We start from the raw sequence: 57,671 nt of genomic DNA, 5'->3' as shown, positions 1-57,671 counted from the left end.
TCGAGCAAAAAGGCCGCGAGAAAGGGCGTCAGGAAGGCAAAGAAATAGGGCGCCAGGAAGGTAAAGAAATAGGATGTCGAGAAGGCATACAGCTTGGCAAATATGAAGCCAGTCTGGAAATCGCCCGCAAGATGCTTGAAAACGGCCTCGACCATGTCTCCATCATAAAAATTACTGGGCTGACTGAAGAAGAGCTGAAGCATATTCATCACTGAATACGCATATCTCGGCAAACTCAGGTTTTATCACGCTTCGCTCATAGAAAAGCCAGATAAGCTGCATCCCAGAAAGGGATGCAGCTACGCACTCATTTACATCAGGCTTCAAGACCAGCGTTACTCATGCCACGACGCAGGGTGAAGTTCACGCCCATCGTCAGCAACGGATCCGGCGGGTTCCACTCTGGTTTTGGCAGTGATAACAGGTAGTCAATGGTATCGTTGCGCTTGCCAGCGAGCCAGTCGGCCAGCATGGTGCCCATCGCGGTACAGCGCACGGTGCCAAGCCCGTTACAACCCAGCGCGCCATACACATTCTTTCTCAGTTCACCAAACAGGCTGGAACCGTTGCGCGTCATCCCCAGACCGCCGCCCCAAGTATGTTCGAAATTAACATCTGTCAGGGTTGGGAAGCGACGTTCGAATGAGAGACGGTGTGACTGGCGATATTTTTGGGTATAACCCGGCTTGTGACGCCCATCCTCATTAAAGCTAAAGCTGTTACGGATCAGGATGCGGTTATCGTGGGTACGACGGCAGGTTGTACCAAACGGATCGGCCGGAATAATGCCCCAGAAATCGTGCCCGCCAATGCTGTCCTGCTCCGCTTTGGTCAGCGGACGCGTCAGGCTGCCATAGGTGAAGATTGGGAAAATAGTGCGTTCGCCAAAGCCGAAATGGGTACCAAAGGCATTATTCGCCAGGATCAGCTTATTGGCCAGAATACGCCCGGTCGGGTGGTGCAGCACGATCTGTGGCTCATATTCAATGGCGGTGATCGGCGTATCTTCATAGAGCGTGACGTTTTCCGGCAGGCTGTCGGCCAATCCTTTCACCAGACCAGAGGGCTGAACCAAAATAGTGCCCGGCGTATATAGCGCCTTGCGATAGAACTTGGTGCCGAAAATATCAGGCAGATCTTTGCCTTCAATAATTTTGCATTTTTGGCCCAGTGATTCCAGACCACCGCGATAGGCTTCCAGAACCGCAATACCGCTGTCTTCTACCGCAGCCTGATATTTACCTGAATGCCGCATATGGGCTTCAGTAATATTATGCTCTTCCACCAAATCTTTTAGGATCCGCTGGCCGGTCTGATTTAAGTTCAGAATATTACGGGCAATGGTTTTATCACCGATATAGTCCGGCGCACTGATGTCGTGCGGCACATCGATAAGGAACCCGGCGTTACGCCCGGCGGTGCCAAAACCAACCTGCTGGGCCTCAATCAAAATCACCTGATCCTGGGGAAAGTTGAGCGCCAATTGGCGGGCGGCGGCCAGACCGGCAAACCCCGCACCGATAACCACCCAAGGAGCCTGTGCGTCGCCGACCAGCGCTGGCTTGGGCTGGCGCTTCTTGCTGGTATGGAACCAGCCCGGCGTAGGATCGTCTGAAGGAAGGGCATCGATTTTCAGCAATGAATCAGGGGCGGCAGGCAGATTGTCGGTAAGCAGTGTTGCCCCAGCCCCCGCAGCCAATACGCCAGCACCGACACCTGTGCCAATAATCAGTTTCCTTCGAGAAATAGCCATTAAAAAACTCCTTGATGATAGTACCTTGCTTTTAATGTTGCTCTGTACGCCTTAACACTGGGTTCCGTCTTGCGCGTACGTCATTGCCAAAAAATGATGCAAACCTTCTCTTATGGACTCTTCTTGATCCAGCCTGTTATCAGCCAAACAGTGCCGCCAAGTACGTAAGGCGAACAGGACACAGGCTGTTTTGTATTCTCTATGTATACTTGGTGTATACAAATTATTTAGATTTGTTAAATCGATGTCAACTGAGTTTTGAATTTAGTTTGTAAACGAACTGTCTGGCTAGAGCGAAGCACTGCACTATGCGAATGGGAAAGCTTGAGAGTGAAGGGCGTTGGGAGTGGGAAAGCACAGAAATTCTGTATGAAGTTCAGCTAAAAACAGCAACTTACCCTGATTTTCATTACGTCGGCATATCAGGGTAAGAGGATGATCAGTGCAGGTCGAGGGTGTCGATAACCGTTTTTATCTCAGCAAGATGCTCTGCTGAAAGAGGCATGAGCGGACGCGGCAGGCAGTCGCTATCGGTCAGGCCCAATACACCAGCAGCGCCTGCCATAACGCGAATGCTGCCGCCATGCTTGCGAAATAAGGCCCACAGCGGCTCAAGGCGCGCCGTCAGTTCAGTCACTTTCTCATGCTCCCCGCGCCCGGCCGCCAGGGTGATCTCTTTGGCAGTATGCGGGAACAGTCCGCCGCAGACGGAGTACCAAATGTCACATCCGGCGTTCAACCCTGTCCCGGCAAAGGCATCGCCGCTGACACCGACCGTGACATGCGCCGGCAGCCTGTCGCGCAGGCTCTGCACACGTGCCTGCGCCTGATGTGGATCAGCAGGCACGCCCGGAATCTTAATGGAGCCGATACCCTTCAGTGCGGCAATGCGGCCATAGAGTTCATCTGAAAAGGTGAAATGGGTCGTGCCCGGATTGTCATAGATGCACACAGGCACTGAAGCATGGTGCACCACCGTTTCGAACAGGCCGAACACCTCATCCTCATTCAATTTCTGATAAGAGACCGGCGGAAGCAGTAAGGCATCTGCGCCGCTTTGCTGGGCATCATCAGCCAGACGAACCACCTCCTCGGTACTGATGGCACCGATACAGACCATGATTGGAATGTCGCCCGCTTGCGCCTTGGCGAACGTCGCGACCTGCTTGCGCTGCTGCCGGGTCAGATAGGCATAGCTTCCGGTCGAGCCAAGCACGCCTATGGAATCTGCCCCTGCTGAGGTAATCCGCGATAGGATAGTGCTGAAGCCTTTTTCATCAATTCCCGAGGACGTTATCGGGTAAGTGGAAATGCGCTAAGACCGGTAAATATCATGATGCCCTCCCTGTAATTAAGTCAGATAGAATATTCCAACAGGTATCATTTTGCCCGTAAATAAAACCTTCGGATACTCCAGAAGCTATTTTAATAATGCCGCATCATAGGCTTCACGGGCATGATGAATATTTTCATGGTTCTTGAGCGCCCATATCCACACGCCACAAAATGCCTCGCTCAGGCCCAGTCCCAGATCCGTCAATGAATAGACCACCTTGGGCGGGATGACAGGGAAAACGGTACGGGTGACGAGGCCATCCCGCTCCAGCGCCCGTAACGTTTGGGTCAGCATCTTTTGGCTGATCCCCTCACAGGCACGGGATAACTCGCCGAAACGCAACGCCTCTTTTTCCGTGAGGATCTCAATCACCATCATGGTCCATTTATCCGCAATGCGGCCAATCAGTTGCATGACAAGGCGATCAATCTCAGGAGAGGTTTCAGGGTAGTGACGTAGTGCGCGCGCAGGTTTTTCCATATTCGACGGTCACTCTCTTTTTGGTAAGTATAGATATTTTGGGTGCCTACTTTCAGGATGAAAGTAGGGTCAGTATGCTGGAAATTCACGCAAACACCCAGGAGTTTCCCATGCGTTTTACCCACCGTAAAATCCTTATCACTGGCGGCAACTCAGGCATTGGCAAGGCGCTGGCCGAGGCTTTGCAGGCCAGAGGCAACCGCATAATCATTACCGGCCGTAAGCAAGCGACCCTTACCCAGGTGCTGAAGGACAACCCTGATATGGCAGGCTATGTGCTGGATGTGACAGACAGCCAATCTATGGCCGAGTTTTTGGATAACATGCGTGCCGATCATCCCGATCTGGATGCCGTTATTCTCAATGCGGGAATCATGGAAGCGGAAGACTATACCGCTGACGTAGTGAGTACTGAGGTCGCTGACCGCACCATTGCAACCAATCTGATTGCGCCCATCCACCTTGCCGCAGCCCTGCTCCCACACCTACGCAGTCGGCCAGAAGCCGCGTTGGTTACCGTGTCCTCGGGGCTGGCTTTCGTGCCAAAGGCAGAAAACCCCGCATATTCAGCGACTAAAGCCGCCATTCACTCATGGTCGCAGTCGCTACGTCATCAGCTGCGTGACACGTCGGTTGCGGTCTATGAGATCGCCCCACCGCTGGTTGCCACCGAGCTGACACCCGGCCAGTCAACCTGGGAGCAGGCGCTGCCACTGGACGCTTTCGTGCAAGAGGTGGTGGAGATAATGTCACAGGAACATGTCCCGGAAGAAATTCTGGTGCAACGGGTGAATTTCTTGCGTAATGCAGAGCGAGAAAACCGTTTCGCCAGCGCTTTCGCGGCAATTAATGGACAGGCGTTGTAAGCATTAATTTGTGCTGGCAGGTCGATAAATTAAATCTTGGCGGCCTGTCATTTATCTTTTTATAAAAGAACGATCATTCTCTATTTATTATTTATTGATTTTATAATGGCGAATGTTAACCAGTCATTTTTTATTTTTCAGCATTCAAATCGTAATTAACCGCAATTTTTCGCAGTGGCGCAGTAAGACACACCCCTATCTAAGGAGAAAAAGATCGCCCTGCCCCCACCCATAATTAAAACTTTATATAATTAGTGTTATATAAATTTATGCCACTCCTGCTATACTTTCCTTAGGCTAACTGACTGAAATAGCGCCAATAACCTTTTATAGCGCTACGCGAAATCTGCAAGGGTTTTCCCTTATGAGTTGCTCAGATTTTATGTAGCGTCACCTGCTGAACTCATGAGAACAAAGGCGTGCTATGCCAGAGATGATACAGACCCAAGAGACCTTGCCGGCGTTGTCGGTAGATGAGGACATTGCGGCGCGGCTGCGGGAGTTTGTGCAGGATAAAGATGCCTTCTCGCCCAATACCTGGCGGCAGCTGCTCAGCGTGATGCGCAGCTGCTATCGCTGGGCGCAAGAGCACCAGCGCAGCTTTTTGCCCATGATGCCGGGCGACCTGCGGGACTACCTGACCCATCTGCAACAGGCTGGCCGCGCCTCGTCGACCATTTCCACCCATGCATCTCTTATCTCAATGTTACACCGTCACGCCGGTTTGCTGCCGCCAAATAGCTCGCCAGCCGTGTCGCGGGCGATGAAGAAGATCAATCGCGTGGCGGTCGTCACTGGCGAGCGCACCGGGCAGGCCGTGCCGTTCCGGCTGGCGGATTTGATGGCGCTGGACAAAATCTGGTCAGAATCAGATCGCTTGCAGGATCGGCGCAATCTGGCATTTCTGCATGTGGCCTACAGCACCCTGTTGCGGGTCAGTGAACTGGCGCGCCTGCGGATGGGCGATGTGACGCGCGCGGAGGATGGCCGCATCATTTTGGATGTTGGCTACACCAAAACCATCGTGCAGACTGGTGGGCTAGTGAAGGCGCTTAGCACGCTCTCCTCCCAGCGCCTGACTGAGTGGATTGAGCTGGCCGGGCTGGCTTATGAGCCAGACGCCTACCTGTTCTGCCGGGTGCACCGCACCAACAAAGCGACTATCACCACCCGTGGCCCGCTCAGCACGCCAGCGCTGGAAGCGATCTTCGCGCAGGCGTGGCAGGTGGCCGGGCAGGGCAAACAGGTGAAAGCGAACAAAGATCGTTACTTGGGCTGGAGTGGCCACAGCGCCCGCGTTGGCGCGGCGCAGGACATGGCACAGCAGGGGTACAGCGTGGCGCAGATCATGCAGGAGGGTACTTGGAAAAAGCCAGAAACCCTGATGCGTTACATCCGCAACGTCGATGCGCACAAGGGCGCGATGATTGATTTGATGGAGAAAACCTCCTCCTAAGCGGTGAACATATCATCGACGCGCTGAGCCCCTCAGCCGCCGCAGTTCATCAAAAGTATCCCTAATAGTAGTAGCCGCTATGTGCCTTATCTCTGCAATGACATATAGCGGTGACTAATGTATAACAAGATAAGTATGTTGGTACTAAATATAACAACCTAAGATAGGCCTAAATCTGGTTGCGTCAAACTCACCTCAAAAACACAAAATCGTAAAATCGTAAAAACACAATTGAAAATTATCGTGTAATTACATTTCAACATCATCGCAATTCCGTATATCCTAGAGGTCATAACCCTGACCAGATATAAGGCACTTTCCATGATTATTTCTGTACTTAACCAAAAAGGCGGCGTTGGCAAAACCACCCTCAGCGTGAACATTGCGGCAAGCCTGGCACAGGCTGGGCAGCGGGTGCTGCTGATTGACGCTGACCCCCAAGGGAGCGCGCTCGACTGGGCCGCCGCCCGTGATGGCGACCCACTGTTTACGGTCGTCGGCCTGCCGCGCAAAACGATTCATAAAGAAGTGGCTGAAGTGGGCAAGGGTTTTGATCACGTCATCATTGATGGCCCGCCGCGCGTCACTGACCTGGCACGTTCGGCCATTATGGCCGCGGATCTGGTGCTGATTCCGGTGCAGCCTAGCCCTTACGATGTGTGGGCGGCTGAAGAGGTGGTGAACCTGATTGGTGAGGCACAAATCTATAAAGAAAAGTTGAAATGTGCTTTTGTGGTTAATCGTAAAATCGTTAATACTGCTATTGGGCGGGATGTGGGCGAGGCTCTCTCCGGCTATAACGTGCCAGTGCTGGGTAACACCATCTCCCAGCGCGTGATCTTTGCCGAGGCCGCTGCACAGGGCAAAGGTGTGTTTGAAGTGGATCCGGCCGGGCGCTCCACACAGGAGATTAACGCGCTGGTGGATGAGATTAAGGAGTTCGCAAAATGACAGCTAAGAAAATCGCCTTTGGCAAAAGGCCCACAACTAACACCCTGCCAGAGAAAGCTGACGACTGGGTAGAGACACGTGAAGCGCCAGAAAAAGAGAAAATGAAGCGCCTGACCATTGACGTGCCGGAGAGCCTGCATCGTCTCATCAAAGCCGAGTGCGCCATGCGTGGCACCAAAATTGCGGATGAATTACGAGAGCTGCTTTTACAGAAATACGGAAAGTCGTAATTCCGCTTATACGTTTCTGTAAGGCTATCCCATGCCGGTTGACCCTATGCCAACGGCAACCATGCCCGCGCCCTGCGGGCTTTTTTACTTTTGTAACTTAACTTAATTCTGCAAAATCGTAATTACGATTAAACGGCAAAGCGTGTTTATAGCTAGTCTCAGACAGACAGTGGGCAGGTGGAATGCTGTCAGGGCGATGGCTCAGCATCAGCAAAAGTAGAAAATTACTTTTAAAGAAGCACGGAAAAGCGTGATTACACTTCGTCGTAAAATCGTGATTACGATAAAACTGAATTCTGTGAATGTGTGGTCGATGCCGCCGTAGGAGGGACAAAAACCGCGTTGAGCGGCTTTTGTTCACAAAGAGGGTGTAAGAAACAGACTACCTTGACGTCTGTTTATAGTTCACGTTCGCTAGGGATAAAGACAAATCCCTCCATAAGCCTTCTGGAAGAACGGCTCATGATCGCCTTTGATACAAACCAATTTTGCTCTCTGCGCTCCACCACTGCACCGACTTCGACCCGCCCTGAAGGATGGCCAATGCGAAGCAACGCATTGTGGTGAGCTGCTACGAGCTGTTCTGCCAGGGTGCCAGGCAAGGCGGCGGCAACCGATAGCGCTATAGCACCGGTTCCTGTTATGGCGTGATGCAGCTTGCCCATCGAGAATATCCTCGCGTTAATGTCTATCTGGTCGGGCTCAATGGGTTTACCGCCGGATGACAGATACGCAGAGGGCTTTGCAAGAAAGGCCAGTTTCGGCGTGTGTGGTCGTTTTTCAGTGGCTTGCTCAGGTGTATCAGCCAGCCCCATTTTCACCGCACCAAATGCGCGTATACATTCAGCCTTCTCCAGCAGAGCGTTGTCACTGTTGACATCGCCTTGAAGCTCATTGCCGGTCAGGCCGAGAGCATGGGCATGTATAAACAGGGTAGGGTTAGCGGCATTAATGAGGGTCATCTCTATCTTTCCGATGCCAGGAATATCGAAATTGTCCATCATGTTACCGGTCGGGAACATCGGGGTCAGGCTATCCTCCTCACCGCAGGGACTGAGGTATTCGAGTAAAATCTCTGCCCCCGGAAAGGCAACGCCATCCATGAGATAGTTACCCTCCTCCTGAACCTCTCCATGCTTTACGGGAACATGGGCAATTATTCTGGCGCTGATGTTTAATTGCCATATTCTGACGGTCGCGGTGCCGTTCTCAGGACAATCAAGCAGCCCTTGGTTTAGCGCAAAAGGCCCAACACCTGATGTCAAATTGCCGCAGTTTCCTGACCAGTCGATTGATGCCTTATCCAAGGAGACCTGCCCAAAGAGGTAATCAACATCAGAATCTTCACGTTCAGAGGGCGACACTATTACGACTTTACTCGTACTGGAGGTGGCGCCTCCCATACCATCAATCTGCTTTTCATAAGGGTCGGGACTGCCCATAATTCGCAAAAGCAGCGTCTCCCTTTCAACCTCATCAGCAGGAAGCCATTCCCTAAGGAAAAAGAGTCCTTTACTGGTTCCACCCCGCATATAAACCGCTCTGAGCCTCTTCTGCGCCATTTTTCCGCCTTTTAACCATGCTGATTAACGTTAATTATTCTGCCCAGTCTTTTGGTTAGCATTATACCCTATTCTTTACATGATACATGGCTTGAATAACCATTCATACATATGAAGAAAATTTAACCTACATGCTTCCTACGCTAAGAAAAACCCCAAAATAAGTAAAAAAATGACTCTAAGTAAGATATTTCAATCCACTCCATACAATGGAGAAAAATGAATTATTTTCTAGTTTCTGCACTAAAAAATTATTATAAATCCGTTAAAGAAAGAAAATGAACCCAATAAAAATGCCTAACAAAAAATCAGTAATTTATTAAAAAATAATCAAGATGAAATAAGAGAAATAATCACTAATGAAATTTTTTTAAATAGATGCACCCTACTATGTCGCATTCAAATTTATTAATACTTAATAATATCTTTATCTTATAATCCTGCTTCTAAAAATGCGTGTGGTAGACAAATACATAATCCACACAAATTTAGCCTAGGCAATTCATAATAAGACTGTATTATTTGAAAAGTTATCAACTTATCCACAGGCCTATTTTTACTATTTTTATATATTTTTATATATTTTTAAAACCTTTTTAAGAGGCCCGCAGCCCTTGCAGGACAAGGGCTGCAGAGGAGCGACATGTAAAAATTGCCCTCAGGGTATGTAGAAATTGCCCTCAGGTTATGTAATTTTTGCCCTCAGATTATGTAGAAATTGCCCTCAGATTATGTAGAAATTGCCCTCAACTCATGTAGAAATTGCCCTCACGAAATCGCCTTAAACACATGGATATGCACATGGACACCCTCGACAAGAACAAACAGGCATTAAGCCTGATTGAAGCCATCACGCCAGTCAGTCAGACGTTTGCTCAGTCAAATGAGATGACCGAGGCTGCTTACCACCTTACGCGTGACCAAAAGCGGATACTTTTCCTGGTAGTGGGGCGCATCAGAAGCGCTGAAAAAGAGGGTGATAAAACGGTAGGTCTTTGTGAATTCACGGTTTCTGAGTACGCGACTATGTATAATTTGCCCTCTGCCCAAGCCAGCAAAGACATCAGAAACGCGTTGGCCAATTTTGTTATCAAGGAGGTCTGCATCTTTCGACCTGATTGGGATGACGCTGCGGAGAAGGGATATGAAACATTTCCTTGGATGATTAAAAAGGCCCATTCACCTCGGCGGGGAAGCTATGTGGTGCACCTGAACCCCTATCTCATGCCTTTTTTCACTTCTCTAGAACGTCGATTTACCAATCTTAAAATCAAGGACATAGCCAGCATTACCAGTCCGTATGCCATACGTCTCTACGAATCGCTCTGCCAGTATAAAAATGCGGAGGGTGACGGGTGTGCAGTGCTGGCAGTGGATTGGATGATCGAGCGGTACGGTCTTCCTAAATCTTACCGGGCAATAGGTGAATTTAAACGCAGCTTTCTCCATAAAGCCATCATCGAAATCCAAAATAGTACAAACATGTCAATCAGTTACAAAGAGAAAAGGGCAGGAGGGAGAATCACTCACCTCGCGTTTTATTACCGTCAAAACGAGAGGTAAGACACTTCGCCTGAGGGCAAAAACTACATAATCTCAGAGAATGTTCATCTTGTTCATGCACTTAACTAAAAAAATCCCATTAATTTAAGTAAAAACGATTAATCGTAAAATCGTTTTTACGATTAACGCATCATTTTACGGCGTGACAATACTCATAGGTTAACACTTCCATGTAGACGCCTCTCAAAGGTTAACACTTTCATGAGGAGTGGATACGCAATGAGCAATTCAAAGCATTTTGCTTCTTAAATCACCTCAAAACGTCTCCTTGCATGGAACTAACAACCTTTGGTCTTCGCCAACATGGAAGTAGAAACCTTTTCGCAGGCTGATTGGGCCATGTCCTCGAACGGGGATAGGACAGTGGGACAGAGGGTAATACCGTTGTCGCATAGGCAATTAGCGCAAGTAACCCCTGCCAAATTCTGCAAAAGGTTAACACTTCCATGTTGAGTGCATCGAAAAGGTTAACACTTTCATGATGGGCACGATCTTTTGGCTATAGAATCCGCAGATTGCTGATCAATTCGTCAGGGCAGGCAAAATACTAGCATAAAGGTTAACACTTTCATGTAACCGCACTTGCGGTACATGGAACTACTAACCTTTTGAGGCAGCACTTATCCAAAAGGGGTATCTCCAGGTATCCGGGCACATGGAACTACTAACCTTTTGGGACAGCACTTATCCAAAAGGGGTATCTCAAGGTATCCGAGTACATGGAACTACTAACCTTTTGCGGCAGCACTTATCCAAAAGGGATGTCTCCAGTATTCGGGCACATGGAACTACTAACCTTTTCTCTAACGCTTGAAAATTAACAAATTAATAAGAGGCCAACCCCTGAAGCTTGGGGGAGCGGCTGTTGACGATGATCTGGATCTCGCGCCCTTTCTTCAGTTCGATATAGTCCAGATAGCCAATGCGGTTGAGGTCAGCTAGGGCGCGGCGGATGATCAAGTTCTGCGTTTTCACCGGGGACTCCAGCGCCAGACGCTCGCGCAGCCGCTTCATGGAGATGAAAAGCTTGCCGGGCGGCATGCTCTCAAAATAGATATACAGAGATTGCGCCGCCTCCTTCCTGGAGAGCTCAGAGAGCGCCTTAAGGCTCAGCAGCACCTTGTTGTCGTAGCGATAAAGCTCCCACAGCCTGGGGTCACCAGTGATCTCCACGGTGTCAGTATCCATGTTCAGGATGGCATATTGCACCAGGTGGGTGGTCATGAACTTCCTGCCATCTTTGCTGCTAAATCCGAGGGTTACGCCAGAGATGTTGAACAGAGACTCGTTCAGGCGCTTGCGGGAGCGCAGGTTGAAATCCGAGGATTTGATGCCGCACATTTTGGCGAATTCAGTGAAGGGCAGCTTGATGGTGGCGTTGGAATAGCCATAGACCGAGAACGCGGAGATGATGCCGATCCAGGTTTTGAAATCGGTGGACATGCTCAATTTGGCACCCTGGATCTGGATATTGGTATACCCCTCCTGGCGGGCCACCTCAAGGCTGCCCAGCTCCTCACTGGCATCGATCAAAAAATCACGTTTACCCTTCTCCTGAGGGGCTACCGGGGTGAAAACACTCAAACGTAGCAGGGCGACAGGCTGGACGGTCTTATTGCTGTTGGGTATCAGTTCATAAACTGTGTCGGAATCTTTTTTCACAACAGCAAAAGGGTTGTTTATCTCGCTGTTTTCTTTGGTTTTTCTCATTTATCCACACCCTGAGCCTAATCCGTCCTGCTATCATGGAAGTGTTAACCTTTGATGCATGAAAGTATTAACCTTTATCATGAAAGTAAACACCTTTTTCATGAAAGTGTTAACCTTATTCATGAAAGTGTTAACCCGAAGTGCCTTTTTCCTTATTAGAATCATGAGGATACAGCGCTGGTATTCTTTATTGATCTTTATTGATCTTTATTGAACTAAAACAATTGATCTGGTCAGTGGATATGTGGATAAGTCATTGTGAAGATTGATTTTCTTCAGAGGATCACTTTCGTTTGCCCATATCTCTAGCCTTGATCATAATGAGATGATCCAAGCATTCAACCGCGATCCAACAGAACACAGCCGAAAACACATCAACTTAGTTGCCATCGCACCAACGCGCCTGTATGCAATTTTGAGCCATTTTTAGGTTTTACTGTGGGGTAGGGCGGCTACCTCAGTGATCGGCGCATGGCAGCCTCATTGCGTTCGTTTTCAGGGCATTGCTGGATCGTTTTCTTGATCGTCTCCTCATCCAGAATCACTTCATCACTTTTTTGATGAGAATTTAGCCAGCTTGTCATAGAAAAACGCTATGGCTCCCCATCTTGACGCCCTAAGGGATATTCCATATCACCTATGTATATACATGTTTAATCATGTTGAGGCCGATTGCGGTATGGCCATCACCAGAACATGTACGGGGTAAATTCGGGCAAGGAATTTATCAAGGGTGACTCTGGAAGGGGTGAGATATGTCCACATTCACATCAGCGGAACAGCAGGGAAAAACCAAACGCATCACTGAATCACGTTCTATCGACTACATCCCACTGCGCGAGCGACATGGGCACCCATTCAGCCTGTTTACGCTCTGGTTCGGGGGTAATTTACAGATCACGGCCATCGTTACCGGCGCCTTGGCAGTGGTGCTGGGTGGTGACGTGTTCTGGTCACTGGTAGGGCTGTTTATCGGTCAGATCCTGGGGGCGGCAGTGATGGCGCTGCACGCCATTCAGGGGCCACGCTTTGGCTTGCCGCAGATGATCATGAGCCGGGCACAGTTTGGCGTCTATGGCGCGGTGATCCCCTTGGTACTGGCGTGCATCATGTATGTCGGTTTCTCCGCAGGCGGGACAGTGTTGGCCGGGCAGGCGATGGCTAAGATCCTGGGCGTAAGCCACCCGGCAGGCATGATTATCTTTAGCGCAATCATCGTGGTGATCGCGGTATTGGGATACCGGGTGATCCACCGTCTGGGCAAGGTGGCTACGCTCATTGGCCTGCTGACCTTTGCCTATCTCTTTGTCTCCATTTTGACGCCAGAGAACCTCGCCTTGATCAACGGCAACAGGCACTTCTCGCTGCCAATGTTCCTGCTGGCCATCTCGCTCTCCTCCTCCTGGCAGATCGCCTACTGCCCCTATGTCTCAGACTATTCACGCTATTTGCCGAAAGATGTCCCGGCAGGCAAAACCTTTGCGGCGGTCTTTTTTGGCACGGTACTCGGTACTCAGGCATCAATGACCTTGGGTGTGATTGCCGCTGCCTTGGCTGGCCCTGCGTTTTCCGGCAATGAGGTGGGGTACATCGTCGGGCTGGGTGACAATGCACTGATGGCCTTAGTGATCTATGCCGCGATCTGCTTTGGGAAGATCACCTTCACCACGCTGAATGCCTATGGCAGTTTTATGTCGCTCGCCACCATCGTCACCGGTTTCCAGCGCCGCGCCACCCTCTCACCGCGTGTACGCATCGGCTTTGTGGTACTGATGGTTGCGCTCTCATGCGTGATCGGCCTGTTCAGCGAACCAAACTTCATCAAGGCGTTCACCCACTTCCTGCTGTTTTTGCTGGCCTTTTTTGTGCCGTGGAGCGCCATCAATCTGGCAGACTTCTATCTGGTATCGAAAGGGAAGATGGATGTGCCGGCGTTGTATGATCCCGCTGGCCGTTACGGGAAATGGAACCTGACGGGGATCGCGGTGTATGCCGCAGGTGTGGTGGTGCAATTGCCATTTATCGAGAATCCGATGTTTCATGGCTCATTGACCTGGGTATTTGCTGGCAATGACATCTCATGGCTGATTGGCTGGGTCGTGACAGCGGCACTCTATGCATGGGTGGGAACCTATCGCCGCCAGCACGTTCTGCTGTCCTCCGCGTTCCCGGAGTAAGCACCGGGCGCACGCGGTGGCGCGTGCGCCCAATCTGCATCAACGGGCGCTGATGCCAGTCAGGAACTGGCGCAACAGGCTCTGCAACGCCGGGGCCTTCTGCGTATCCAGGTCGAACGGCGGCTGCTCCGCCATGTAGTTCACCTGCGCCAGCTCAATCTGGATGGCATGGCGCTGACGAGCCGGATCGCCATAGTGCCGCGTGATATAGCCCCCCTTGAACCGCCCATTCACCACCCAGGTAAATTTCTCCTGGGCAGCGCACATCTGGGTGATGGCGTCGGCATAAGCGGGCGCGCAGCTTTTGCCATCGTGGGTACCAATGTTGATGTCAGGCAGGCGTCCCTCAAACAGCCGTGGGATAACTGAAGCGATGGAGTGCGCGTCATACAGCACCACATAGCCAAATTTCGCCGTCAGGCGCTCCAGCTCCAGCTCCAGTTGCTGGTGGTAGGGTTGCCATATCTCCTGCTTATAACGCTGACGGAGATTATCCGTTGGCGTCTTGCCGGGCTGGAATACCGGCTCACCGTTAAACAGCGTCTCAGGAAACAGCCCGGTGGTGGCGGTGGTGTAGAGGGGCTGGTCATCCAGCGGGCGGTTGAGATCGATGGCAAAGCGCGAGTAGTGCCCCACCAGCAGGCTGGCACCCATCTCCTTCACAAAGTCATACAGCACGGGGAGGTGCCAGTCAGTGTCGGGCAGGCTGGCCGCCTCGGCAGTGAGGGTGCCTTGCAGCTCTGGCGGTAGCTGGGTGCCGGCATGGGGGATGCTGACCAGCAGGGGCAGGTTGCCCGGCGTGAAGGTATAGGGGGTCATCTTGGTTCTCCTTGGTAGATAACATGGCAGGGGAGTTGCCCGCCCAGCCAGTAGACCAGCTCAGCGGGATGGGTGACCTCCCAGTGAACGAAATTGGCGACCTTGCCCACCTCCAGCGTGCCGTGGGTGGCGAACAGGCCGAGGGCTTTGGCGGCATGGGTGGTGACCCCCGCCAGCGCCTCCTCGGGGGTCATGCCAAACAGCGTACAGCCCATGTTCAGCATCAGGCGCAGGGAGAGCGCCGGCGAGGTGCCGGGGTTGGCATCGCTTGCCAGCGCCATCGGCACCCCCAGCGGCGGAAATGTTCAACCGGTGGGCGCTGGGTCTCACGCAAGAGATAGAAGGCGCCGGGCAGCAGTACCGCCACCGTGCCATGCTCCGCCATCGCCTTGGCATCCTGCTCGGTGGCGTACTCCAGATGATCCGCCGAGAGCGCGCCATAACGTGCCGCCAGTGCGCTACCGCCGAGCGGCGAGAGCTGCTCGGCATGGAGCTTGATCGGCAGGCCAAGCGCCCGCGCGCGGCGGAACAGGGTCTCCACTTGCTGGGGGGAGAAGGCCAGATGTTCACAGAAGGCATCCACCGCATCCGCCAGTCCCGCCGCCTGGATCTCGGGCAGTAACTCATCGCAGATCAGCGCGATCCAGGCATCTGCCCGGCCCTCATACTCCGGCGGAACGGCATGGGCGGCCAGACAGGTGGTCACCACGTCCACGGGCAGCATGTCACCCAGCTGGCGTGCGGCCTGTAACATGCGGATCTCTGAGGCCTTATCCAGCCCGTAACCCGACTTGATCTCCACCGTGGTGACCCCCTCCGCCAGCATAATCGCCAGCCGCTGCTGGGCCGACTGCACTAGCTGCGCCAGACTCGCCTCACGGGTATGCCGGACGGTGGAGAGAATGCCGCCGCCCTGCGCCGCAATCTCCGCATAGCTGACGCCGTTGAGCCGCTGCTCAAACTCCTCGCTGCGATTGCCGCCGTAGATCAGGTGGGTGTGGCAGTCAATCAGGCCCGGTGTGATGATGCCGCCGTGAAAGCGATGCTCCTGGGCGGCGGAGAAGTGCGCCGCCTCATCACGCGGGCCTACGCCGACGATGACGCCCTGCGTCACGGCAATAAACCCGTCGTGGATCAGGCTGTATTGGCCCTCTCTCATCGTGACCAGATCGGCGCCGTACCACAGGCTGTCGCAGTGGTGTAGGGCGTGCTGCTTGGCTGACATAGCACCTCTTCCATTTACAGGGTTGATTGAAGTATGTATATGTATATACAAGCACACTGATTAAGGATCAACCATGTTAAGTTTTTTTGTTTCCCGGGCGTTGCTGGGAGATGGATGGGCGGAGCAGGTGCGCATTGAGGTTGATGCGCAGGGCATGATCGTCTCTGTCACCCCCAACGCGGCAGCGGGTGACGCCACCCGGTTGCAGGGGGCGCTTATCCCCGCGATGGCCAACCTGCACTCCCACGCGTTCCAGCGGGCGATGGCCGGGCTGACTGACATGGCGGGTGATCCTCAGGACAGCTTCTGGACCTGGCGCGAGCAGATGTACCGGCTGGTGGCGCGCCTGACGCCGGAGCAAGTGGGTGTCATCGCCCGGCAGCTCTACATCACCATGCTGAAGGGCGGCTATACCCAGGTCGCCGAGTTCCACTACCTCCACCACGCCCCCGGCGGGCAGCCCTACGCGGCAGATGAGATGCTGCATCACCTGCTGGCAGCGGCCACTGAAAGCGGCATCGGGCAGACCCTGCTACCGGTGCTCTACGCCCATGCCGGGTTTGGCGGCCAGCCCCGGCCGCGGGTCAACGGCGCTTTATCCAGGATACCGAGGGCTATTTGCGGCAGCTGGCGCGGCTGGAGCAGATCGTCCGGGGCGCGCCGCTGATCAATCATGGCGTCTGCTTCCACTCGCTACGTGCCGTCAGTGAGCCGCAGATGCGGGAGGTGCTGGCCGCCACCGACGCCAGCCTGCCGGTGCATCTCCATATCGCCGAGCAGCAGCGGGAGGTGGAGGAGTGTCTGGCATGGTCTGGGCAGCGGCCGGTGGAGTGGCTGATGGATCGCTTTGCGGTGGATGGGCGCTGGTGTCTGATCCACGCCACGCACCTCTCTGAATCGGAGATCACGCGGCTGGCGCGCAGTCAGGCCGTCGCCGGGCTGTGCCCAACCACCGAGGCAAATTTGGGCGATGGCATCTTCCCCGCCACCGCCTACCTGCACCAGCAGGGGCGATGGGGCATCGGGTCGGACAGCCACGTCTCGCTCAGCGTGCTGGAGGAGCTGCGCTGGCTGGAGTATGCCCAACGCCTGCGAGACCAGCGGCGCAACCGCCTGCATACGGCGGATAATCCCTTTGTCGGCACGGTGCTCTATACCCAGGCGGCGGCGGGCGGCGCACAGGCGTGCGGCATCGCGGCGGGCAGTGTCGCCCCGGCCAGCGGGCTGACTGGCTGCTGCTGGCGGACAACGCCTGGCTCGGGGAGTGTCAGAGCGAACACCTGCTCAACCGCTGGATCTTTGCTGGCGAGAAACAGGATATCCGCGCTGTCTACGTCGCGGGCCAGCCGGTGGTAGTGGAGGGGCGGCACCCGCTGGAGGAGCAGGCGGACGCGGCATTCCGGCAGGTGATGAGGGAGCTGGCAGCATGAGGCAGCGCTATAGCATCGCCACCCTGCCCGTGACGCCGTGGAAGAACGGCGGCGGCCAGACCCGGGAGATCGTTTCCCTCCCGGCGGGCAGCGCGCCATTCCACTGGCGCGCCAGCATCGCTACCCTGCGCCAGAGCAGCGCCTTCTCGACGTTTCCCGGCATCGACCGCATCATCACCCTGATCCGCGGCGCGGAGGCCACGCTGCATCACGGTGGCCGCGTGCAGCGGCTGGCGCTCGGGTGCCCTATGCGTTTAGCGGCGACGAGATGACCCATTGCCAAATGGGCGGGGGCGAGGGGCTGGATTTCAACCTGATGACCCGCCGTGGGCACTGCCGCGCCACGGTCTCCCTGATTGCGGAAGCGGCGAGCAGCCGGGCGGGTGTCTGTCTGGTGATGGCCGGCCAGTGGCGTGTGGCGGGCGAGACGCTGGGGCAGGATGAGGGCATGTGGTGGAGCGGCGAGGAGAGCGACGTCACGCCGCTCTCCCCGGATGCGCGCCTGCTGTTTGCGTCGGTGGTGGAGTGCGGTCAGCCGTGACCGCGGAACTTGCCCAGTAATTTGTAGCGGGTGCCGGGGTAGAGCAGGCGGGCGTAGGTCACCACGGTGGTGTCGCTCCAGGTCTGGCGGCGGATCAGGAGGCACGGCTCGCGCTCATCCATCATCAGCAACGTGCGTTGCGCCGCATCCGGCATCACCGCCTCCACCACGTGCTCGCCCGCCGACAGCGGCGCGACGTTCATCAGGTAGGTGTAGGGCGTCTCCTGGGCATAGTCCTGCTGGAGATAGTCCGGCGCGACCTGCGGATTGACCAGCCGATCCTCAAGCTGCACCGCCAGCCCATTCTCGAAATGCACAATCAGGGAGTGGAAAATCTGCTGGCCGGTGGTCAGCCCCAGCACGGCGGCCTGTTCCGGGTCAGCCTTGACCGCCTCCAGGCGGATAATCTGGCTGCTGTGCACATGGCCGCGCGCGCGGATCTCCTCCGCGATGTTGTGCACTTCCAGCATGGCGGTGAACCCCTTGCTCTCTGCCACAAAGGTGCCGACGCCCTGCATACGCATCAAAAAGCCCTCTTTGGTCAGCTCCCGCAGCGCGCGGTTGATGGTCATGCGGCTGACGCCAAGGTTGGCCACCAGCTCGCTCTCGGAGGGGATGCGCTGGTTGGGCTTCCAGGTGCCCTGCTTAATCTGGCTGATAATGGCCTGCTTTACGCGGACGTAGATCGGCGCAGGCTGCTCGCCCATGGCGGCGGCGAGTTGGGAAATCGCAGTCTGCTCAGTCATTGGGGTTTCCATTACGTGAGTGAAGTCGAAAAATGAAGTGTAGCCGCTAAAAAATCAGATGTATATACACCCCTATTCAACCGCGTGCACTACCCTTGATCATGATGCCTGAATAGGGTGCAACCACGCTCTCCTTTTGCCCGTCCATGCACCCCAACATGCTGGCCGTACCCGGTCTCACACCGGATCACCCTACCTGGCACGTGGCTTGCTAGTTGTATATACAAGATTATACACATACGAACCCCGGCGGGTGCGGCGCCCTGAACCTGAGACCTTCTCGGCGCTCGCGACCCCTACCCGGTCAGGTCGTCTCTACAGGAGTCATTATGTCTTTCTCAGCGCAAACATGCTGCTTGCAGCCAGGTGAGGTGGATCTGGCGACGCTCAACGCTATCTATCACGGCGGGGTCACGCTGAGCCTGGCGGAGGGCGCGCGCCAGCAGGTGATCGCCGCCCAGCGCACGGTGGAGGAGATTGTCGCCTCCGGCAAGGTGGTGTATGGCATCAACACCGGCTTTGGCAAACTGGCGCAAACCACCATCCCCAGCGGGCGGCTGGCGGAGCTGCAACGCAATCTGGTGCTCTCCCACAGCGTCGGGCTGGGTGACCTGCTGCCAGACAACGTGGTGCGGCTGGTGATGGCCACTAAAATCATCAGCCTTGGCCGTGGCTACTCTGGCGTGCGCCCGGCGCTGATTGACGCGCTAATCACCCTCTACAACGCCGGCATCATGCCCTGTATCCCAGAGAAGGGATCGGTGGGCGCGTCAGGCGATCTCGCCCCCTCGCGCACCTCTCCCTGATGCTGCTCGGGGAGGGACAGGTACGCGTCAAGGGCGAGCTGATGGACGCCACACAGGCGCTGGCGAGCGTTGGCCTGTCGCCCTTTGTGCTGGGGCCGAAAGAGGGGCTGGCGCTGCTGAACGGTACCCAGGTATCGACGGCGCTGGCGCTGCGCGGGCTGTTTGAGGCGGAGAAGGTGTTTGCCGCCGGGCTGGTGGCTGGCGCGCTCTCGCTGGAGGCGATCAAGGGGTCAGTGAAGCCCTTTGATGCCCGCATCCATCAGGCGCGCGGCCAGCGCGGGCAGATGGAGGTGGCGGGTGCCGTCGCCGCGCTGCTGGCTGGCAGGCGATCAAGGGGTCAGTGAAGCCCTTTGATGCCCGCATCCATCAGGCGCGCGGCCAGCGCGGGCAGATGGAGGTGGCGGGTGCCGTCGCCGCGCTGCTGGCTGGCAGTGAGATTGTGGTCTCCCACGCCCAGTGCGGGCGCGTGCAAGACCCCTACTCGATCCGTTGCGTGCCGCAGGTGATGGGTGCCTGCCTCGACAACCTGCGCTACGCCGCCGGGGTATTGCAGACCGAGGCTAACGCCGCGTCGGATAACCCGCTGGTGTTTACCGACAGCGGGGAGGTGATCTCCGGCGGCAACTTCCATGCCGAACCGGTGGCCTTTGCCGCCGACATTATCGCGCTGGCGGTGGCCGAAATTGGTGCCATCTCCGAACGGCGCATGGCGCTGATGCTGGACACTGGCCTCTCTGGCCTGCCGCCCTTTTTGGTCAACGATGGCGGCGTCAACTCCGGCTTTATGATCGCCCAGGTCACGGCCGCCGCGCTGGCCTCCGAAAACAAGTCGCTGGCGCACCCCGGCAGCGTCGATAGCCTGCCCACCTCCGCCAATCAGGAGGATCACGTCTCGATGGCGACCTACGCCGCCCGCCGGCTGGGGGCGATGTGCTTCAACACCGCCGCGGTGGTCGGGATAGAGGCGATGGCCGCCGCGCAAGGGATCGATTTTCACCGCCCGCTCAAAAGCTCCGCGCCGCTGGAAGCGATCCTGTCGGCGCTGCGCGAGAAGGTGGCGTTTTTGGAGCAAGACCGGCTGATGGCGCCAGACATTGAAACCATGCGCCTCTGGGCGAGCCAACCGGCGTGGCCGCAGGTGATTGCCCGCTTACTGCCCAGCCATTCGCAACATTGACAGGAGAGAGAGATGACCGAGATTCGCAAGGCGGTGGCACGTGAGATCCGCGCGCCGCACGGGACGACGCTGCACTGCGCCAACTGGTTGATTGAGGCGGCCTACCGCATGATCCAAAACAACCTCGATCCTGAGGTGGCAGAGCGCCCGGAGGATCTGGTGGTGTATGGCGGCATCGGCAAGGCGGCGCGCAACTGGGCGTGCTTCGAGCAGATTTTGCGCTCGCTGCAACTGCTCAAGGAGGATGAGACGCTGCTGGTGCAGTCGGGCAAGCCGGTCGGGGTGTTCCGCACCCACGCCGACGCCCCGCGGGTGCTGATTGCCAACTCCAATCTGGTACCCCACTGGGCCAACTGGGATCACTTCCACGAGCTGGATCGCGCTGGCCTGATGATGTACGGCCAGATGACCGCCGGCTCCTGGATCTACATTGGCGCGCAGGGCATCGTGCAGGGCACCTACGAAACCTTCGCCGAGGCGGGCCGCCAGCACTATGGCGGCAACCTCAGTGGGCGCTGGATTTTGACCGCCGGGCTGGGTGGGATGGGCGGCGCGCAGCCGCTGGCCGGGGTGCTGGCCGGGGCCTGCGTGCTGGCGATTGAGTGTCAGGCGTCGCGCATCGATTTCCGCCTGCGCACCCGCTACCTCGACCACAAGGCCCACACGCTGGAGGAGGCGCTGGCGCTGATTGAGCGCGCCACCCAAGCCGGTGACGCCATCTCCGTCGGGCTGCTGGGCAACGCGGCGGAGATCCTGCCGCAGCTGGTGGCACGCGCGCAGGCGGGCGGCAGCAGGCCGGACATCGTCACCGACCAGACCTCCGCCCACGATCCGGTCAACGGCTACCTACCCATCGGCTGGAGCGTTGAACAGTGGCAGCAGCAGCGTCAGGAGAACCCAAAAGCGGTGGAGCGCGCGGCGCGTGCCTCGATGGCGGAGCATGTCAGGGCGATGCTGGCCTTCCATGAGATGGGCATCCCGACCGTGGACTACGGCAACAACATCCGCCAGGTGGCGCTGGAGGAGGGCGTGGCGAACGCCTTTGACTTCCCCGGCTTCGTGCCAGCCTACATCCGGCCGCTGTTCTGCGAAGGCAAGGGGCCATTCCGCTGGGTGGCGCTGTCAGGCGACCCGGAGGACATCTACAAAACCGATGCCAAGCTAAAAGCACTGTTCCCCGATAACGCCAACCTGCACCGCTGGCTGGAGATGGCGCAGGCGCGCATCGCCTTTCAGGGATTGCCCGCCCGCATCTGCTGGCTGGGACTGGGCGAGCGCCATCTGGCCGGGCTGGCGTTCAATGAGATGGTGCGCAATGGCGAACTGAAAGCGCCGGTGGTGATTGGCCGCGATCACCTGGATTGCGGCTCCGTCGCCTCGCCGAACCGTGAAACCGAATCGATGCGCGACGGCTCAGACGCAGTCTCCGACTGGCCGCTGCTCAATGCGCTGCTGAACACCGCTGGCGGCGCGACCTGGGTCAGCCTGCACCACGGCGGCGGGGTGGGCATGGGCTTCTCCCAGCACGCTGGGGTGGTCATCGTCTGCGACGGCAGCGAGGCGGCGGACGCCCGCCTTGCGCGGGTGCTGTGGAACGATCCGGCCACGGGGGTGATGCGCCATGCCGATGCTGGCTATGAGCAGGCACAGGCCTGCGCGCGCCAGCATCAGCTGAACCTGCCGATGATTGACTGACCCTGTCGCGGCCGGTTCTGCCGGCCGTTTCCTGCTCACGTTGTACGGGAGACCCCATGTCCCAGAATCAGATTGAAAAGCTGGCCCGGACGGAGGCCAGACAGCTTGCGGTGTACAACGCCGGATTGTCAGATGAGGCCGTGCGTGCGACTTACCGGGTTGACCACATCGCCCGGCTCGCCAGCAATGAGAACCCCCTTGGCGCCAGCCCGGCGGTGGCCGATGCCCTCGCGGCGGCGCAGACCAGCACGGCCATCTACCCCGACTCCGCCAGCCTGGCGCTGCGTCAGGCGCTGGCGGTGAAAACCGGTGCCGGGGTGGACGCGCTGGTGGTCGGCAACGGCTCGGAGGAGCTGTTGAAGCTGCTCTGCCTCGCCTTCATCAATCCGGGCGACCGGGTGGTGACGCTGCTGCCCTCCTTCGGGCTGCACCAGATCTACCCGCAGATGATGGGCGGACAGGTCGATCTGGTGGCCGTCACCCCCGAGATGACGTTTGACCTGCCCGCGTGGCAGGCGGCGCTCAGCCAGCCGGCCAAAATGGTGATCCTGAGCAACCCCTCAAACCCGGTCGGCTGCACGCTCAGCGCCGCCGCGTTCCAGAGCCTTATCGCCAGCGCGCCCGAGGAGTGCCTGCTGGTGATTGATGAGGCCTACTTTGAGTATTGCCGCCACCTGCCGGACTACCCTGACAGTCTGGCGCTGCTGGCCGCGCAGTCCCGGCCGTGGATTGTGCTGCGTACCTTCTCCAAGGCCTACGGGCTGGCAGGATTGCGGGTGGGGTATGGCATCGCCAGCGATCCGGCGCTGGTGGAGGTGATCAACCGCGTCCGCACCCCCTTCAACATCAACCGGTCGGCACAGGCGGCCGCGCTGGCGGCACTGGCCGATGACGCCCATGTCAGCGCCAGCGTGGCGCTGGTCGCGGCACAGCGGCAGGCGATGCACGATGCCCTGACGGCGCTGGGCTACCAGGTCGCCCCCTCCGAGGCCAATTTCCTGTTCTTCCGCATCCACGGCGACAGCAAAGCTTTCGCCAACGCGTTGCTGGCGCGCGGCATCATCGTCAAACCCTGGCTGGAACCCCACTACACCGACTGGGTGCGGGTATCGGTAGGCAGCGTCGAGGACAACGCGCGCTTCCTCGCCGCCGTAAGGGCATTGCCATGATTCTCAATGCGGCGGATCTGCGCCGTCAGGCCCGGCGGGTACTGCCCGCCTTTGCCTTCAACTATGTGGATGGCGGGGCGGAGGATGAAAAGACGCTGCGGCACAATACGGCGGTGTTTGACCGCTGGCTGTTCAAGCCCTCCATGCTGAAGGACGCCAGCGCCCGCGATCTGGCGACCACGCTGGGCAACGCCCGGCTGGCTGCGCCGCTGCTGGTGGCCCCGACCGGCTACAACGGCATGTTGCGTCACCGGGCCGATCTGATGCTCGCCCGCGCCGCCGCCCAGCAGCGGATTGGGCATATCCAGAGCACTGTGTCGACCGCCTCACTGGAGGAGATCAGCGAAGCCGGGGCGAGCGCTGGTTCCAGCTCTATGTCCTCAAGGATCGGCAGGTGACGCAGGATCTGCTGCGCCGGGCGCAGCAGGCCGGTTGCAGCGCGCTGGTGGTGTCGGTGGATGCCGTCCACTTTGGCAACCGCGAGCGCGACAAGCGCCACTACCGGCGGCCAATGGCCCTCTCCCTACCGGCGCTGGCGAATATTGCCGCCCACCCCGGCTGGGTATGGCGCACGCTGGTGCCGCAGGGGATGCCCGGCTTTGGCAACCTGACGCCCTACCTGCCGCCGGAACAGCAGAAGGGCGTCGGCGGGGCGGCCTACTTTGCCAGCCAGATGGATGCGGCACTGAATTGGGAGACACTAGCCTGGATCCGCGGGCTGTGGCGCGGGCCACTCTATGTCAAGGGCATCATGACGCCAGAGGATGCCCTGATCACCCAGCGGCTGGGCGCGCAGGGGGTGGTGCTGTCAAACCACGGCGGCCGGCAGCTGGATGGCACGCTCAGCCCGATGCTGGTGCTGGCCGACGTGCGGGCGGCGGTTGGCCCGGACTTTACCCTGCTGATCGACAGCGGCTTCCGGCGCGGCACCGATGTGGTGAAAGCGCTGGCGCTGGGGGCCAACGCGGTGCTGATTGGGCGGCCGCTGCTCTATGCGGTGGCGGCGGGCGGCGAGGCGCTGGCCGCCCGCACCCTCAGCGCGCTGGTGCAGGAGATTGACCGCACGCTGGCGCAGCTCGGCTGCACCTCGCTCCGTGATCTGCACGCCGGGCTGCTGGTGGAGGCCGCCGGTCAGATGGCGGCCAGATAACCGCCATCCACATAGAGGATCTGGCCGGTGATGTAGCGTGCGGCAGGCGAGCTAAGGAAGACCACCGCCCCGGCCAGATCCTCCAGCTCCCCAAAGCGCCCGAGCGGGATGCGGGCCTGCATCCCGCGCACCCACGCCTCATCCTGATAGAACACCGCCGTCATCTCCGTCTCAAAATAGCCCGGCGCGATGCCGTTGACCCGGATGCCCTGCGCCGCCCATTCGGTGCTCAGGGCGCGGGTCAGCCCGGCCAGCCCGGATTTGGAGCTGCCATAGGCGGCCGCGCCGGGCACGCCCACCGCGCTGGTCAGCGAGCAGAGGTTGATGATGGTACCGCCCTGCCGTTGGGCCATGCCGCGCGCCACCGTCTGGGCGCAGAAGAAGGCACCCCGCAGGTTGGTGTCGATGATGCTCTGCCAGAGCGCCTCATCCGCGTCCAGCGAGGGGCAGATCTGCTCCATGCCAGCATTGTTGATGAGAATGTCCACCTCGCCCAAGTCGCTGAGACAGTGGCGGATCGCGGCGGTCTGGGTGACATCCAGCACGCGGCCCTCGGCCTGATGCCCCTGCGCCCGCAGCGCGGCCACCGCCGTCGCCAGCGTGGCGGGCTGCCGCCCAGTAATGGTCACCGCCGCGCCTGCCTCGGCCAGCGCGCAGGCGAGGGCAAAACCAATGCCACGGGTGCCGCCGGTGACCACCGCCCGTTTGCCTTGCAGGGAGAAACGCGCCATCACCGTCATGGGGCCACCACTGTTTTCAGGTAGGAGGAGCGGCCAGCGATCAGCGCCTCGTAGGCCGCTGGCACCGCCTCCAGCGGGACGGGGGGTGCCATCAGCGTGCGCAGATCCTCCGCCATACCCGCCATCAGCCCCAGCGCCTGCCGCTGCTCATCGCGAAAGACGCTACAGCCTGTCAGGGTGATTTCGCGCTCCACCAGCAGATTGCAATCCAGCTCGGCGACATGGTGGAAGATCCCCACCAGCGCGATGCGCCCGCCGGGGCGGATGCCCGCCACCAGCTCCCGTAGCACCGCCATCTGGCCGGTCGCCTCGACGGCAAAATCGTACGGGCTGGCCTCCTCCAGCGGCACCAACGCCGCCAGACGCGCGCGCCGCTCGGCATTTGGCTCACTCAGCTGAACCCGGCACTGGCCGGTGCGGCGCAGCAGCAGCGCCACCAGCCCGCCGATGGTGCCGCCACCGGCAACGCGTACCCGGCTGCCCGGCGGCGCGCGCAGCTGGTTGAGCACCCTGAGCGCCACGCCGAGCGGCTCGCTTAGCACCGCCACATCGTCGGGCACTGCCTCTGGCACCGGCAACAGGCTGCGCGCGGGCAGTACCACCTGCTCAGCGAACCCTCCGTCACACACCTCGCCGACAAAGCCCAGTGAGGCGCACAGGTTGTGCGCATTCTGCTGGCACGCTTCGCACTGGCCGCACCAGACGCGAGAGTCAGCCACCACCCGGCTGCCCGGCGCGAACCCGGTCACGTCCGCCGCCGCCTCCAGCACCTCGCCAAACAGCTCATGGCCTGGCGTCACCGGCAGGGTAGCCAGCCACTTCCCGGTGCGGTAGTTGTGGATGTCCGAACCGCAGATGCCCGCTGCCCGCACCCGAACGCGCACCTGGCCGGGCGCGAGCCGCGGGGCGGCTTTCGTCCCCACGGCCAGTTGCCCAATCCCATACAGTTGTACCGCCCTCATGGCTCACTCCTCAGTCAGCAGGCTGTCCAGCCAGCGGGAAAAATCATCCTCGCCTCGGCTGCCCAGCATCACGGCCATCGCCAGCCCCAACGCGGAGCTGGTGGGGTTGTGGGCGCTGGACGCGCCTGCGCGCAGATTCATCACCAGCGTCGGGCAGCAAAACAGCGCCAGACGCATAATCTGTTGCCAGTTGTCGGGCAACCAGCCCCGGCCACGCAGTTCCGCCAGCAGCGGCCGCCAGTAGCGCTCCCCCTTGCTGTGCAGGAACGCCGCGCGCAGCGGGGTCAGGTGCCAGTCATGCCGGACGTCCAGCACGTCGCCCTCACGCGTCACCGTGACCCGGTAACGCTCTACCGCCTGATGCGGCTCATAGAGCCAGCAGGGGTGCGTGAAGATGTTATGGAACGTGGCCTTGATCTCCGCCAGCAGCGCGGGGATATGGCTGCCAGCGAAGGCCGGGTCGAAGCTGACCAGCTGCGGCTGCCCCGCCTGCGTGGCATACCAGACATTGGCGTTGTGGGCGTCGCCGTGCGCCACCACCACGCCATGCCCGGCCAGCGCAGAAGGGGCCAGATGCTGGCCCGCGGCGAGGAAGAGCTGTTGCAGGGTGTCGGGGTACATCACGCCGTTGATGCGCCAGCGCAGCGTGCTCAGCGTCTGCCACGGCAGGGTGAGGTCGCCCAACGGGAAGGGCTGGCCCACGTAAAAACGCGCCACCCGGCCGCCCAGCCCGGCTGGCTGCCCCGGCGAAACCAACCGGTGCCAGAACAGCTGGTGGATCGACTCCGCCGCCACCTCGCTGGCGCTGGCCTGCCGCAGCGTCGGCAGGGTGTGCGCCAGGATCTCCGCGTCCGCGCGGCACTGCGCCTCCACCACCTCCGCCATCGCGGGCCACGCCTCACGGGACTCCAGGTCATAACAGACATCGGCCAGCCGCCGCTCATCCCGTAGGGCGTAGAGCAGGATCTGGCGGCCCGGCTCACCGCAGGCGTAGAGCGGCACATCCACCCGGAAACCGTGGCGGCGCAGCAGCCCGGCGCGGTAGTACTCGCCGATGGTCTGCTCCTCGCCCTCCTCGTGGTGATATTTGAAAAAGAGCGTGCGTTGGTCGGCGAGCGACACGCGGCCATTCAGGGAGTTGAGGCTGTACTGGTCGCGGTTGATGTGCAGGCCGCTCACCGCCACGCCGGTCACCTCGGCGATCAGCTGGCCCAGCTTCTCGCTGGCTTGCGCCCACTCCCCCTGCTGCGTCAGCCGCCGCGCCTCCGCGGCCAGCGGCGCGCGCGGTTGCTCACTCATGGTGGCCCTCCTTCAGCAGCGCGTGCCGCAACCCGGAGACCGCCAGGGCATGGCCGGGGAAGCCCTCATACTCCGCCAGCCGCTTCGCCTGCGTCGCCAGTTCCTGATAGCCAGCGCGGGTAACGTAGCCGACGGAGATGCGTTTCATATAGTCGAACACCGAGAGCGGCCCGGCCGTTTTGGCGGCACCGTTGGTCGGCAGCACCGCGTTTGGCCCCAGCACAAAGTTGCCGAGCGCAATCGGCGTATGTGGGCCGAGCAGGATTTCACCGGCGTTGCGGATCTGGGGCATCACTGCCATCGGCTCCTCGGCGAGGATCTCGAGGTGCTCCGGCGCATATTGGTTGACGAATGCCACGGCGGTGGCGAAATCCTTGGTCAGCACCACGCCGCCGTGCTGGCCACCCAGCACCTGCTGGGAGAAGCGGGCGCGCTTCTCGCCAATCTGCGCCCAGTAGCCGGGCAGTGCTGCCATCGCCTCCTCCGCCACCCGGCGGCTCGAGGTGACCAGATAGGCGGAGGAGTCTGGCCCATGCTCGGACTCAATCAGCAGATCCAGCGCCGCCAGCGCGCCGCTCACGGAGTCATCCGCCAGGATCAGACTTTCGCTGGGGCCAGCTGGCACGCCCGGATCGATCAGGTGGGAGAGCTGGCGCTTCGCCGCCACCACCCACGGGCTGCCGGGGCCGACGATTTTCAGGCACTTCGGCACGCTCTCGGTGCCGTAGGCCACCGCTGCCACGCCCTGCGCGCCGCCGCACTTGTAGACCTCCGTGATGCCGACCAGCCGCGCGGCCACCAGCGTTGCGTCATCCACCGTGCCATCCGGGCCGGGCGGCGTGATCACCACCGCGCGCGGCACCCCGGCAACCACGGCGGGCACGGTGGTCATGATCAAGACGCTGGGGAAGGAGCCTTTGCCGCGCGGCACATAGCAGGCCACCGCATCAATCGGCACATGCCGATCGCCGGCAAACGCGCCCGGCCGCATCTCCTTCCACCACATCTCCTCGGGCTTCTGCGCCTCATGGAAGGCCCGCACGTTCTCCACCGCATAGCGGATCGCCTCAATCACCTCCGGCGCCAGCCGCTGGAACGCCTGGTCAAACTCGTGCTCCTGCGCGCGCAGCGGGAAAGTGTCCGGCTGGACGCCGTCAAACTCGCGGCCAAAGCGGATCAGCGCCCGGTCGCCCTCTTCGCGCACCGCCTCAATGATCGGTTGCACCTTGCCAGCGAAGAAAGAGAGATCGGACTCGGTGCGGGTGAACAGCGCCGCCGGCAACTGCGCCGAGGCCGACAGATCGTGGAATGAGACAGACATACGGGTTCCTTATTTTCAGTGGGCCAGGGTGTGTTGGTGGATGCGGTTGAGCACGTCCTGCTGGAGTTCCATGAACGCCGGGACGCGCTGGATGTTCTGATGGCGCGGGCGCGGCAGGCCGACGTCGAACGTCGAGTCGATATGACCCGGCCCCATCACCACAATGCGATCGGAGAGCCAGACCGCCTCTTCAATGTCATGGGTGACGAACATCACCGTCAGCCGGTGCGTCTCCCAGATCTCAATCAGCAACTGCTGCATCTGGTGGCGCGTCATGGCGTCGAGGGCGCCGAACGGCTCATCCATCAGCAGGATTTTTGGCCGGTAGGAGAGCGCGCGGGCAATGGCCACCCGCTGCTTCATGCCGCCAGATAGCTCGCTGGGCCAGCGATCGGCGGCGTGGCCAAGCTTCACCAGTTCCAGATGCTGCTGGGCGATCTCGCGGCACTGGTTGGCGGGGGTGCCCGCCGCTTTCAGGGCAAATTCGATGTTGCCGCGCGCCGTCAGCCACGGCAGCAGGGTATAGGACTGGAACACCACGCCGCGATCCAGCCCGGCCCCCTGGATAGGCTCGCCATCGACCAGCACTTCGCCCTCGTCGAACTCCTCCAGCCCCGCGGCAATCGACAGCAGGGTACTTTTGCCGCAGCCGGAGGTGCCGACGATTGAGACGAACTCATTGTCATTCAGCGTCAGGTCGATGCCGCGCAGTACCCGGTGACGGGTCGCGCCTGAGGGGAAACTCTTCTCCAGCTTGTTGATTGTCAGGGTCGCCATCAGCTGCGCCTCCGGTTGTAGCGGAACAGCACGCGCTCGGCGGCGCGCATGATCTGGTCAGTGATAAGCCCGAGCAGGCCCAGCAGCAGGATGTAGCCGATAATGGTGTCGGTCTGGAAGTAGCGCTGGGAGACCACGATGCGGTAGCCCAGCCCGGAGGTGGAGGCGACCAGTTCCGCCAGCACCAGCCAGGTCCACGCCCAGCCAAGGCTGATGCGCAGCGCGTCCCAGATCGCCGGCAGGGCGGAGGGGATGACGATGCGCAGCAAAATCTTGCGGTCTGGCAAGCCGAGGGTGCGGCCCAGCCCGATGAAATCCGGCGGCACGCGCTTCACCGCATCGATCATCATCAGCACCTGTTGGAAGAAGGTGCCAATCCAGATCACCAGGAATTTTTGGATGTCATCCGTGCCGGTCCACAGGATGGTCAGCGGCACGAAGGCCACCACCGGCATGTAGCGGATAAAATCAACCAGCGGCTCCACGATGGCCTTGACCAGCCCGTAGCAGCCGGCCAGCACGCCGATGACAATCGACATCACCGACGAAATGGCAAACGCAATCGCCATGCGATACAGGCTGCTCTCAAGGTCATTGAGCAGCGTGCCGTTGGCCGCCAGCGTCACCATCTGGTGCCAGACCCGCTCAATGCCCGGCAGGAAGAGGGGTTTGATGGCGCCGCTGGCCGTCGCCAGCCACCAGGCCAGCAGCAGCAGGGCGAACACCGCGATGGAGAGGGTCAGGAACTGCGCCCGGCTGGGCGTCTTCCCGATGGTCAGCAGGTCATGGCGCCGACGGCGCTTTTTGGCCCGCGGGTTCACACTCTGCAGTTCAAGCGAACTCATATATCCTCCGAATAGGCTGGCGCCCCGCCACTACAGGCCGTTAACAAAGCTGGCGTCGATGGTCTGTTGCGGCGTCACCGGCTGGCTGACGATGCCCGCCTCGGTGGCCGCCTTCAGCAGGTGGGGGAAGGTTTTCTCGGTGAAGTCATGGGAGAGCAGCGTTTTGTTATCTGCCAGGGAGTAGTAGTGCACGCCGTCGAAGGCGCTATCCAGTTCCGCTGGCGACGCGCCGACCGCCTTGGCGATGATGGCGCGCCCTTCTTGGGTATTCGCCCGGTAGTAATCCAGCGCGCTGTTCCAGGTTTTGATCAGCGCCTTGATGCCCTCCGGGTGCTGCGCGATGAACTCCTCCCGCACCACCAGCACGTCACTGATCAGGCCGGGATCGGAGGCACCGCTGTAGAGCATCTTCAGGCCAGCGTCGCCCTGTTTGGCGGCAGTGAGGTAAGGCTCATAGGTGACCGCTACCGGCACCCGCCCGGCAATGATTGCGCTGCCTGCCGAGGCGGCGGGCATTGGCACCGGTTGGATGTCGGCATAGGTCAGGCCCGCCGAGGCCAGCGCGCTGCGCAACAGGATGTCGCTGGTGGTGCCCTCCTCATAGGCGACCTGCTTGCCCTTCAAATCCTTCAGGCTGGCGATCTCCTTGCTGCCGAGCATGGCGTCAGCGGTATTGCTCTGATCGAGCATCAGGACGATTTTGACCGGCAGACCCGCCGAGATCATGCCGATGGCGGTGTGGGTGGCGATATTGGCCGCGTCAATCTGCCCGCTCGCCAGCGCAGCGTTGATGTCTTTGTCTTCGGCAAAGTTGATCACCTCCACCTGCTTTAGCCCCTGCTGTGCAAACAACTTTTGGCTGGCGGCGATATGCCACTGGCCATACCCCAGCCAAGGCTCGACGCCCATTTTAATGCCCGCCGTGTCCGCCGCCGACACGGCAAAGGTTGCCGGCAGCAGCCCTACGCAGCACAGCACGGCAAAGGAGGTATTCATTACGCGGGGAGAGAGCATGATGGTGTCCTTCTGTCTAGGTTATCGGCAAGGCCCGTAGTGATCTGGGCATGTATATACAAGTGCTATGCAAGGTGAATGCCAGCTGGTTAAGCCTTGCCGTATCATGCCTCGATAATTGCGCTGCTCACTTTTAGTGCAAAGAGGCGGTGCAGCGCACCAGCCGCTGGCACTCGCCTCTCTCATGGATAGACAGATCGCTCAGGGCTTCACGGGGCGGGTCTTATAGCCTTTCAGGAGCAGCAGGAGTAGCGGGCACATGCCAGCCACCACCAGCAGCAACACGATGAAAAGGGTGAGCTGTGTACTGCCTGTCAGCCAAAACAGGCCCTGTACTCCTCCTTCCCCAATGGCACCGGACATAGAGAGCAGCGAGAGGTAGAACGTTTTTCGCGCAGGGAAATGCGTAGCCATCGCCAAACCATACAGTTGCCCAAATGCCACATAACCGCCAAAAGAGAGCAGCGAGATGGCGACCACCAGCAGTGGAAAATAGCGGGTGCCACTGTAGAAGATAAGCAGGGCGATGAAGATGGCAGCCAGCCCTTTCAACGCATTGGTCGGCGTATTTTCGCTGAACAGGTCATATCTCTTCATGGCAAAAAAGAGCAACGTCACGATAATCGCATCGAAGGAGAGCCAGAAATTGACGCCCTCCGTAGCCAGAAAATGGGCGTCGAGTGACGGCAGAATCGCGTATACCACCGAGCACCCGGCCCAAACGGACAGGCAGGCAAGCCACTCCGATAAGAATTTACCGTCAATGGCGCGCTCCTTTCTCTCCTCAACCTCACTTCCCCTATCAAAGCCAGCGGTGAGCCGGAAGATATGGCGCGCGCTAAAGAGAAACGCCGCAAAGAGCACCATGATGGAGGCGATATAGTGGGCAGGAGCCAGGATGGCTAACAAGGGCGCAATTACCGCCGCAAGATTGATCAATAACAGATGGGTATTGAACACCTGATGGCTGCTTTTTGTGGTGCCTGAGGAAACGGCCCTTTTATCCACCTCCTCCAAAAAAGAGAGCAACATGGAGGAGGTGGCGCCTCCCCCGATGCCAGCGAATATTGCCAATGCCATAAGCAACAGCGGGGATTGGATGAATATCATCCCCAAAAAAGCGCAAGACTCAATTACCGCGCCACAGAGAAAAATCTTTTCACGGGCGACGGTTTTTGCCAGATAAGCGTAGAGAATCGGGGAGGCTCTAAACAGGCTAAAGAGGATAAAGTAAAAGAGGCCCGCCTGCGGCGTAGTGAGATGGCCCTGTACCACCAACTTCAATGGCCAGACAATGCTCACCGACAGAAAGAGCAGTCGCTCCAGCCAGTGGGTAACGAACAGGGGCAGCAACGCCGAACCAGCGGGTAAGTTCGTCGGTTTAATAGACGCAATCATGCTTAATAGGCTTCCAGGCCAGAGTATGACAAGCTCGACGCTGGCACATCGCTGTCGGCATAGTGCGCCACAATTTGCCTGTCCTCTTTATGCAGTAATTCAATGATATTACAGACATTGACCAAAATGGTGTGCTGCTCCTCCGCGGAGATGGCGGGCGTCTCTTTGAGCAGGTTGAGGGTAATTAAATCGTGATCGCCATCTTCATTGATATCCGAGTGCTTCAGGATCGGTTTGTAAAATTTCTCCGGCAGGCCCTTATCCTTACAGGCTTGCAATAGTGCCGCGTTGAACTCATGGGAGGGCGTTTCAAACAGGAAAAGGGAGCTATAAAAACTTAACGGATGTTGCCGGGCATAGACCGCCAGGCTGGCATTGGCGGAGAACGTGGCGGGCAGCGGATTTCTTTTGAGCAGTTCGCTTTCGGGTATCCCTACCGCAGACAGGCACTCGGCCATCATCTCGTCGTGGTTATACTCTTCGATAAAGAGTTTGGTCAGCTCTTTTCTGACGGCCGGCGAAACGTTGTGGCTCAAGGATGAGGAGACGATGGCGGCAGACATTTTGACCAGGTGATAGTACTCGATGGCAAAGCCAATAATTTCACCCTTGGTAATGGCACCCGTGACCAGACGTTCATAGAGGGGGAAGTGCCAAAGGTTGATTGCCATTTGGTGGCCGTCGGCAATAAACGGCTATAGTAAAAATCTTCCCCGCTCAATACACCCGAAGGCGCAGGCAGGCTTTCGCTTCCCTCTTCCAACAGGCCCAACTTATCGAGCGTTGAGATAATCTCCTCAACGTCAATGTTCACGATTGCCGGGGAGATATCTGCCAACGCGGCATCGCGGTCAGATAGGCAATTTATTAAGCGCGTAACTTCATGAAGATCGTCCTTCTCGACGCTCAAACGGCAGCCCTGTTCGCGGTAAAACAGGTGAAAGGTGGTATTGTCGCACTCAACCTTGATCTCTTTTCTTAATTTTGGGTTAGTAAAAAACATTGCCGCCTCCCTTAAATGGTACGCAGAACGGGGTTGTGCTCATTTGAATAGTACTCCCACACCGCAAGATAAAAGTGGTGGTAGAGTTCTACAAACAGTTTGGTCTGGCGAATGGCGCGCTCAACGTCAAATGGGTTCACTACATCAATGCCAGACAAGAGACGGCGGCCAAAGCTGGCATGGCCCTCTTCAATATTGACCAATGAGTGAGACTTTATTTTTTTGACAAATTCGGGTGAGAGCTTTCCAGACCTTTCCATGGCATTGACCACGGTATCGACTTCATTGTCTTTGCCTTCAATGATCTCCATGCAACTAAAGAAGAACAGGGGATCATTGGCTGACCAAAAGGCCAAGGCATTAATCAACCCTTTGGTCTCAGCCAGAGGCACGCTATTTCTGATCTCCTCTTTGGTGAAACCCTCGGCCATCAGTGCGGAAAGAAAGATCTCATAGTGACCATTCTCTTCACAGAATACTTCACTCATCTCTTTGCGCGTTTGTCTGGCACCCTGGAATGAGAGTGCTGGGCTGTCAAATACCGCGCCATGCGCCAGGAGATGGTAAGTTTCAATCGCCATGCCCAGATAGACATTTTTGGGCACGGCGGCCGGTTGGGAAAGCGCTTCCCAAAGGGGATTTTTATAAAGTAGGGCATGGAGCCACGCGTGTTGCTCATCCTCTATCTCTAACATGGCGGCTTTGCCGCTCATATATGCGCTATTATTTTTTAGAACGAGGCCAAACTCCTGCATGGCATCCAGAAGTTGCACCAAATCTTCTGGCTCTATTTTGGCTTTCCATTGATTGATCAACTCACGGGTGGTCGTTTCCCCGTTGATCTGACCTAAAATATCATAGGCGGATTGGCTATCTACCGGTAACTCCTGGAACTTAAATTCGCCAAACTCATTATTGGCGTGGAGCATGTCATTGTGCAGCGTCAATTCGCAATTAAGCCGTGGTCTGGCGTTATCATAATCCATAAGATTCTCCTTGTAATAAAGGCACCCAGTGGGTGCCTTCATCCCATTACAGATGCGCAGGCATCAATACTGGACGAGCATGAGTTGCAACGATAACAACTTTTTTCTTTTGCTGTTTCATGGTGGATCCTCTTTACGCGTTAGATGGGAATAAAAGGCATTCACGCAATATATTGCGTGAACGATAAAGACGAGATTTAAGGTCTAGTCTTTATGGGGTTAAGCTAAAATAACCTGCTCATTTTCACAATGCTTTTTTTAATAAAGAGAGCGCTGCCCTTTGATTTGTTTTAATGCCAGAGAATAAGCGGGATATATCGTTGGTGTGCGGTTTGTTTGATCTGTTTATTGGTTGAAATATAGCGGCTTCTCCTGCGATAAGTTTTACTTTTGGCGTTTTCGCAAAGGGATATTATTTTCTTATATTTATTTGAGGATAAATACGGTTCGGGTAATATTAGAGCAGAATTAGTCACCGTGCTAAATAATGTTACGCCGTGACATTGTTATCAAGGTTTATCTTACGCTGAGCGCCATAATTTTGGAGGCTCATGTTCTTGCAACAGGACGCATTACTTCTCTCTATATGAAAATAGTTATCATTAATATGGTGAGGTTTTTTCAAGATGGATTTACTTCGCTGGCAAAGTGTGTCTTTTATTAAGAATGACTGGCGAGTTTTAATTTAACTGAAGGTTTATGATGACCACCGCACACCCCCTATTTCATGGCAACAAGGCGCTTTTAGCGTCACGACGGATATCGCACAGCTTGATATTCCGGCCATCCATGCTTACCTCACCCGCTCAAGCTGGGCGGAGGGCATCGACATTGAAACAGTGCGCATGGCGGTGTCGAACAGCCTGAGCTTTGGTTTGTTTGAGGCGGGTAAGCAGATTGGTTTTGCCCGTCTGGCGACGGATTTTGCCACCTTTGGTTATCTGTGTGACGTCTACGTGCTGGAAGAGTACCAGCAGCAGGGGATGGGGCGTTGGTTGGTCAGTTGCTGCCAGGCCCATCCGTTGATGGCCCGTCTGCGCAAAATCATGCTGGTCACCACCACCGCCCCCTGGTTATACCAGAAGTTTGGCTACCAGCCTGTCAACCTTGAGAACACTGTCTGGCAGATTGCCCGGCCGGATATCTACAAGCAGTCAGGCAACACCTGACCGGCGATGCGCAGTCCGGGGAGAAAAGAGTATTTCAGTAAATACGGCATTACGATTAATCGTAAAATCGTTTTTGTAAGAATGATTTGAAAAATCAGTTGGTTAATGATGGGGCAGGAGACAACTTATTCGTGGCGTGGCATCGGCTATCAGACACCTTGCCTAAAAAGCAGAGCCAATGAGAGGGGTTTTGAAAGGTTAACACTTTCATGCAATGTGGTCACAGGCTAACCAATTTCACGCTTATTGAGCCTATTTTAGGTGCCGTAATACCCCTGATTTGGGCGTTTACATGCAAGTCGTAACCTTTTCGCTTTTGCCGTAATAGCGCAAAAGTGTTTTTACGATTCGTCGTAAATCTGTAATTCAGTTTTGACGATATACATTGTGGCTGATGGCTTGGAAGGCGCGTGGGCATTGAAGATCCGCCCGCCCAACAGTTGGCCCGCTGTCGGGAGGGCAGATAGCTTATCGGCTGATGCTGGCGTTCAGGGCCTCAATGGAGGTGTGCAGACCGGCTTCCACGCTCATGGTCAAATCCTCCATCTCCAGTGAGACATCGCCGTTATATCCGGTCATGCGCAGTACCGAGAAAAACTCTTTCCACCACTTGAGATCCTGGCCGCACCCTACCGCTACATAGTTCCAGGTGCGGGTTTTGGTGTTCGTCACCGGCTGGTACTCCAGCAGGCCATCAATGTCCGCCAGACCGCGCTCAATGCGCGCATCTTTACCATGCACATGGAACACCGCCCCTCCAGCTTGCGCACGGCGGCAATCGGGTCAGCGCCCATGGCAATCAGGTGCGAGGGATCAAGGTTGATGCCTATCATCTCATCCACCGCATTGCGCAAACGCAACAGGGTTGAGGCGTTATAAACCAGCTGGCAGGGGAACGCCTCCAGCGCAATCTGCTCAACGCCATGCTGTTTGGCGTGCTGGACAAATTTTTTCCACCAAGGGATTGCCACATCGTCCCACTGGTACGCAATCACCCCCGGCATATAGTCCGGCCAGGAGATGGTCGAGGTGATCCAGTTGGGGACGCGATCCTCCGGGCCGCCGCCCGGCAGGCCGCTCATCATCACGATCTTTTTGACGCCCAGTTTGCCCGCCAATTCGACCGCGCGGTAACTGCTCTTGGTATGCCGCTCGCCCAGCTCGCCGGGAGCCAACGGGTTGCCGGAGCAGTTGAGCGCGACAATGCGCATCTCACGCTGTGACAATGCCTGTTGGAACTGCGCCAGCTTCTCGGGCGATGACAGCAGGGCTTCGGTATCGACGTGCGGGCAGGGCGACCACCCCCCAGCGGTCATCTCCACCCCGGTGATGCCATAGCTTTTTACTTTATCCAACATGGCCGGAAAGGGTAAATCGGCCAGAACATCGGTACAGAGTGCAAGTTTCATTTTTTGATCCTTTAAATGCCGGAGATAATTAAGCTCTCTCGAAATGCTCAATAAATTCTTGTTTGGTGCTGGCCCTGGCTAATAACGCGGTTTTGACGTCATCACCCAGTAACGTGGCGATATCCGCCAGTACCTGGATATGCGCATTCTGCGTTGCCGCGACGGCCACCACGATAAAGGCCACCTTGCCCATGCCCCAGCTCACGCCATCAGGAAATTGGAACACCTGAAAGCCGGTTTTAATCACCTGATCGAGGTTCTCTTTGGCGCAATGTGGAAACGCAATCCCGGCACCGATATAGGTGGAGACGCTTTTTTCACGCGCCAACATGCCGTTAAGGAAGCCCGGTTGGACACACCCGGCTTTTTCCAGCGCGGCGGCGGCAAGATGGAGGGCCTCGATTTTGTTCGCCGCGTGGCAATGCAGGTGCAGTACATCGTCAGTCAGTTTCAGCATGGTATCTCCTCAGGCTCAGCGCGGAGTGGAGTGAATCAGCGATAGATGGCGGGCCGTTCTGGAATGGTCACGTCATGCTTCTCACCGTCTTGCAACGAGGCCAGCCCCGCGTCGCACACCAGCGCCACCACGTAGCCATCCCAGGAGGAGGGGCCGCCCAGCGCCCGGCCGGCGCGAATGCTATCGACAAAGCACTGCACCTCACGATCGTAGGCGGTGGCGAAACGTTCCATGCAGGAGCGCGCGATATGCTGCGCGTTGCCATGCAGGGAGCGGGTGCTGATCACCTGCTGCTCGGTCAGCGCCGCCGTGGCGTTCTCGCCGACCACTTCGCAGCGGATGTCATAGCCGTAGTGGCAATTGACGAACAGCTCGTCATCAATGCGCACGCCAGATTCAGTCTCAAAGATGATGATCAGCGGATCCTGCAAATGGGGCAGCGCCCGGCGGGTCTTCTTGCGGGGCCGGTCAACCCGCACCGAGGTGATATTCTCGTTGAGCAGGTAACGGACAATGTCGATTTCATGGGTCGCGGAGTCGTTCACCGCCATCTCCAGCGTATAACTCTCCGGCACAGAGGGATTACGGTGCGCGCAGTGGATCAGCATGATCTCGCCCAGTTCGCCGCCGTCGATCGCCTGTTTCAGCGCCTGATAGCCGGGGTCGAAGCGGCGCATAAAGCCGAGTTGCAGCAGGCGCCTGCCCGCTTTCACCTCCGCCTCAATGATCGCCCTGGACTCATTGGCGGTCGGCGTCAGCGGCTTTTCGCAGAACACCGGTTTGCCAGCCCTGAACGCCGCCAGAATCTGTGCCTGATGCACCGGGCCAATGGAGCAGATAAACACGGCATCCACCCGTTCTGAATGAATCATCTCCTCTGCATCATAAAACGCGCTGGCACCATATTCAGCGGCGACCGCATCGGCAGCGGCGCGGTTGATATCGCATACCGCCGTCACCTGCGCACCCGAAATAACCGTGTGCAGACGCTTCAAGTGGTCGCGGCCAATCATGCCTAACCCAATCAATCCTATTTTGACCGTCATTGATCTATCCTCAATTGCCGTGAAGTTAAAAACTGAATTTCTTTTCAATCTGTTCCAGTGTCATGCCGCGCGTCTCAGGGAGATATTTCACCAATAGCAGCAGCATGATAATGTTCGCGGCCGCAAAGAACCCAAAGGTCATGCCTCCGCCATAATGGTTAAGCAGCAGTGGGAAGAGTGACTGAATAATAAAGTCGAAAGTCCACAGGCCAAATACGGCGAACCCCATGCCGACGCCGCGCATTCTTAATGGGTAGATTTCCGCAAGCATCAGCCAGAATACGGGGGCGATCCACCCCTGCATAAATAACAGGAATACCAGCATCAAGCCGAGAATAACGTAGGGCGCGCTGGCAAAGTTTGCCCGTAAGGTTTCCACGCCATCAATGACTTCAGTATGGAAAAAGTATTTAAAGGACAAACCAATCAGAATCAGGCTGAGGGTGACGCCCGCCTGGCCGGTGAAAAACATTTTACGGCGTGAGTGCCGGCCAATTAACGCAATACCCAGCAGCGTCGCAATAATCGAGATCAGGCCATTGGCGACGGCACCGGTAACGGCGGCGGCATCCCCCAGCCCGGTGGCCTTCAGCACAGTGGGCGCATAGTACATGATGGTGTTGACGCCCGTGACGCGCGTCGCCAACACAATCATCAGGCCGATTAACACCAGCTGCACCACCCAGCGGTTTTTCAGCTCGGCAAACAGGTTGAATTTCACCTCATCCACCTTAATGAGTTGCTGGATCTCCTTTACCTCGCGATCCACCTCTTCCGGCAGGCGCAGCGTTTTCAGCACGCTCATTGCTTTTTCCGTCTCTCCACGGCGGATATAAAAGCGTGGTGATTCAGGCATTACCAGCATCCCGAGCCACAGTAACGCACCGGGCAGCGCCGGGATAGCCAGCATGATGCGCCAGTTGTGGGACATGTCAGGATAGAGGTTGACGATGGCGGCGTTGACCGAGTACGCCAGGAACTGCCCAGTCACGATCATCAGCTCATTGACCGTCACCAGCCGCTCCCGCTGGTTGGCGCGCGCCAGCTCGCAAATATAGATGGGCACCGTAACCGACGCACAACCGACCGCCAACCCCAGCACGAAACGCGCCACAATCATCGATGGCACGCTCCACGCCAGTGAGGTCGCGATAGCCCCCACCATAAAGATGGCCGCCACCCACAACAGGTTTTTGCGCCGCCCCTGCTTGTCTGATAAATATCCCCCAAACAGTGAGCCCAATGCCGCGCCAAATAACAGGAAGGAGGTGATCAACCCCTCCTGAGCTGGCGTAAGATTGAGATCGTACTTCATGAAAATAAGCGCGCCAGAAATCACCCCCGTGTCATAGCCAAAACACAATCCACCAATGGTTGAAATAAGGGTAATTAACCGCATGCGCCGCGGAGAGTGCAGGTTGGTTTTATTATGCATAGCGTATCCATCTGGTTATAAGTGAACAGCGTTGCATGCCGGTAATACGGCACTTTATTTATGCTCTTTTACTCTGAGTGATTTTATAAGCTGCGAATACCCTTGCTGGCTCTGTGCTATAACGTCACGCCTATTAACGTTGCAATGAAGTTATAACAAAGTGAATGTTTAACGCCATACGATTCCTGATGCATGATTTTGCAGCGTGTTGGCGATCAAAAAATTCGTGCGAAAAGCACAAAATCAAGTGATGGCTGTCACGGCACCAGCTTTATCCGTTGACATAGCAAGAATGGAGAGGATTGAAATTGGCTAATTTCCACCTTGCATTTCGATAGGTGGGTTATTCCAAACATGGCTATTATTTGGCGGGGAGGGGAGGCTGACAAATTAAAACAGGAGTATCTTTTCGCCAGTCAATAATAGCAATAATGATGATATTGATTATTGGGCGGTTGAAAAATGGGTATTGACGCGTTTTTTCAACGGGTATTTCTCCCGCCGGTGCTGGATACCCATCCGTTAAGGGATGAAGATGCCTGTTCTACACCGTCGCCACAACGTGGGATAGCAATAATAGCGAGATAAAAGCGGATGAATATTGGCAAGCCCCTATCTATCAATGGCTTGGTTAAAAAAGGGAGAGCAAGATTGATGATTACGGCTCTCCGTCGGCATGTAAGAATGGTGGCAGACCAACAGGAGACATCATGCTGACTTTCCGCCTGAACGAGCCGCCTTCATTACGTGGTTTTGAGAACAATCTGCGGCCACGGCTGACCTTTATCTGTAAGGCCGAAGGGGCGGGGGCCGCGATCCCGCGAGTGATGCACAAGCACGACGATCGGCTCGAGCTGATGTTTATCCGGGCCGGGAGCGGGAGCTATAACATTGATGGCCGAAACTACCGGGTGCAGCAAGGTGACCTGCTGCTGTTCAACGCGCACGTGCTGCATGATGAAAACCCGACCGCATCCGATGACCTGTTGATTTTTAGCTGTGGGGTTGAGCAACTGAAAGTGGACGGGTTGCCGACCAATATCCTCACTACCCGCGCGCAGCCCGCCGTCATGCCCAGCGGTGAGTTCTATGACGAGATCTGCCAGCTGTTTGATCAACTCTGGACGCACGTCAACAGCAAGCGAGTCTACAGCGCAGAGATGAGTGACAACCTGCTCAGCGTACTGCTGCTGCTGTGCCGTAACCTCTGGATGGCCCATAAGCCTGAGCATGAAAGCCCCCAAACCCTGCTGGGGCAGCGGGTGAAGGAGTATATCGATAACCATTACAAAGATGACATTGCGCTCAGTTCCATCACTGCCGCCCTCAATATGAGCCAGTTTTATCTGGCGCATGTTTTCAAAGCCTACTCGGGCTACTCCCCCAAGCAGTATCAGACGCGCCGCCGCATTGGCGAAGCACAGAATTTATTATTGAGCACCGATCTGGGCGTCACGGAAGTGGCCAACGCCGTGGGGTATGACAACGTGAATAACTTCCATCGTATATTCCATAACCTGGTGGGCATTCCGCCGGCGCGCTATAAGAAATTCTGGCTGAACGGGCAGGGGAAAATATAAATTTTCGCAAAGTATCAAAAAGCCGCTACGCTTTTTTCAGCGGGTGTGAAATTGACAGGTTCAAAGCATTGCCCAGAACGGGAAGATGCTTTTTTGGTCACATCCCTTCCTCGTCATTTTCATGAATTATGTGCAGTATGAAAATGTCACCGTAATGATAATAACGCTGCGGACGCGCGTGTTTTATTTTAGGATAAACCTCATTAAATAAGCGAGCTATAATTTAACTTATTGTTTTTAAATTTAATTATAATTATCCCCTCTCTTTTTCGTCCACCGCAAAAATAGCGTTATATGACGCTTTTTTGACAGCTCTGTCATAAAACCTTCATAGAATTTCTATAAGTTAGTCACACAAATCGTTGTGCTTCTGCTGCTTGAGCGATATACAGGAAATTCTTTCTGATGAGTGATTATGTAACGACCCAGCCATTAACGGTGGCTGCAACCCCCTTATCCCCGGCCGACCTGACCAAAAAAGGTGAAAGTAAGAAGCCAATGCTTCTTTTCATCCTGCTGCTTATTATGGGCGCGGTATTTACCGGTACACACCTTATTGGCGACATTAAACAGACCGGGCTGGAATATAGCAGTTCGCTGCCCTTCATCCTTTTGGGTGTCGCGTTGCTGGCCGCACTGGGTTTTGAATTCGTGAACGGTTTCCATGACACCGCAAATGCGGTGGCAACCGTGATCTATACGCGCTCGCTGCCACCGACGGTGGCTGTGGTCTTGTCAGGGATCTTTAACTTCCTTGGGGTGCTGTTCTCCACGGGTGCGGTCGCGTTCGGGATTATCTCCCTGCTGCCCGTTGAGTTGATTTTGCAGGCTGGCAGTAGCGAAAGTTTTGTCATGATCTACGCGCTGCTCTTCGCCGCCATCATCTGGAACCTGGCAACCTGGTGGCTGGGCCTGCCCGCCTCCTCTTCCCATACGCTGATCGGCTCCATCATCGGTGTCGGCGTCGCCAATGCGGTGATGCATGGCCGCAGCGCCATGAGCGGCGTGAACTGGGGGCAGGCACTCAACATCGGCAATGCGCTGCTCCTCTCGCCCATCGTGGGCTTCGGCTGTGCGGCGCTGCTGCTGCTCATCATGAAGCGGCTGGTGAACAAGCCAGAGCTGTATCAGGCCGCGAAACAGAACGGCGCGCCGCCCCTTTGGATCCGCAGCATGATGGTGCTGACCTGTACCGGCGTCTCCTTCGCCCACGGCTCGAACGATGGGCAGAAAGGCATGGGGCTGATTATGCTGATTTTGGTTGCGGCCCTGCCGGTGACCTACTCCCTTAATCGCGCACTGCCGCAGACTGAAGTGCCGACCATCATCACGCTGGCGCAACAGAGCCAACACCTGCTGTCACGGCAGGGCGCGGCGGCACCGGTTGGCCAGCCACATGACGTACTGGCAACCTATCTGCGTACCAGCGAGCGCAATGCCCAGGTGCTGCCTGCGCTGGCGCAGATCGCTGGCAACCTCGGCACTACGCTGTCCCACTATGGCACCCTGCAGGCTATCCCGGAGGAACAGATCACCACCGTGCGCAATGAGATGTATCTGGCGGCAGGCACCATCAAACGCCTGCAGGCTGACCCCTCGCTGACCCTGCCGGCGGCCACGCAGCAGACCTTGCAGTCGCTGAAAAAGGCGCTGGACGCCTCCACCCAATTCATCCCCTCCTGGGTCAAGGTAGCCGTCGCGATTGCGCTGGGCCTCGGCACCATGGTCGGCTGGCGCCGGATCGTCTCCACGCTGGGTGAGAAGATCGGCAAAAACCCGCTCAACTATGCGCAAGGCGTCAGCGCCCAGCTGGTTGCCATGGGCACCATCGGCGCGGCGGATGCCTTCGGAATGCCGGTTTCCACCACCCATGTTCTCTCATCAGGCATTGCCGGCACGATGGCGGCCAACCGCAGCGGCTTACAGATGGCGACCCTGCGTAACATGGTGCTGGCCTGGGTGCTGACCTTGCCCGCTGCCGCACTGCTCTCTGCTGGACTCTATTGGCTTTTGATTTCACTGTAATTTTGGTTTTTGACAGGGATACTGAACGATGTCTACCCATGAAATTAATTACAACGACATGTTTGATACACGTCTTTTGCAGGAGTTCTATGACAGCTATGACGAGTCGCTGGAGCTGGAACTCGAGGAGAGCCGCCTGGATGCGAGTGGCTCACCCGAGGAGAAAGCCTGGCGTCGCCGTTACTTCTGTGAACTCCTGCACTTGCAGGGAGAGCTGGTTAAATTACAGAACTGGGTGGTGCGTACCGGCCACCGTCTGGTGGTCATTTTTGAGGGGCGCGACGCGGCTGGCAAGGGCGGCGTGATCAAGCGCATCATGCAGCGGCTGAACCCGCGTTACTGCCGGGTGGCCGCGCTGCCAGCACCCAATGAGCGTGAGCGCTCGCAGTGGTATTTCCAGCGCTATGTGTCGCACCTGCCTTCCGCAGGCGAGATCGTGCTGTTCGACCGTAGCTGGTATAACCGCGCGGGCGTGGAAAAGGTAATGGGCTTCTGCACGGACAAAGAGTACGAGGAGTTTTTCCACAGCACGCCGGAGTTTGAGCGCATGTTGGTGCGCAGCGGCATCCAGATCGTCAAATACTGGATCTCGATCACCGATGAGGAGCAGGAGACGCGCTTTTTGAGCCGTATCCACGACCCGCTCAAGCAGTGGAAACTCAGCCCAATGGATCTGGAGAGCCGCCGCCGCTGGGAGGATTACACCGTCGCCAAAGAGGTGATGCTCGAGCGCACCAATATTGAGGAGGCGCGGTGGTGGGTGGTGAAGGGCGTGGATAAAAGGAAAGCGCGCCTCAACTGCATCTCACACCTGTTGCAGCAGGTGCCCTATGAGGCGGAGGAGGGTGATCGCATCACGCTGCCCTCCCGCATCCATCATGACGATTACGCCCGCCATCCGGTGCCGGAGAATATGATTGTGCCGGATCACTATTGAGGGCGTGACGGCCGCGATATTCAGGCCAGTGTAAGCTGGCCATAAAATCAGTGGGGAAGGCTTGTTGTCTTTCTTAACCCGCCCTTAAGTCCCAGTAACTATTAAGTTTTCCTGATTATCGTATGATTTTTTGTGCTGCCAAACCGGCTGCATACGATAAACAGGAGAATACCATGAGCACATCGCTGTTCAGCAAAACCCCCACGATCACACTCCTCGACAACCGAGGCCTGACCGTGCGCAACATCGCATACCACCGTCACCCGTGAGTACATCACCCTCCATCGGTACGATGCCGGTGGCTTTTTGGCGCGTAGCGCCGATCCGCGTCTGCATTGATGCTGATTTGGCGAACTTCAGCTACCTCACCGATCTGGCTGGCCCGTCTTGCGCACCGTCAGCGCAGATTCCGGCACCATCGTGGTACTGAACGACGCGGCAGGACGGCCATGTATCGCGGTCAGCAATATTCGCACCGCGGACGATGGTACAGAAGAGAGAAGCCGGGCGGTAACCCGTACCGGACGCAACCCTGCCGGGACGTCCCTTGAGCATTACGGAGCAGGTTATCATGAAGTCGCTGAGCTGGTCGGCCGCCGGACAGAAGCTGCGCGAGAAGTATTTTACAGCTATGGCGATCTCACCGGTAGCTGCGGACTGGAGCTGGATGGCGACGGGAAGGTCATCAGTACGGAAGCGTACTACCCGTACGGTGGCACGGCGGTATGGGCGGCGCGTAGCGCGGTGGAGGCGAACGACAAAAATAGACGTTACTCCGGCAAAGAGCGCGACGCGACGGGGCTTTACTAATACGGTTACCGTTACTACCAACCTTGGGTGGGGCGCTGGCTCTCCGCAGACCCGGCGGGTACAGTGGACGGACAGAACCTGTTCAGGATGGTCAGGAATAATCCAACCACGCTACAAGATATTGATGGGCGGATGCCTGTTAATTCAAAAGAGAGGGGACGTGCCGATATACTGCGAACCTGGGATTTCTCACATTTCACTATGCCGGAAGGTTTTGAACCTGAAATATGGAATCCTCTGCAATTAACAGATTACGGGGTGCTGATATAGAGTATTTTTATAGCGGTAACGTTGGGCGGCTAATATCTCGTGGGTAAGATATTAGCGCCCATACTCTCTTTGCGTTCTATTTGGGAGTTGCTGGCTCTGGAACTCCCTGAGTCTTTACAACGCACAGCGGACTGGCTGGCAACTATCGCCCCAGAGCCGAAATTTGCGCTGATGGCGAGTCGGGGAAATTTAATACAGCTAGGGGTTGTAAGGCACAAATTCCGGCAGTGAAGAGAACAGATCTTCCCCCGCATGGGTGAACACCTCATATCCCCCTGCTACCAGCAGAAACAAAAACAGCGCGCTTGCAATCGTATATTTAGTAGACATCCTATCCCAATATAATCCAAATAATTCAAACTATTAAATAGCGCGCCATACTAGCAGAAAAAAACAGCAGCGCAAAACGGCGGGCCTGAGTGGGCTATTGTCAGAGAAGGGCATCCGGCCCTCCTGCTCAGCGATAACGCGCGATCGTCGCAATGATAAGCGCGGTGATCTCCTCCAACCCCGCCTGCTGGCTGATGTCGCCGCAGACCACGGCGTTGGAGATGCTGTCCGCGGCACCGAGCAGCCCCCACATCGCCGCCAGCGGCAGGCCCGGCGGCGCGACATCTGTGGCAAACCAGCCACGGAACTTCGCGATAAAATCCAGTTGGTATTGGCGCTTCACCTCCGCCAGTTCTGGCGTGCTGTCCAGCGCCGAGAGCACATCCGGGATTTCGCGCCCTTGGCTCAGCACGCAGTTCACATAGCTGGACGCGACCACCGCTGCCTTCTCCGCCACGCTGTCACCGGCGGCCGCCATCGCCGCATCGATAATCGCGTTCTGCCGTATATCAAAATCCTCATACAGCGCGGCCAGCAAGCCGTGGCGGGTGGTGAAGTGATCGTAAACCACCGGCTTGCTGACGCCCGCCTCCTCAGCCAGCCGCCCCAATGCCAGCGCATCGGTGCCGCCCTGACGCACCAACTCCCAAGCGACGTTAAGCAGTTGTTGCCGCCGCGCCTGACGGGGCATACGTTGGCGTGGGGTATGGGTCATGCGGGTTCCTTTGTGTTAAATAGCTGGCGGCCAAGGTTATGCGCCAGCCGGTAATGTGCGTCCGGGAAGTGCTCATCAGAAGGGAGCAGCAACTCACTGGTCATGACCGGGGCACCGCAGTAATCAAAAATACCGTGGTCAATTTGGGTACGCATACTGCTGAAATAGCCATGCCGCACATAGGTGCGCGGGCTAGCCGCCCCCAGCGCCAGCAGGTGCACCTGCAGGTGGCCGAGTTTGCCGGTTACCCTGTCGCCATCCTCGTAGTAGGCCCAATCCTGCGTGAATACCCGATCGATCCAGCCCTTGAGCTGGGCCGGGAATGACCACCAGTAGATTGGGTAGACCAGCACCAGCGCATTGGCACGATCCAGCCGCGCCTGCTCCGCCACCACATCCGCGGGCAGGGCAGCGCGCTGGCTGAACTGCGCATAGTCAGCCTGATTGAAGCGCGGGTCAAATTGCTCGTCGGCCAGATTGATCTGTTCAACGCTATGGATACCACCCGCCTGAATGCCGCTGGCGACGTGTGCCGCCACCGCCTGGGTATGCGAATTGCCATCAGGGTGGGCTGAAACAATCAGTGCATGCATGGGGCTAACCTCCGTCAAAGAATACCTACTTATAGTAGGTTACTTTTAGTAGGTTTCAAGCAAAAATAAGATGAAAGATCTTCTGCAGCGCAAGGGATGAAAAGAGTTTATGGTTAAGTGCCTAACCAAAAAGGAGTTTAACCTGATGAAATTTGCGGCCCTCTCTGACATACACGGGAACGTCTCCGCGCTTAATGCAGTGTTGCAGGATATCGCAGGGCAGGGCGTGGACTTTACCGTCAATCTTGGGGACATTGTCTCCGGTGGCCTCTTTCCGGCGGAGACGGCGGAGCGACTATTGCCCCTCAATTTTCCCACCATCAAAGGTAACCATGAACGGCAACTGCTTGAGATGCCCTTCGATAAGATGGGGTTGTCTGACCAACACGCCTTCCAACAGTTGCAGCCGGCACACTGGGAGTGGCTGCGCGCCCTGCCAGCGGAACTGACCCTGCATGATGAAATCGTGATGGTGCATGGTGTCCCCGGCAATGACACCACCTATCTGCTTGAGGAGGTATCAGCATCCTCCGTCAGACCATCTTCTGTTACGCGCGTCAGTGACTATGTGAAACACCTGGACGCCACACTTATCCTGTGCGGCCATACCCACATTCCCCGTCTCCTTGAACTGAACTCAGGCTGTGTAATCGTCAACCCCGGCAGCGTCGGTCTGCAAGCCTATGATGACGATCGCCCCTTCTACCATAAAATGGAGAGCGGCTCCCCCCATGCCCGCTATGCCTTGCTCGAAAAACGCCACGGCAAGTGGGCGGTGGAGTTCAGAAAGGTCAGCTATGACTGGGAAGAGGCGGCGAACGCAGCACGGAATAACCAGCGCCCCGACTGGGTTAACGCACTCAGGACAGGCAGGATGGGGTAAGCGCTTTTAGTTACAGCATACTAAAAGCTGAATGCCTTGGCTTAGGGGTGCCCATCCCACCGGTGATTAAGGGTAGAGATGATCAATCGTCCCCTTACTAGCTGACCCCATTGGCCGCGTTGCGAGCGGTGAACCGACATGCTGACAGGGCCACCAGCGCCAACAACAGCACTGACAGGCCCAGCACGCTCTGGCTGACGCCAAAACCCGCGCTGACCCCGGCCGCCAGTGTTGCCGCACTGCCAATCTGCAAGAAGCCTACCAGCCCGGATGCCGTGGCGGCGTGCCCGTGCTCGCCGCTGATGGCGCCGGACACCGCCAGCGAAAGGCTGGAGCCGTTGGCAAAACTGACCAGACACATCGGCAAGAGCGTGCCCAGTACGCTACTCGCGCCAGAGAGAAAGTTGGCCGCAAAGGCCAGCCCGCCGAGCACAAAACAGAGGATGCCAGCCGCGACAATATGGTCATACTGCCAGCGAGTAAGTAGCCGTTTGGTCAGCAAGTTGGCGCTGATGATGCCCGCTGTCAGCGGCAGATAGAGCCAGCCGCGCATCTCTTCGCTGATGCCCTGCAAGGCAAACAGGAAAGGTGACTGTGTCAGGTAGATGAACCATGCGCTGTAGATACAGCAGACGATCAGCGCATAACGCCAGAAGGCGCGGTCGGCGAATATCTGCCTGAACCCGGCAAAAGGGGAGACCGCCACGCGCGTCGCTGACGGTCTGGTCTCAGCCATCGCCAGCACCATCACCAGCGTCACTACGCCAAACGCGGCGACAAACAGGAAATCCGCGTGCCAGCCAAAGGCCACGGCCAGATGGCCACCCACGAGCGGCGCGAGGGCCGGCGAGAGCGAAACCAACGGGTAAACCACCGAGTAGACCTTCGCCGACGTGGATTTATCACAAGTATCGGCAATCAACGCGCGCCCAATGACCAGCCCGGCCGCCGCTCCCAGCGCTTCCACCACGCGGCACAGCAAAAACAGCCGGTAGCTCGCCACGGCAGCACACCCCAATGAGCCAGCGACATAGAGCGCGATGCCCACGATCAGCACGGGCTTGCGGCCAATGCGATCTGACAACGGGCCACATCCGAGCTGGCACACCGCCAGCGCCAGCAGGTAGACCGAAATGGTCTGGGACATCTGCGCGGGCGCAATCATAAACTGGCGCGCCATGTCTGGCATGGCGGGGAGGTAGATGTCTGATGCGATCAGCCCAAAGGCGCTGAGCATCGCAACGGTAAGAATAAAAGAGAGCGTTGGCATAGGTGATCCTGCTTAAGTGGGCCTTGAAAAGTGCGGGCATCTTACCCGCCACCGCTTCATGCTAAAATGCACAGCAATGCACGAGTGAGCTGCAAAAATGCAGCAAGGGAAGCCATGAACTGGGATGATGTACGGATTTTTTTGGCGGTGTACCGCGCCGGGACACTACGTGGGGCGGCTGATCACCTCAAGATCGACCAGACCACCGTAGGCCGCCGGCTCACCGCGTTGGAGCAGCAACTCGGCAGCACGCTGTTTTTGCGGACGCGCAGCGGCTGGGTGCTGACCGCGGGTGGGCAGGGCATCGTGGCCACCGCCGAGGAGATTGAGCGGTTGGCCGTCCGTTTTGAGCGCCGCAGCGCTGGCGAGGATGGGCGGATTGAGGGGGAGGTGCATGTCACCACCACTGATGCGCTGGCGATGGATTTCGTGGTACCGGCCATCGAACGTGCCCAGCAGCGCTATCCCGGTATTCGCGTCAACCTGACCACCACGACGCGCCTGCTCGATCTCGGGCGGCGCGAAGCGGATATTGCCATCCGCACCCTGCGGCCGGAGCAGCCAGACCTGATCGTCAGAAAACTGGCGACGTGGGAGGTGGGGCTATTCGCCACGCAAACATACCTCGACGCCTATGGCGAGCCGGATCGCCACAGCGGGTTTGCCGGGCAGCGCATCGCGCTCTACCGGGAGGGCATCACCCAGCATCAGAGTGACCGGCTGGCCGGTGAGCTGCGGCATCACGGGCAAGTGGTGGCGGAGCTGGACTCCAGCCTGATGCTGACGACCTTTATCCGCGCCGGGCTGGCACTGGGTGAACTGCCCGCCTACCTGCCACAGAAGTACCCGGAGCTGATCCGCCTCTGGCCTGAGCGGGCGCGCGCCAAACCCTATGAGGTCTGGTTGGTGATGCATCAGGATCTGGCCCACACCGCCAGGGTCAAGGCGGTGATGGAGACCCTCGCGGAGACCTTCAGCGATCTAAAATTGTGAAATCTCATGCCGGGCATTTCACTTACGCTGCATAAGGCGCGGCCTCGATCCTGTTTCAGGTCGCGCCAGCCAAGGCGTGGCGGTACAAACGGCTTTTCTTCGTTGAAGGTACTGTCATGTTAAAAATGTTGCTGATCGCCATCGTTTTACTCGCTTCGCTTCCCCTCTCGCAGGCCGCCACCGGCTTTCGCCAGATGACGTTACACGACGCCGGGGAGCGCCCTTTGCGCCTCGCCCTGTGGTATCCCACCCGCTCAACGGCCCCACTTCATACGGTGGGGGAGAACGGGGTTTTTTATGGCACGGAGGTTATCGAGCAGGCACCGGCTGACGCCGGGGTGTACCCGTTGGTGTTGCTCTCACATGGTTATGGCGGGAGTTGGCGCAACCTGAGCTGGCTGGCGGCGGCGCTGGCGGAGAGGGGCTATATGGTGGCCGCGCCAGACCACCCCGGCACCACGACGGCCGACCGCTCGCCGGTGGAGGCCGCCCGGCTCTGGCTACGGCCGCATGACCTGACGCGCGTACTGGATACGCTGCTGGCCAAGCCCACGCTGGCCGGGAGGGTGGATCAGGCACGTATTGCCGCCATCGGCCACTCGCTCGGCGGCTGGACGGTGATGGCGCTGGCGGGTGCCCGCTTCTCTCCCGCCGCATTACGGGCTGACTGCCAACGGCCCGTCTCGCGTACGGTCTGCGGCCTGATCCCTGAACTGGGTCTAAATACGCCAGAAGCCGAGAAACAGTTCGCCACGCCACTGGGCGATCCGCGCATCAGGGCCATTGTGTCGTTGGATGGCGGGCTGACGCGCGGCTTCACCGCGGCCGCGCTCAAACAGGTGTCGGTGCCGGTGCTGATTGTGGCTGCCGGCCATAACATCGCTGATCTGCCTGCTCGCGAGGAGTCGGGTCGGCTAGCGGCGCTGTTGCCTGCCGCGTCAACCCGTTACCAACTTCTGCCAGACGCATCGCATTTTAGTTTTATGCAACGCTGCAAAGCCGGGGCTGAAGCAAGGCTTGAGCACGCCGAACCCGGCGAGGGCATCATCTGCCAGGATGGCGGCCAGCGCAGCCGGGAAGCGATCCATCAGGCGGTGGAGCAGTCAGTGGCGGCGTTTTTGGCTCAGGCTCTGGGTGGCACGCCCGTTTTGCGGTAGTCACCGGGGCTGACCCCGCTGATGCGCAGAAACTCCCGGTTAAAGTTGGACTTGGTACGAAAACCTGACTCCAGCATTACTTCCGTCACACTGAGTGGCGTGGTGAGCAGCAGCGCTTGCGCCTTTTCCACGCGATAGCGATTGACCCACTGTGATACGTTGCACCCCTGCACCCGGTTCACCGCACGGGAGATTTTTCTGGCCGGAATGACCGCCTTGCGCGCCAGTCGATCCAGCGTGAGATCCGGGTCGCAGTAGAGCTGCTGCCCGACCAAAAGCTGCGCTATGCGGCGGCATATCTCCTGATCTTCCTCCACCGACGCCGGGCAAACGGCGCTCTCCCCAGCGGAGGGCGACGCTTCTGGCCGCGTGCGGCTGGCCGTCACGATAGCGGCTGCCAGCACCGCCATCAGCAGCAGTTGGCCCAGCGCCACCACCACAGGTGCATGGCGGCCAGTAAACAGCATGAAATCGAGCGCGATCAGCAGATCGACCATTCCCGAAAAGCAGAGGGCAGCGCCTGCCACCAAAACCGCCCGGTGGATGCCGCCGGTCTCACCCAATCGGCTGAGCGTAAAGGCATCCGGCCCGGCGGTGGCGCGACGGATCAGGGCCGCGCCACCGCCCAGCGAGAGCAGGGCGATATAGCTGTCCACGGGGAAAAACCGCACCGGCAGCGCCATCAGCAGTGCGGCAACGGCGGGTGCCAGCGCCAACATGAGCGCGCCGCGCCGCGGGGCGCTGTCCGTGATGATGCTAAAACAGCGCCAGGCCACCACCGGCAGCAGGGAGGCGGCCAGCGGTTGCAGGTAACGCACCGCCGGAAAAGCGTGACTCCAGCGCAGCCCTACCAGCAGCACCATCAGCAGGCACGCAAGGATAAAACAGACCGCGGGCCGCAGCGCCGGGCCACGCTTTATTAAGGTCAATAACATCAGCAGCAGCATAATGGCCGTGACAAACGGCAGGGGAATGGCGGGCATAGGCTATATCCTGATGCTGGATAAATAAAATTGAAGCATGGCACTCCCTCTCTATGGTTTCAGCCTACTCCGCAGAGTGGCTGAAGGGATTTCTGCCACTCACGCAATTCGTTAACCGCCATTAAAACCGCTTTCGAACCCTCTTATCTGGCGGTTTTTTTATTGACTCGCTACCTTATGCCAATCATCATAATGAAAACAGTTCCATAAAGATCAATGGTTTCATGAAGAAATTAATTTATACGCCAAAGCGCGGCATTCTGGCCGGTGAAGAGTACGTCCCGCACCTGTATGAAGATGGGTTTTACGTGGTCAGCGAAACCCGGTTCGCCAAAGATTATGTGAAAGTCAGGACGCTGAATGAGGTCTATGAGTGCTATAAGCGTGGTTTTAAAATAAGGATGAGCCACCAGCAAGGCAATCCCAGCCTTATTTCGCCCGGTTCAATTAGGGAAGTGTAAGTGGGTTGGTCTTATAAAGACACCTGCGCTGTTTAGGTATAGTTGATTATTCCAGACGTCATTTTCTGAGATCACGATAGGCAAGGTTAATTCCACTGACAGGAGGTTATGGCATGAAAAAGGAGAGTGAATTTGAACGCCGGAAAAACCGCGCCATCGCCATCATGGCGGCAAAGGGCATGAGCAAAAGCCACTATGCCCCGCCCGGCCTGATGTTTTTATGGCGAGCCGGATGCCAGATCCCGCCCCCGCCTTTCGCCCGCTTCTGGATCAACCTGCTGACATTTGCCGCCTTCTATGCCCCACTTTTTGGTGTGATCATGTGGCTGATGGTTTGGAACAAGCAGGGAACCAGCCCACTGTTTGCCTGCACGCTGTCGCTGGCCGCCGGGCTGGTTTTTGGCCTGTTTATGGCCGCGTTCCACCTGTGGCGCCGAAAAGCCAACAACCTTCCCGACTGGGAGCAGTTGTAAGGAGAATGCGATGAGGGAAAGGGCGCTCGCCATCATGGCGACAAAGGACATGAAGGATTCGTTTGGGAAAAAGTAAATACCGTAGGTTAGGGTTAAAATTAACCCCTAAACCTCAAAGGATTTTGGGAAGATCCTTTGAGGTTGAACAGGTTGCTCACCAATTACCGTAAGGGTATTTTTTACCTTTGATAAAATCTTCAGTATCTTTTCCGTACTCATAGCCGTTAGAAAACCGCGTTATTCCCTTGCAAATACCTAATTTATCCCCTGATACGGTTTTCAGAACCGACGGTGTGACACGATAATTAGGCTCAGAACCACTTCCCTGTAACCAGACGGCTACTTTCCCCTCCGGAGCCAGACCAATTTGCACTCTGTCGTAATACGCAGTTTCTCCCCGATAGTCCTTGTACTCACTCGGCCTGAGCATTTTCTCCAGTACGGGTTTAGGGATAGTCAGTATAGTCTCATACACTTTTTTATCGATAATCGAGTCCCAGCAAAAAATAATATGTCTGGGAGGCCGTTCAACGTGATTCCAGTAGCCGCCAGGCGCACGGTCTCTGTCGTTCCACTCACCGATAACTTCAGGCAGGTCGGGCGTACTGTTCAGCGTGTTAAAACGGTAGTCCTTTCCATCAGCGTCAAGAATAGCGGCGAACGTCACCACTGCAGGCAACGCTTTGGGTGTGAAAAAGTTAAAGGTCCACTCTGTCGGCTCATCATTTTGAGCGGTGGTGCTGGCCGATGATTTTCCCTGACATGCCGTTAATGCCAGCAGCGGAAGCAGACAGGCTATGCGGATTATTTCCATAATTTATTCCCCTCCATATCGTAAACTGTGCGCTGCCAGCGCTCGTCCGGCCGGTTGGTAAATATCACCTGACCGCACCACGCCATTTCAGTTAGCCGGGCAGTGGATATATTTTTTGGCAGCGTCAAAATTTTTCACAGGGTAGTTGCCTACCAATTACCGTAAGGATATTTTTTCCCTTTGATAAAATCTTCAGTATCTTTTCCGTACTCATAGCCGTTAGAAAACCGTGTTATTCCTTTGCAAACACCTAATTTATCCCCTGATACGGTTTTCAGGACTGACGGTGTGACACGATAATTAGGCTCAGAACCACTCCCTTGTAACCAGACGGCTACTTTCCCCTCCGGAGCCAGACCAATTTGCACTCTGTCGTAATACGCAGTTCCTCCCCGATAATCCTTATACTCACTCGGCCTGAGCATTTTCTCCAGTACGGGTTTAGGAATAGTCAGTAGGGTCTCATACACTCTTTTATCGATAATCGAGTCCCAGCAAAAAATAATATGTCTGGGAGGCCGTTCAACGTGATTCCAGTAGCCGCCAGACACACGGTCTCTGTCGTTCCACTCGCCGATAATGTCAGGTATAGCAGATGTACGGTTCAGGGTATTAAACTCATAAACTTTGCCATCTGCATCCTGAACAACAGCGAACGTCACCACTGCTGGCAACGCTTCAGGTGTGAAAAAATCAAAGGTCCACTCTGTCGGCACACCACTTTGAGTGGCGGTGCTGGCCGATGATTTTCCCTGACATGCCGCCAATGCCAGCAGCGGAAGCAGACAGGCCACACGCATTATTTCCATAATTTATTCCCCTCCATATCGTAAACTGTGCGCTGCCAGCGCTCGTCCGGCCGGTTGGTGAACGTCACCAGCTTCGCTGGTTTGACTGCACCGCGAACCATACCTTGACCGTCCCGCACCACGCCGTTCCAGTTGGCTGAGCAGTGGATATATTTTTCGGCCAGCATCAGGATCTCTGACAGGGTAAAGCCAGGGGCAGACTTACCACTTCTTATGGCGCGACCCATTACGATCGCTTTTTCACACAGGCTGTTCAGTTCTGGCCTAAGTGAGAGGTTGTCATCTTTAGGTAAAATAGGAGCAAACACCACTCCGGCATCCTGTGCCGCATCGAGCATTACCCGCAACACCACCTTCGACCAGTCATTGCGCGTCGGGCGGTCGATAACTAGAGCGGCACCGCTGCGTTTCTGAAGCATTCCATAACGGTCTGCTGGCATTCTGTCGTCATGCCAGGTATCGACATTCACCTCCACCGCATTCAGCAACGGTGCTATCACCGGATAACCGTCCATCGCGGTAAGCTGCGCACAGGTCTGCCGGTAAATCCGCGTTTCCGTGTCCGGGGTGGAAAGGGGGACGGTTTCAAACTCCGGTCGGGTAAGGAAGTAGGCTTCGTGCTCGTCAGGGTTGTAGCCGCCGCCAATGTCGGAGTGCGCACCGGGCAGCGCCAGTTCCGGCCACGCTGGTTTCACGCTGTTCAGTGCGAAGTTAAACCGACACTCGTGCTGCGCGGTGATGTGGAATACCTTCTCCGCTACGCCCGGACGCAGCACGATATTCACGTCCCCGGTATCGGCGCTGTGGGGGTTGAGGCCGTTAACCGGTGTCCCGATGGCGGCTACGGTATCGAATATCCCCAGAAAGCGGGTTTTACCCCCGGGCGTCCCGGAAAACTCAGTGCCAGCCAGCCCGGCCTTGATCGCCGATACAATAGCGCGATCCTGACTGAACACCCGGTTGGCAAAGTGCCGTGCTGCAGCAGCTCCGCGGCTGAAGCCGAAAATATCAAACTGCAGTTCTTTGATGATGCAGGCGCGGGCATCGGCGTGTCTGCTGAGATATCCCTGAATACCCGCAGCTAGTGCCGCCACAGCCTTATCCGTTTTTCTCACCACGCCGGTATCGCCCCGGCCGGTACCCATCCCGTAAGTACTGTCGCCAGCCCCGATTTCCGTACCGATACCTTCGATATAAATAGCGTATTGGCCTGCTCCAGTATCGGGTTTTATTTCTGGGTTATAAAGCGTATGGAGCCAGTGCACGTTACTGTAATAGCCGATATAGCTGCCGGCGGCGATGCCACTGACTCCGTGATTTATGCGGATACACTGCTCTAATGCAGATACAGCATCAGTATCTTTCATCCCGTAATGTTCACCGGAACAGGCGGCCTGACGGTCACTGCTGTTATTCGCGTTGTTGCCGGTGCCATCAAAGAACACGCCGATGGTCAGTGTGATTTGCCGTTTCTTCTTCGCGGCTTGTGCACGCTGCTCAGGTTCTGACTGCTGTGCTTTTTTCTTCGCAGCCGCTGCCCGCTCCGCTACGCGACCGGCGTTGCAGTCACTGTCATAGGTATGCGAGAGAACAGACGGAATAAACCGGGCGCGACAGGGGCAGGAGCTGTAGCTGTCCAGCGAACCCGCCCACTCTTTCAGTTCTCCGCCGACCTGGTAGGTATCCCCCATACCGCCGCAGACGCGGAACCGCCCTTCATGCTTCCCACAGGTCACCGGGTCACCCTCCCTGACCTGCTGCCTCACAATGCCGCCTATTTCGTAGGTGTCGTCAGACGCACCGGCAAGAATGCGCCCACCGCAGGTAGTTTTATCCAGGTGATACAAGAAAAATCCCGTCGCCAT

Annotated in this window: 45 protein-coding genes and 9 pseudogenes (1 of these 54 running past the window's edge); 24 read left to right on the top strand and 30 right to left on the bottom strand. The window is 57.2% G+C overall.

Annotated features, from left to right (window positions below):
• On the top strand, positions 1-215 hold the 3' portion of the coding sequence (locus tag C1N62_RS22410; protein WP_137765947.1) for a hypothetical protein. It extends 19 nt beyond the left edge of the window; 215 of the gene's 234 nt are visible here — the last part of the coding sequence; its start codon lies off the left edge, out of view; the stop codon is at positions 213-215.
• 101 nt (positions 216-316) lie between these two features.
• On the opposite strand, the gene C1N62_RS22405 is transcribed toward C1N62_RS22410, so the two are convergent.
• From C1N62_RS22405 to C1N62_RS22395, 3 genes and pseudogenes are all read right to left on the bottom strand, one after another.
• Positions 317-1,639 (bottom strand): FAD-binding oxidoreductase, encoded by a 1,323-nt coding sequence (locus C1N62_RS22405; RefSeq protein ID WP_137765957.1) that lies wholly within the window; start codon positions 1,637-1,639, stop codon positions 317-319.
• A 553-nt stretch (positions 1,640-2,192) separates the two neighbouring features.
• Positions 2,193-3,085 (bottom strand): annotated as a pseudogene (locus tag C1N62_RS22400) (dihydrodipicolinate synthase family protein).
• Between the two features lie 88 nt (positions 3,086-3,173).
• The gene (locus tag C1N62_RS22395) at positions 3,174-3,569 is read right to left on the bottom strand and encodes a helix-turn-helix domain-containing protein (RefSeq protein ID WP_137765946.1); all 396 of its coding nucleotides are present in this window, start codon (positions 3,567-3,569) and stop codon (positions 3,174-3,176) included.
• Positions 3,570-3,679: 110 nt separating this feature from the next.
• Here C1N62_RS22395 and C1N62_RS22390 point away from each other — a divergent pair, with 110 nt between their 5' ends.
• The 4 genes from C1N62_RS22390 to C1N62_RS22375 all read left to right on the top strand — a co-directional run bounded on the left by C1N62_RS22390 (position 3,680) and on the right by C1N62_RS22375 (position 7,072).
• A complete protein-coding gene (locus tag C1N62_RS22390; RefSeq protein WP_137765945.1) occupies positions 3,680-4,435 on the top strand; it encodes an SDR family oxidoreductase in 756 nt (251 codons plus the stop codon).
• 424 nt (positions 4,436-4,859) lie between these two features.
• Positions 4,860-5,891 carry a tyrosine-type recombinase/integrase gene (locus tag C1N62_RS22385; RefSeq protein ID WP_137765944.1) on the top strand — a complete coding sequence of 344 codons (1,032 nt, stop codon included), beginning with the start codon at positions 4,860-4,862 and terminating at the stop codon, positions 5,889-5,891.
• Positions 5,892-6,212: 321 nt separating this feature from the next.
• On the top strand, positions 6,213-6,842 hold the full coding sequence (parA, locus tag C1N62_RS22380; RefSeq protein WP_137765943.1) for a ParA family partition ATPase: 630 nt from the start codon (positions 6,213-6,215) through the stop codon (positions 6,840-6,842).
• Positions 6,839-7,072 carry a plasmid partition protein ParG gene (locus C1N62_RS22375; RefSeq protein ID WP_137765942.1) on the top strand — a complete coding sequence of 78 codons (234 nt, stop codon included), beginning with the start codon at positions 6,839-6,841 and terminating at the stop codon, positions 7,070-7,072. The genes parA and C1N62_RS22375 overlap by 4 nt, the downstream gene beginning before the upstream one ends.
• 398 nt (positions 7,073-7,470) lie before the next feature.
• On the opposite strand, the gene prpF is transcribed toward C1N62_RS22375, so the two are convergent.
• On the bottom strand, positions 7,471-8,634 hold the full coding sequence (gene prpF, locus C1N62_RS22370; RefSeq protein WP_137765941.1) for a 2-methylaconitate cis-trans isomerase PrpF: 1,164 nt from the start codon (positions 8,632-8,634) through the stop codon (positions 7,471-7,473).
• A gap of 801 nt (positions 8,635-9,435) precedes the next feature.
• On the opposite strand from prpF, the gene C1N62_RS22365 reads away from it, so the two are divergent.
• The gene (locus C1N62_RS22365) at positions 9,436-10,197 is read left to right on the top strand and encodes a RepB family plasmid replication initiator protein (RefSeq protein WP_137765940.1); all 762 of its coding nucleotides are present in this window, start codon (positions 9,436-9,438) and stop codon (positions 10,195-10,197) included.
• An 825-nt stretch (positions 10,198-11,022) separates the two neighbouring features.
• On the opposite strand, the gene C1N62_RS22360 is transcribed toward C1N62_RS22365, so the two are convergent.
• On the bottom strand, positions 11,023-11,907 hold the full coding sequence (locus tag C1N62_RS22360; protein ID WP_137765939.1) for a RepB family plasmid replication initiator protein: 885 nt from the start codon (positions 11,905-11,907) through the stop codon (positions 11,023-11,025).
• Positions 11,908-12,662: 755 nt separating this feature from the next.
• Here C1N62_RS22360 and C1N62_RS22355 point away from each other — a divergent pair.
• Positions 12,663-14,084, top strand: coding sequence for a cytosine permease (locus C1N62_RS22355; RefSeq protein ID WP_137765938.1), 1,422 nt, complete (start codon positions 12,663-12,665; stop codon positions 14,082-14,084).
• A 39-nt stretch (positions 14,085-14,123) separates the two neighbouring features.
• Here the strand turns inward: C1N62_RS22355 and hutG are convergent, their stop codons facing one another.
• Both hutG and hutI read right to left on the bottom strand, forming a co-directional pair.
• Complete coding sequence (hutG, locus tag C1N62_RS22350; protein WP_137765937.1) at positions 14,124-14,903, bottom strand: N-formylglutamate deformylase; 780 nt, start codon at positions 14,901-14,903, stop codon at positions 14,124-14,126.
• Positions 14,900-16,128: pseudogene (gene hutI, locus C1N62_RS22345) on the bottom strand (imidazolonepropionase). The gene hutG and the pseudogene hutI overlap by 4 nt, the downstream one beginning before the upstream one ends.
• Before the next feature lie 73 nt (positions 16,129-16,201).
• Between hutI and C1N62_RS22340 the strand changes: the two are divergent.
• Together C1N62_RS22340 and C1N62_RS23675 are read left to right on the top strand one after the other, a co-directional pair.
• Positions 16,202-17,558: pseudogene (locus C1N62_RS22340) on the top strand (formimidoylglutamate deiminase).
• Positions 17,555-18,099: pseudogene (locus C1N62_RS23675) on the top strand (HutD family protein). The pseudogenes C1N62_RS22340 and C1N62_RS23675 overlap by 4 nt, the downstream one beginning before the upstream one ends.
• On the opposite strand, the gene hutC reads toward C1N62_RS23675, so the two are convergent.
• Complete coding sequence (gene hutC, locus C1N62_RS22325; RefSeq protein WP_137765934.1) at positions 18,090-18,845, bottom strand: histidine utilization repressor; 756 nt, start codon at positions 18,843-18,845, stop codon at positions 18,090-18,092. The pseudogene C1N62_RS23675 and the gene hutC sit on opposite strands and share 10 nt — an antisense overlap.
• Positions 18,846-19,174: 329 nt before the next feature.
• Here hutC and C1N62_RS23670 point away from each other — a divergent pair.
• The 5 genes and pseudogenes from C1N62_RS23670 to C1N62_RS22300 form a co-directional block, all read left to right on the top strand.
• A pseudogene (locus C1N62_RS23670) lies at positions 19,175-19,943 on the top strand (aromatic amino acid lyase); the annotation flags it as partial.
• Positions 19,944-20,048: 105 nt separating this feature from the next.
• A pseudogene (locus C1N62_RS23665) lies at positions 20,049-20,828 on the top strand (aromatic amino acid lyase); the annotation flags it as partial.
• A 12-nt stretch (positions 20,829-20,840) separates the two neighbouring features.
• Positions 20,841-22,523, top strand: coding sequence for a urocanate hydratase (gene hutU / locus C1N62_RS22310; protein ID WP_137765933.1), 1,683 nt, complete (start codon positions 20,841-20,843; stop codon positions 22,521-22,523).
• A gap of 56 nt (positions 22,524-22,579) precedes the next feature.
• On the top strand, positions 22,580-23,692 hold the full coding sequence (hisC, locus tag C1N62_RS22305; protein ID WP_137765932.1) for a histidinol-phosphate transaminase: 1,113 nt from the start codon (positions 22,580-22,582) through the stop codon (positions 23,690-23,692).
• Positions 23,689-24,842: pseudogene (locus C1N62_RS22300) on the top strand (alpha-hydroxy acid oxidase). Before hisC ends, C1N62_RS22300 begins: the two are co-directional and overlap by 4 nt.
• On the opposite strand, the gene C1N62_RS22295 reads toward C1N62_RS22300, so the two are convergent.
• From C1N62_RS22295 to C1N62_RS22250, 11 genes are all read right to left on the bottom strand, one after another.
• Positions 24,824-25,582 carry a glucose 1-dehydrogenase gene (locus C1N62_RS22295; RefSeq protein ID WP_137765931.1) on the bottom strand — a complete coding sequence of 253 codons (759 nt, stop codon included), beginning with the start codon at positions 25,580-25,582 and terminating at the stop codon, positions 24,824-24,826. The pseudogene C1N62_RS22300 and the gene C1N62_RS22295 overlap by 19 nt on opposite strands.
• On the bottom strand, positions 25,579-26,544 hold the full coding sequence (locus C1N62_RS22290) for a zinc-binding dehydrogenase (RefSeq protein WP_137765930.1): 966 nt from the start codon (positions 26,542-26,544) through the stop codon (positions 25,579-25,581). Before C1N62_RS22290 ends, C1N62_RS22295 begins: the two co-directional genes overlap by 4 nt.
• Before the next feature lie 3 nt (positions 26,545-26,547).
• Positions 26,548-27,843: a hypothetical protein gene (locus C1N62_RS22285; protein WP_137765929.1), complete on the bottom strand. Its 1,296-nt coding sequence runs from the start codon at positions 27,841-27,843 to the stop codon at positions 26,548-26,550.
• Positions 27,836-29,164, bottom strand: a complete 1,329-nt coding sequence (hisD, locus tag C1N62_RS22280) for a histidinol dehydrogenase (RefSeq protein WP_137765928.1) — start codon at positions 29,162-29,164, stop codon at positions 27,836-27,838. The genes C1N62_RS22285 and hisD overlap by 8 nt, the downstream gene beginning before the upstream one ends.
• Positions 29,165-29,179: 15 nt before the next feature.
• Positions 29,180-29,941: an ABC transporter ATP-binding protein gene (locus C1N62_RS22275; RefSeq protein WP_137765927.1), complete on the bottom strand. Its 762-nt coding sequence runs from the start codon at positions 29,939-29,941 to the stop codon at positions 29,180-29,182.
• Complete coding sequence (locus tag C1N62_RS22270) at positions 29,941-30,786, bottom strand: ABC transporter permease (RefSeq protein ID WP_137765926.1); 846 nt, start codon at positions 30,784-30,786, stop codon at positions 29,941-29,943. The genes C1N62_RS22275 and C1N62_RS22270 overlap by 1 nt, the downstream gene beginning before the upstream one ends.
• Positions 30,787-30,816: 30 nt before the next feature.
• Positions 30,817-31,800 carry an ABC transporter substrate-binding protein gene (locus C1N62_RS22265; RefSeq protein WP_137765925.1) on the bottom strand — a complete coding sequence of 328 codons (984 nt, stop codon included), beginning with the start codon at positions 31,798-31,800 and terminating at the stop codon, positions 30,817-30,819.
• A gap of 201 nt (positions 31,801-32,001) precedes the next feature.
• The gene (locus C1N62_RS22260; protein WP_137765924.1) at positions 32,002-33,198 is read right to left on the bottom strand and encodes an MFS transporter; all 1,197 of its coding nucleotides are present in this window, start codon (positions 33,196-33,198) and stop codon (positions 32,002-32,004) included.
• Between the two features lie 2 nt (positions 33,199-33,200).
• Positions 33,201-33,797: an iron-containing redox enzyme family protein gene (locus tag C1N62_RS22255; RefSeq protein ID WP_240775867.1), complete on the bottom strand. Its 597-nt coding sequence runs from the start codon at positions 33,795-33,797 to the stop codon at positions 33,201-33,203.
• On the bottom strand, positions 33,731-34,201 hold the full coding sequence (locus C1N62_RS23265) for a hypothetical protein (RefSeq protein WP_168195936.1): 471 nt from the start codon (positions 34,199-34,201) through the stop codon (positions 33,731-33,733). Before C1N62_RS23265 ends, C1N62_RS22255 begins: the two co-directional genes overlap by 67 nt.
• Before the next feature lie 11 nt (positions 34,202-34,212).
• Positions 34,213-35,187, bottom strand: a complete 975-nt coding sequence (locus tag C1N62_RS22250; RefSeq protein WP_168195935.1) for an iron-containing redox enzyme family protein — start codon at positions 35,185-35,187, stop codon at positions 34,213-34,215.
• Between the two features lie 689 nt (positions 35,188-35,876).
• Between C1N62_RS22250 and C1N62_RS22245 the strand changes: the two genes are divergently transcribed.
• Positions 35,877-36,356, top strand: coding sequence for a GNAT family N-acetyltransferase (locus tag C1N62_RS22245; RefSeq protein ID WP_370465632.1), 480 nt, complete (start codon positions 35,877-35,879; stop codon positions 36,354-36,356).
• A gap of 468 nt (positions 36,357-36,824) precedes the next feature.
• On the opposite strand, the pseudogene C1N62_RS22240 reads toward C1N62_RS22245, so the two are convergent.
• The 4 genes and pseudogenes from C1N62_RS22240 to C1N62_RS22225 form a co-directional block, all read right to left on the bottom strand.
• Positions 36,825-37,765, bottom strand: a pseudogene (locus C1N62_RS22240) (sugar phosphate isomerase/epimerase family protein).
• Positions 37,766-37,793: 28 nt separating this feature from the next.
• Positions 37,794-38,222: a PTS sugar transporter subunit IIA gene (locus tag C1N62_RS22235; RefSeq protein WP_137765920.1), complete on the bottom strand. Its 429-nt coding sequence runs from the start codon at positions 38,220-38,222 to the stop codon at positions 37,794-37,796.
• A 35-nt stretch (positions 38,223-38,257) separates the two neighbouring features.
• Entirely contained in the window at positions 38,258-39,268 is a 1,011-nt protein-coding gene (locus C1N62_RS22230; protein ID WP_137765919.1) for a Gfo/Idh/MocA family protein, read from the bottom strand.
• A gap of 25 nt (positions 39,269-39,293) precedes the next feature.
• A complete protein-coding gene (locus tag C1N62_RS22225; protein ID WP_137765918.1) occupies positions 39,294-40,703 on the bottom strand; it encodes a sugar porter family MFS transporter in 1,410 nt (469 codons plus the stop codon).
• Positions 40,704-41,413: 710 nt separating this feature from the next.
• Here C1N62_RS22225 and C1N62_RS22220 point away from each other — a divergent pair.
• The 4 genes and pseudogenes from C1N62_RS22220 to C1N62_RS23440 all read left to right on the top strand — a co-directional run.
• Positions 41,414-42,283 (top strand): AraC family transcriptional regulator, encoded by an 870-nt coding sequence (locus tag C1N62_RS22220; protein WP_137765917.1) that lies wholly within the window; start codon positions 41,414-41,416, stop codon positions 42,281-42,283.
• A gap of 405 nt (positions 42,284-42,688) precedes the next feature.
• Positions 42,689-44,308 (top strand): inorganic phosphate transporter, encoded by a 1,620-nt coding sequence (locus tag C1N62_RS22215; protein WP_137765916.1) that lies wholly within the window; start codon positions 42,689-42,691, stop codon positions 44,306-44,308.
• A 28-nt stretch (positions 44,309-44,336) separates the two neighbouring features.
• Positions 44,337-45,245: a polyphosphate kinase 2 gene (gene ppk2 / locus C1N62_RS22210; protein ID WP_137765915.1), complete on the top strand. Its 909-nt coding sequence runs from the start codon at positions 44,337-44,339 to the stop codon at positions 45,243-45,245.
• Positions 45,246-45,866: 621 nt separating this feature from the next.
• Positions 45,867-46,184, top strand: a pseudogene (locus C1N62_RS23440) (RHS repeat-associated core domain-containing protein); the annotation flags it as partial.
• A gap of 598 nt (positions 46,185-46,782) precedes the next feature.
• On the opposite strand, the gene C1N62_RS22200 reads toward C1N62_RS23440, so the two are convergent.
• Together C1N62_RS22200 and C1N62_RS22195 are read right to left on the bottom strand one after the other, a co-directional pair.
• Positions 46,783-47,370 (bottom strand): TetR/AcrR family transcriptional regulator, encoded by a 588-nt coding sequence (locus C1N62_RS22200; RefSeq protein ID WP_137765914.1) that lies wholly within the window; start codon positions 47,368-47,370, stop codon positions 46,783-46,785.
• A complete protein-coding gene (locus C1N62_RS22195) occupies positions 47,367-47,963 on the bottom strand; it encodes an NAD(P)H-dependent oxidoreductase (protein ID WP_137765913.1) in 597 nt (198 codons plus the stop codon). Before C1N62_RS22195 ends, C1N62_RS22200 begins: the two co-directional genes overlap by 4 nt.
• Before the next feature lie 145 nt (positions 47,964-48,108).
• On the opposite strand from C1N62_RS22195, the gene C1N62_RS22190 reads away from it, so the two are divergent.
• Positions 48,109-48,846 carry a metallophosphoesterase gene (locus C1N62_RS22190; RefSeq protein WP_137765912.1) on the top strand — a complete coding sequence of 246 codons (738 nt, stop codon included), beginning with the start codon at positions 48,109-48,111 and terminating at the stop codon, positions 48,844-48,846.
• A gap of 97 nt (positions 48,847-48,943) precedes the next feature.
• Here the strand turns inward: C1N62_RS22190 and C1N62_RS22185 are convergent, their stop codons facing one another.
• Positions 48,944-50,116, bottom strand: coding sequence for a multidrug effflux MFS transporter (locus C1N62_RS22185; RefSeq protein ID WP_137765911.1), 1,173 nt, complete (start codon positions 50,114-50,116; stop codon positions 48,944-48,946).
• 114 nt (positions 50,117-50,230) lie between these two features.
• On the opposite strand from C1N62_RS22185, the gene C1N62_RS22180 reads away from it, so the two are divergent.
• Positions 50,231-51,109, top strand: a complete 879-nt coding sequence (locus C1N62_RS22180; protein WP_137765910.1) for a LysR family transcriptional regulator — start codon at positions 50,231-50,233, stop codon at positions 51,107-51,109.
• Between the two features lie 116 nt (positions 51,110-51,225).
• Entirely contained in the window at positions 51,226-52,266 is a 1,041-nt protein-coding gene (locus tag C1N62_RS22175; protein WP_137765909.1) for an alpha/beta fold hydrolase, read from the top strand.
• On the opposite strand, the gene C1N62_RS22170 is transcribed toward C1N62_RS22175, so the two are convergent.
• A complete protein-coding gene (locus tag C1N62_RS22170) occupies positions 52,233-53,249 on the bottom strand; it encodes an AraC family transcriptional regulator (protein WP_137765908.1) in 1,017 nt (338 codons plus the stop codon). The genes C1N62_RS22175 and C1N62_RS22170 overlap by 34 nt on opposite strands.
• A gap of 224 nt (positions 53,250-53,473) precedes the next feature.
• Between C1N62_RS22170 and C1N62_RS22165 the strand changes: the two genes are divergently transcribed.
• Positions 53,474-53,710 carry a hypothetical protein gene (locus C1N62_RS22165; protein WP_137765907.1) on the top strand — a complete coding sequence of 79 codons (237 nt, stop codon included), beginning with the start codon at positions 53,474-53,476 and terminating at the stop codon, positions 53,708-53,710.
• A gap of 113 nt (positions 53,711-53,823) precedes the next feature.
• Entirely contained in the window at positions 53,824-54,183 is a 360-nt protein-coding gene (locus tag C1N62_RS22160) for a DUF6404 family protein (RefSeq protein ID WP_137765906.1), read from the top strand.
• 154 nt (positions 54,184-54,337) lie between these two features.
• On the opposite strand, the gene C1N62_RS22155 is transcribed toward C1N62_RS22160, so the two are convergent.
• The 3 genes from C1N62_RS22155 to C1N62_RS22145 all read right to left on the bottom strand — a co-directional run bounded on the left by C1N62_RS22155 (position 54,338) and on the right by C1N62_RS22145 (position 57,671).
• A complete protein-coding gene (locus tag C1N62_RS22155; protein WP_137765905.1) occupies positions 54,338-54,997 on the bottom strand; it encodes a DUF2931 family protein in 660 nt (219 codons plus the stop codon).
• Positions 54,998-55,146: 149 nt separating this feature from the next.
• Positions 55,147-55,806 carry a DUF2931 family protein gene (locus tag C1N62_RS22150; protein WP_137765904.1) on the bottom strand — a complete coding sequence of 220 codons (660 nt, stop codon included), beginning with the start codon at positions 55,804-55,806 and terminating at the stop codon, positions 55,147-55,149.
• Complete coding sequence (locus tag C1N62_RS22145; RefSeq protein WP_137765903.1) at positions 55,797-57,671, bottom strand: phospholipase effector Tle1 domain-containing protein; 1,875 nt, start codon at positions 57,669-57,671, stop codon at positions 55,797-55,799. Before C1N62_RS22145 ends, C1N62_RS22150 begins: the two co-directional genes overlap by 10 nt.

Source organism: Nissabacter sp. SGAir0207 (assembly GCF_005491205.1).
GTDB lineage: Bacteria > Pseudomonadota > Gammaproteobacteria > Enterobacterales > Enterobacteriaceae > Chimaeribacter.
This window is presented reverse-complemented; position numbering and strand designations above follow the sequence as displayed.

Excerpts from the sequence above, each read along its gene's own strand:
- C1N62_RS22395 (WP_137765946.1), bottom strand. The coding sequence starts at position 3,569 with ATGGAAAAACCTGCGCGCGCACTACGTCACTACCCTGAAACCTCTCCT.
- C1N62_RS22390 (WP_137765945.1), top strand. The coding sequence starts at position 3,680 with ATGCGTTTTACCCACCGTAAAATCCTTATCACTGGCGGCAACTCAGGC.
- C1N62_RS22385 (WP_137765944.1), top strand. The coding sequence starts at position 4,860 with ATGCCAGAGATGATACAGACCCAAGAGACCTTGCCGGCGTTGTCGGTA.
- parA (WP_137765943.1), top strand. The coding sequence starts at position 6,213 with ATGATTATTTCTGTACTTAACCAAAAAGGCGGCGTTGGCAAAACCACC.
- C1N62_RS22375 (WP_137765942.1), top strand. The coding sequence starts at position 6,839 with ATGACAGCTAAGAAAATCGCCTTTGGCAAAAGGCCCACAACTAACACC.
- prpF (WP_137765941.1), bottom strand. The coding sequence starts at position 8,634 with ATGGCGCAGAAGAGGCTCAGAGCGGTTTATATGCGGGGTGGAACCAGT.
- C1N62_RS22365 (WP_137765940.1), top strand. The coding sequence starts at position 9,436 with ATGGACACCCTCGACAAGAACAAACAGGCATTAAGCCTGATTGAAGCC.
- C1N62_RS22360 (WP_137765939.1), bottom strand. The coding sequence starts at position 11,907 with ATGAGAAAAACCAAAGAAAACAGCGAGATAAACAACCCTTTTGCTGTT.
- C1N62_RS22355 (WP_137765938.1), top strand. The coding sequence starts at position 12,663 with ATGTCCACATTCACATCAGCGGAACAGCAGGGAAAAACCAAACGCATC.
- hutG (WP_137765937.1), bottom strand. The coding sequence starts at position 14,903 with ATGACCCCCTATACCTTCACGCCGGGCAACCTGCCCCTGCTGGTCAGC.
- hutC (WP_137765934.1), bottom strand. The coding sequence starts at position 18,845 with ATGACTGAGCAGACTGCGATTTCCCAACTCGCCGCCGCCATGGGCGAG.
- hutU (WP_137765933.1), top strand. The coding sequence starts at position 20,841 with ATGACCGAGATTCGCAAGGCGGTGGCACGTGAGATCCGCGCGCCGCAC.
- hisC (WP_137765932.1), top strand. The coding sequence starts at position 22,580 with ATGTCCCAGAATCAGATTGAAAAGCTGGCCCGGACGGAGGCCAGACAG.
- C1N62_RS22295 (WP_137765931.1), bottom strand. The coding sequence starts at position 25,582 with ATGACGGTGATGGCGCGTTTCTCCCTGCAAGGCAAACGGGCGGTGGTC.
- C1N62_RS22290 (WP_137765930.1), bottom strand. The coding sequence starts at position 26,544 with ATGAGGGCGGTACAACTGTATGGGATTGGGCAACTGGCCGTGGGGACG.
- C1N62_RS22285 (WP_137765929.1), bottom strand. The coding sequence starts at position 27,843 with ATGAGTGAGCAACCGCGCGCGCCGCTGGCCGCGGAGGCGCGGCGGCTG.
- hisD (WP_137765928.1), bottom strand. The coding sequence starts at position 29,164 with ATGTCTGTCTCATTCCACGATCTGTCGGCCTCGGCGCAGTTGCCGGCG.
- C1N62_RS22275 (WP_137765927.1), bottom strand. The coding sequence starts at position 29,941 with ATGGCGACCCTGACAATCAACAAGCTGGAGAAGAGTTTCCCCTCAGGC.
- C1N62_RS22270 (WP_137765926.1), bottom strand. The coding sequence starts at position 30,786 with ATGAGTTCGCTTGAACTGCAGAGTGTGAACCCGCGGGCCAAAAAGCGC.
- C1N62_RS22265 (WP_137765925.1), bottom strand. The coding sequence starts at position 31,800 with ATGCTCTCTCCCCGCGTAATGAATACCTCCTTTGCCGTGCTGTGCTGC.
- C1N62_RS22260 (WP_137765924.1), bottom strand. The coding sequence starts at position 33,198 with ATGATTGCGTCTATTAAACCGACGAACTTACCCGCTGGTTCGGCGTTG.
- C1N62_RS23265 (WP_168195936.1), bottom strand. The coding sequence starts at position 34,201 with ATGTTTTTTACTAACCCAAAATTAAGAAAAGAGATCAAGGTTGAGTGC.
- C1N62_RS22250 (WP_168195935.1), bottom strand. The coding sequence starts at position 35,187 with ATGGATTATGATAACGCCAGACCACGGCTTAATTGCGAATTGACGCTG.
- C1N62_RS22235 (WP_137765920.1), bottom strand. The coding sequence starts at position 38,222 with ATGCTGAAACTGACTGACGATGTACTGCACCTGCATTGCCACGCGGCG.
- C1N62_RS22230 (WP_137765919.1), bottom strand. The coding sequence starts at position 39,268 with ATGACGGTCAAAATAGGATTGATTGGGTTAGGCATGATTGGCCGCGAC.
- C1N62_RS22225 (WP_137765918.1), bottom strand. The coding sequence starts at position 40,703 with ATGCATAATAAAACCAACCTGCACTCTCCGCGGCGCATGCGGTTAATT.
- C1N62_RS22220 (WP_137765917.1), top strand. The coding sequence starts at position 41,414 with ATGCTGACTTTCCGCCTGAACGAGCCGCCTTCATTACGTGGTTTTGAG.
- C1N62_RS22215 (WP_137765916.1), top strand. The coding sequence starts at position 42,689 with ATGAGTGATTATGTAACGACCCAGCCATTAACGGTGGCTGCAACCCCC.
- ppk2 (WP_137765915.1), top strand. The coding sequence starts at position 44,337 with ATGTCTACCCATGAAATTAATTACAACGACATGTTTGATACACGTCTT.
- C1N62_RS22200 (WP_137765914.1), bottom strand. The coding sequence starts at position 47,370 with ATGACCCATACCCCACGCCAACGTATGCCCCGTCAGGCGCGGCGGCAA.
- C1N62_RS22195 (WP_137765913.1), bottom strand. The coding sequence starts at position 47,963 with ATGCATGCACTGATTGTTTCAGCCCACCCTGATGGCAATTCGCATACC.
- C1N62_RS22190 (WP_137765912.1), top strand. The coding sequence starts at position 48,109 with ATGAAATTTGCGGCCCTCTCTGACATACACGGGAACGTCTCCGCGCTT.
- C1N62_RS22185 (WP_137765911.1), bottom strand. The coding sequence starts at position 50,116 with ATGCCAACGCTCTCTTTTATTCTTACCGTTGCGATGCTCAGCGCCTTT.
- C1N62_RS22180 (WP_137765910.1), top strand. The coding sequence starts at position 50,231 with ATGAACTGGGATGATGTACGGATTTTTTTGGCGGTGTACCGCGCCGGG.
- C1N62_RS22175 (WP_137765909.1), top strand. The coding sequence starts at position 51,226 with ATGTTAAAAATGTTGCTGATCGCCATCGTTTTACTCGCTTCGCTTCCC.
- C1N62_RS22170 (WP_137765908.1), bottom strand. The coding sequence starts at position 53,249 with ATGCCCGCCATTCCCCTGCCGTTTGTCACGGCCATTATGCTGCTGCTG.
- C1N62_RS22165 (WP_137765907.1), top strand. The coding sequence starts at position 53,474 with ATGAAGAAATTAATTTATACGCCAAAGCGCGGCATTCTGGCCGGTGAA.
- C1N62_RS22160 (WP_137765906.1), top strand. The coding sequence starts at position 53,824 with ATGAAAAAGGAGAGTGAATTTGAACGCCGGAAAAACCGCGCCATCGCC.
- C1N62_RS22155 (WP_137765905.1), bottom strand. The coding sequence starts at position 54,997 with ATGGAAATAATCCGCATAGCCTGTCTGCTTCCGCTGCTGGCATTAACG.
- C1N62_RS22150 (WP_137765904.1), bottom strand. The coding sequence starts at position 55,806 with ATGGAAATAATGCGTGTGGCCTGTCTGCTTCCGCTGCTGGCATTGGCG.
- C1N62_RS22145 (WP_137765903.1), bottom strand. The coding sequence starts at position 57,671 with ATGGCGACGGGATTTTTCTTGTATCACCTGGATAAAACTACCTGCGGT.